Origin of the sequence: Enterobacter sp. EC_50, from assembly GCF_019584525.1 — a bacterium.
Taxonomy (GTDB): domain Bacteria; phylum Pseudomonadota; class Gammaproteobacteria; order Enterobacterales; family Enterobacteriaceae; genus Enterobacter; species Enterobacter roggenkampii.
On record NZ_VDAF01000002.1, the window covers coordinates 222,187 to 279,857 of the forward strand.

A 57,671-nucleotide genomic window follows, 5' to 3' on the forward strand; every position below is an offset into this window, starting at 1 on the left:
CCGTCTGGCTTACCGGATAGCACGTCGCGACGCGCATAACAGTGATGCTGAACTGGCCTCCGTTGTCTCTAACATGTCAACGGAGCCGCGCGCCACGGCTGAGATTCGTGAGACAGCGTTCCGCCTGCTCTGCCTGAACCATACCTTCACCAGCTATATTTCGACGCTGGGGGCCCACCGCGAGAAGCTCACTAACCCAGCGGTTCTCAACCTCCTCGATGACGCCGTCTGCTATGTCGATGATGCGCTTCATCACCGCCCGGCCGATGAACCGCGCGTTCGACAGGCTCTGGATGAACTGGCTCAACGCATTGCGCATCTTGACCCGGGAAACGACAGCAAAGCGCCGCTGGTTCTTCAGCAGATAGGCCTGCTGATCGCTCTGCTGCCTGAAATTTGCCGGCTGCAACAGCACATCGCTACCTGGAGGAACGACTCTCCTGCGGCTCAGGCAGCGCATTAAACCACTCCGTCAGCTCCCGGCGGATACCTGCCGGGAGTGCCGCCTCATGCAGCCCTTCGATTGCCCCTTCCAGCGCAAAGAGCACTTTTATACTGAGTGCTTTATTCTTTGCCCGCATCTTCAGCCAGCTCGCTCTGGCGCCCAGCGCCCGCAGCGTTTCTTCATTGGTGATACCGGCTTCATAGAGCAAGACTTCAAGCTGAAAGGTCAGGTTCGGCAGATCCTTAAGACGGTTTCGTTGATGACGCTGGTAGCGCTCTTTCCTTGCCGCACTGAGTGCAAACGAGGAGAGCTGAAGCAACCGCTCCCTGTCCTGCCATAATCCGTCATCCACACGATAATAGTTGAGCAGCACCGGGCGGCCTCGCTTCATCAACGTCAAGAAGGAGGAAGCATTTTTTACACAGTATTTTGCACTCTCTTCACACGCGCGAAGGTAAAGTTCGCCATCGGACACCATGGCAAAGACCGCATCATCGACCGCCAGGGTGTAACCGCCAAACAGCGCGCGATGATGAATCTCGCCCAACGGAGAGAGGTATTCCTGGGATTTATAAATCCGTTCATAAGATATCTTTTTCATGATATTTCCCTTCAAAATCATAGGCTAACAACGAAATTTCTTACTAGCGGATCCGTTAGCAGGAAAATAGGCAACTTATCGTCGTTGAGCAAGATGATTTTTCGAGGGGCATCAAGATTGAATGAATTTTGCGAGTCGCTTTCCGAAAATGAGGTTGATCTTTGGGTATACAGGGGTTACTGTATATCCATACAGTAACTACAGGGCTGGAATGAATATGCACACTTCAGGCTATGCAAATCGCGCAATCTCTCTCTCTTCTGCCGCAGGCAATGTCGCGCAGAATTCCGTCGAGCGTGTTTCCACAGGGCTTATCAGTGAAGTGGTTTATCGTGAAGACCAGCCCTTGTTAACGCAACTTCTGTTACTGCCGTTATTACAACAGCTCGGTCAGCAATCGCGCTGGCAGCTTTGGCTCACGCCACAGCAAAAGCTGAGTCGCGAGTGGGTTCAGTCCGCTGGCCTGCCGCTGACCAAGGTCATGCAGATTAATCAGCTCTCGCCTTGCGATACCGTTGAGTCGATGATCCGCGCGTTACGCACAGGAAATTACAGCGTGGTGATTGGTTGGTTACCAGAAGAATTGACGGAAGAGGAACATTTCCGCCTGACTGAAGCCGCTGAAGAAGGGAATGCGATCGGGTTCATTATGCGTCCGGTTCGATCGGATTCTTACCGCAGAGGACAACTTTCTGGGCTAAAAATTCACTCAAATTTGTATCATTGAGTGAAATTAAGATTTTTCCTGGAATTTTTTTTGACCGCTAGATGGGATTTTAGTTCCCGGCCTTAAAATTGCGGCAAGGCTTGTCTGGTGCGGTTCTCCTTAATTTTATTGCACAAAATTCGTTCAAAAAATGTTAAATAATCGGTATACGGAACTTTTTTTTTCATATGCCTGACGGACTTCACACTTGTAAGTTTTCAGCTACGTTGTAGACTTTACATCGCCAGGGGTGCTCGGCCTAAGCCGAAGATATCGGTAGATTTATATTTGACCACGCCCCCCGGTGAAGGATTTAACCGTGATTCTCTCTTGAGACTTTCATGGCGAATTTTGGATGATAACGAGGCGCAAAAAATGAAAAAGACAGCTATCGCGATTGCAGTGGCACTGGCTGGCTTCGCTACCGTAGCGCAGGCCGCTCCGAAAGATAATACCTGGTATGCAGGTGGTAAACTGGGCTGGTCTCAGTTCCACGACACCGGCTGGTACAACAGCAGCCTGAACAATGATGGCCCAACTCACGAGAGCCAGCTTGGTGCAGGTGCGTTCGGTGGCTATCAGGTTAACCCGTATGTTGGTTTTGAAATGGGTTACGACTGGTTAGGTCGTATGCCATACAAAGGCGACACCGTAAACGGCGCTTTCAAAGCACAGGGCGTTCAGCTGACCGCTAAACTGGGTTACCCAGTAACTGACGATCTGGACGTGTACACCCGTCTGGGCGGCATGGTATGGCGCGCTGACTCCAGCAACAGCATCGCTGGCGACGACCATGACACCGGTGTTTCCCCAGTATTCGCTGGTGGCGTTGAGTGGGCTATGACCCGTGACATCGCTACCCGTCTGGAATACCAGTGGGTTAACAACATCGGCGACGGCAACACCGTTGGTGTTCGTCCAGACAACGGAATGCTGAGCGTAGGTGTTTCCTACCGTTTCGGCCAGCAGGAAGAAGCAGCACCAGTTGTTGCTCCAGCGCCGGCTCCAGCTCCAGAAGTACAGACCAAGCACTTCACTCTGAAGTCTGACGTTCTGTTCAACTTCAACAAAGCGACTCTGAAACCAGAAGGCCAGCAGGCACTGGATCAGCTGTACACCCAGTTGAGCAACCTGGATCCTAAAGACGGTTCTGTAGTGGTTCTGGGCTTCACCGACCGTATCGGTTCTGACGCTTACAACCAGAAACTGTCTGAGAAACGTGCTCAGTCTGTTGTTGATTACCTGATCTCTAAAGGTATCCCAGCTAACAAGATCTCCCCACGTGGTATGGGCGAATCTAACCCAGTTACTGGCAACACCTGTGACAACGTGAAAGCTCGCGCTGCACTGATCGACTGCCTGGCTCCAGATCGTCGCGTAGAGATCGAAGTTAAAGGCATCAAAGACGTTGTAACTCAGCCAGCGGCATAAGTTATCGTCTTATAAAAAAACCCCGCAATGCGGGGTTTTTTATTGTCTGAAGAAAAGTAAAAAAATCTACTTTTTACCCAACAGCGCCTGAAGGTCGTTCTTCAGTGTCGACATCTGGTTGGCGTACTTCTCTTTATGTTCTGCATCCTCAATCAACTGCACGATGGTTTCCGACAGCGTTTTACCCCGTCGTTGTGCCAGCCCGGCCAGGCGCTGCCAGACAACAAATTCCAGGTCGATTGATTTTTTGCGAGTGTGCTGGTGCTCAGCATTAAAATGCCGTTTGCGTCGCGCGCGGATAGTTTGCTTCATCCGGTTTAACAACGCAGGATTAATGTGTTTCTCAATCCAGCCGTTGACCTGTACCGGTTCGTTTTCGAGGGTCAGCAAAATATCCACGGCTTCTTGCGCAGCGCTGGCTTCGATGTAGCAGGTGATCAGCTCCCCTTCACGGTGCTTTTTGACCAGGTACTTCCATTTCCAGCCGCTTTCGAGATTTTCCAGTTGTTGATATTTCATTGCGATCTCAGTGTTACCACGTAACTCTGTTCAGAATATCAGTTTTTTAGCAATCTGCTGAAAAGAAATCATATCCTGTGAGTGAATGCAGCCAATCACCCTGTCGAAATCCCCAATCCTGCTTGGGTAGAGCCCCCCGCTTACGGTATACTCCACGCTTTTACATCTGACTAAAAAACATCAACTTTGACCATTACGAAACTTGCATGGCGTGACCTTGTTCCGGATACCGAAAGTTATCAGGAACTGTTTGCACAGCCAGATCTCGCAAAAGAACACGAATTCATCCTTAGCGATACGCAGCCCCGTTTGCATTATGCGCTGGAGCAGGTATTAAGCCCCTGGGCAACTGCGCCTTTCATGCTGCTCAAAGCCCCGGAAGAAGCGGAATACCTGACGTTGTTCGGGGATGCCGTGCGTCAGCTAAAGCCGGAAGCGAACGCCGTTTTTGGCGGCCAGTATCGTATCGCTGGACATGATGTAACTTTCGAACCGGCGGCGCAGGCTGACGGCCTTTTTGCCGCTAAGGGCGAGGTGATTACCGCGAACTGGGTCGAGGCTGAACAACTCTTTGGTTGTCTGCGCCAGTTTAACGGCGAGCTTTCGCTGCAGCCGGGGCTGGTACATCGCGCAAATGGCGGTGTCCTGATCATCTCGCTGCGTACCCTGCTCTCGCAGCCGCTGCTGTGGATGCGTCTGAAAACCATCGTGCATCAGCAGCGTTTCGACTGGGTTGGCTACGATGAGTCTCGTCCTCTGCCTGTCTCGGTTCCGTCTATGCCGCTGTCATTAACCGTCGTGCTGACGGGCGACCGTGAATCGCTGGCAGACTTCCAGGAAATGGATCCTGAACTGGCTGAACAGGCGGTGTATAGCGAATACGAAGACAATATCCAGATTGCCGATGCCGACGATATGGCGCAGTGGTGCCAGTGGGTGATGGCCGTTGCTGAACGTTTTGCACTGCCAACGCCTGCGGCTGACGCATGGCCAGGCCTGATCCGCGAAGCGGTGCGTTATACCGGTGACCAGGAAACGCTGCCACTCTGCCCGCTCTGGATCGGCAAACAGCTGCGTGAAGTGGGCGTGGTGAGCGGTAGCGGTGCGTTCACCGGGGAGCAGCTCACCCAGATGCTGGCTCAGCGTGAGTGGCGGGAAGGCTATCTTGCTGACCGTATGCAGGATGAAATTCTGCTGGAACAAATTCTGGTGGAAACCGAAGGCGAACGCGTCGGACAGATCAACGCCCTGTCGGTGATTGAATTCCCTGGCCATCCGCGCGCGTTCGGGGAGCCGTCCCGTATTAGCTGCGTTGTGCATATTGGCGATGGCGAGTTTACCGACATCGAACGCAAAGCCGAGCTGGGCGGAAACATTCACGCCAAAGGCATGATGATCATGCAGGCGTTTTTGATGTCTGAACTGCAGCTTGAGCAGCAGATCCCCTTCTCCGCCTCGCTGACGTTTGAGCAGTCCTACAGCGAAGTGGATGGCGATAGCGCCTCTATGGCTGAACTGTGTGCCTTAATCAGCGCCCTGGCGGAAGTGCCCATCAATCAGAACATCGCGATCACCGGTTCGGTGGATCAATTCGGTCGTGCGCAGCCTGTGGGTGGCCTCAACGAAAAAATTGAAGGCTTCTTCTCTATCTGTCAGCAGCGCGGTTTAAACGGCAAGCAGGGTGTGATTATTCCGGCTCCCAACGCACGCCATTTAAGCCTCAGCCAGGAGATTCTGGATGCGGTTGAACAAGAGCAGTTCGCTATCTGGGCCATCGAAGGGATTGAGGATGCACTACCCTTACTGACAAACCTGGTATGGGATGGCGAAGGGCAAACCACCCTGATGCAGACTATCCAGGAGCGCATTGCTCAGGCAACACAGCAGGATGCTCGTCACCGTTATCCATGGCCGTTACGCTGGCTGGGCTGGTTTAGTTCGAACTGATCGGACTTGTTCAGCGTACACGTGTTAGCTATCCTGCGTCCTTCACTAAAATAAGGCTTACTGAGAACATGGTAGATAAACGCGAATCCTATACAAAAGAAGATCTTCTTGCCTCTGGTCGCGGTGAACTGTTTGGCGCGAAAGGCCCACAGTTACCGGCCCCGAACATGCTGATGATGGACCGTGTCGTGAAAATGACCGAAACCGGCGGCAACTTCGATAAGGGTTACGTAGAAGCAGAACTCGATATCAACCCGGACCTGTGGTTCTTCGGCTGCCACTTTATTGGCGATCCGGTAATGCCTGGCTGTCTGGGTCTGGATGCCATGTGGCAGCTGGTTGGCTTCTATCTGGGCTGGCTGGGTGGTGAAGGTAAAGGCCGCGCGCTGGGCGTAGGCGAAGTAAAATTCACCGGCCAGGTTCTGCCTACGGCGAAGAAAGTGACCTATCGTATTCACTTCAAGCGCATCGTTAACCGCCGCCTGATTATGGGCCTGGCAGATGGCGAAGTGCTGGTAGACGGTCGTCTGATCTATAGCGCAAGCGACCTGAAGGTTGGCCTGTTCCAGGACACGTCCGCGTTCTGATCGTGCTTTCGCACCTCCAGAAAGGCGAAACCTCCGCATTGCGGAGGTTTCTTTTTTGAAAGAGACGTTATCAGGCTATGAGTGCCCTGTCGCCGATGGCTTCTCGCCAGCCTCCAAGCCATTGTGACCTTTGATTTATCGTCTGATAAGGACACATTTCTTTAGAACGTCCAGCGATGCCGGCCTGATAACCACGTTGATGAGCCCGTTCCAGGCGATCTCGTTTCTGTCTCTTCATGCCTCGTTTCCCTCATTCTTTTGTCTGGTGGAAAGAAAACAGTGTCTGCACTATCTGCACAGGCACAGATAACGAATACCCCGAATTAGTCGCATCGTCAATGTTCAAAATTCATACGGGTGTCATATTTGTGAGCTAGCTGGAAGTTCATTTGTACAAAAATTGTGACGTGGCACAAGTAACAACCTGAGTTGAAAACGAAAAAAAACCGCAATCAGCGACAGACCGATTGCGGTTTCTGATGATGAATTTTACTTATGGCAGCCGGGAAATCTCTCTTGCGATACTGGCCGACTCCTGCGCCCATCCCTGAGCCAGGACTTTCACCATTTCGTCATAGCCATCTTTCTGCTGCTTCAGCTCCAGATGGAAAGGACGCTTAATCAGCTGCCCCTGATGGTTCAGCAACCACTCCCCGCTGATGACCACCGCTCCGTCATAACGGCCGTGGAAGCCCGTTACGTTGACGTTCAGCGTATCCTGATCGTTACCCAGCGGCTGCGACGCGACTACCCACCCCGGAAGCTGGCTGCCCAGATTGGCCACCAGCGTGTTGCGCAGCTGCTGATCCAGCGGGCTGGCCCACAGGTTGTTGGCCGCAATCACGTATTTCACGTCGCTGGTCTGATAGACCACGCCGTTTCCTGCCAGATAATCCGGCACGGCGACCTGCTCAACCCACAGCTGGCGGTTTCCCTGACTGGCCGTGCTTTGCCCACCGCTGTGGGTTGCCACAGGCAGCTGATAATAGCTTTTATTATCTCCCCCTGAACTGCACGCCGTTAACAGCAGAGCGCCAATCATCAATAGCCATTTTTTCATTCTTTTGCCCTCTTCGGCTCAGGATCCTTTTTATCTTTCGCTTCGAACACCAGCGCATTACTCTTCTCGTTGAGCGTTTTCAGCACCGGCTGCAGTTCACGCAGGACCTGATCAAGACGCTGCATATCTGCCACCATCTTGTTATAGGCCGCTGATCCCGGCTGGAAGCCCTGCATACTGCGGTTCAGCTCACGCAGCGTTTTCTGCATGTCCTGCGGCAGCTGCTGCATGCTCTGGCTCGCCGTAATCTTGTTGATGTTATCCAGCGTGGTTTGCAGACGGCGCATCGTTGCCTGGCTTTCGCTCAGCGAGTTTGTTGCCGCTTCAATCATCGGATTCAGTGGCAGATTGTTGATCTTATCCAGCGTCTCCATCAGACGCTGCTGGATCTGCGCCAGACCGCTGCTTACCGTTGGGATGATCTTGTAGCCACCGAATTCACGGATACCGGTAATCGGCGGTGCTTTCGGGTAGAAGTCCATATCCACATACAGCGCACCGGTGACCAGGTTGCCGGTTTTCAGCGACCCGCGCAGACCGCGTTCCATCAGCTGGGTGATATGAGTCGCGATATCCTGATTTTCACCAATCTGATTAAGCAGACGCTCCGGTTCAATGCGGATCAGTACCGGAATGCGGTAATCATCATCCAGCACCTGCTGAAGGCCCGGGACGAAGAACGGCACTTGCCCAACCGTACCGAGACGAATGCCCCGGAATTCAACAGGCGCCCCCGGCTGCAGGCCGCGAACGGAGTCTTTAAAGAACATCAGGAAGTCAACGTGATCGGTATAGAGCGCATCCTGAATGCTTTTTTGATCGTCAAAGAGACGGAAAGCGGTGTTCTCTGCGACCGGCTGCCCTAAATCCAGGCCCTCCGGCACGTCAAAACTCACGCCGCCACCAAACAGCGTGGTCAGCGAACCCATTTCAACGCGCATGCCTGCCGAAGTCAGATCCACCGCGATCCCGCTGTCTTTCCAGAAGCGGACGTTGCTGGTAACTAGGCGATCGTTTGGCGCATTAATGAAGAGCTGATAGCTGATCGCGCGTTTCTGCGGATCGAACGTGCTTTTCTCAACCGACCCGACGCGGTAGCCGCGAAACAGAACCGGGTCGCCCGCCGTGAGCTGACCGGCTTTTTTGCTGTCGAGGATCACGCGGATGCCCTTGGCATCAGGCGGTGCAAGCGGCGGTGAATCCAGAAGCTGGTATTGGGCCGGCTGGTTACCCTTAGCGCCCGGCTGCAGCTCAATGTAGGCACCCGAGAGCAGCGTCCCCAGGCCGCTGATCCCTTCACGCCCCACCTGCGGCTTAACGACCCAGAAAACGGAATCGCCGTGCAGCAGTTTTTCCATGCCGGCATTCAGGCGCGCCTTAATTTCCACATGGGTTAAATCGTCGGTCAGGGTTGCGCTTTCCACCACGCCCACATCCACGCTACGGCTTTTGATGGTCGTTTTACCGCCCTCAATCCCCTCGGCATTGGTGGTTATCAGCGTCACTTCCGGCCCCTGATGGCTGTAATGATAAAACAGGATCCAGGCACCGATCAGCGCAGTCACGATGGGAAAAATCCACACCGGAGACCAGTTTTTGACCTTCTGCACTTTCGCCTCTCCACTCTTATTTTCCATGCTCTTACTCTTCCTCATGGCTTGATTCAGGCTCACGATCCCACGATAAACGAGGGTCGAAGGTCATGGCCGCAAACATGGTCATGATCACGACCAGTGCAAACATTAAAGCCCCCATCGCAGGATAAATACTCATCAAACCGCCCATCCGCACCAGCGCAGAGAGAACGGCGATGACAAACACGTCAATCATTGACCAGCGTCCGACAAACTCGACCACTTCATAAATCAGGTGCATGCGTTCGCTGTCGCGTTTCCCATGACCTTTCGCATCCCAACAGAGCCAGGCGATGGCGATCATTTTTAAGGTAGGCACCATAATACTGGCGATAAAAATGACGCCAGCGACCGGATAGGAACCTTCGCCCCAGAGCAGTATCACCCCGGCCAGGATCGTCGAGGGCATTTTGTCGCCGAGCAAATCGGTGATCATGATTGGCAGAATATTGGCTGGCAGATACAGCATGACGGACGTGACCAGCAGCGCCATCGTCCACTGCAGGCTATTTTTACGGCGCACGTGCCCTTTCGTTTCGCAGCGCGGACAAACGTCGAGATCGGCGGGCAGCACGGCGGTACAGCACGGGCACGAGCGAAGCCCCTGACGAATGCCGGGCACGCCGACCTTCACCGTCTGCGCAAGCGTTGGTGCCGGGGCGATATCATCCCACGCCCAGCGTCTGTCCACGCACTGGAAAGCGCGCAGCTGCAGAACGCAGTACAGACACCAGGGAATAAAGCTGCTGCCAATCCCCACGTCGCCGTAGGCCATCAGCTTCACGAAACTGACCAGGATCCCCGCCAGAAAGATCTCGGCCATCCCCCAGCTTTTGAGCTGAAACAGAATACGCGCAAGTCGGATTTTCAGCGGTGCCGGCATCCTGACGCGGTTCACCAGCAAAAGGATGACGACCAGGCAAAAAGCCGGGACTATCTGGACAAACAGGAGAAAGAAGGTCCCCAGGCTGGCGTAATCTTCCGAGAACATCACGCCCGGGATTTCAAGCAGATCCACCTGACTGGTGATCCCCCCCACCTTCATATAGATGAAGGGGAAGAGATTAGAGAGCAGCAGCATGAACAGTGCTGCCAGCGCGTAAGCAGTAGGACGCTGCCGCGGCGCGTCCCACTCGGTTGTCAACGTCGCGCCACAGCGTGGACACAGGGCTTTATGTCCGTGACCAAGCTCTGGCAACGCCACGAGCATATCGCATTGCGAGCATAAAATATGCCTGTCGGCATGGTGCTGGTCACACATATGTTATCCCTGTTTATGCGCCGTTTTTCAGAGACTCAAGGTACTCCCAGCGCTCAAAGGCGTCTTCCAGGGCTTTTTCAGCCGCGGACATTTCAGCCAATACTTTCTGAGTATAGTCATGCGATTGGGTAAAGAATGACGCATCAGCAACCTGTTTTTGCAGATCCTCAAGCGCAGCCTCCAGCTCTTCAAGACGCTGCGGTAGCCCCTCCAGTTCGCGCTGCAGGTTATAGCTTAGTTTAGCCGAGGTTTTCTTGACAGTTTCTGCTTTTGTTACAGCAGGTTCAGAACTTATTTTGGACTTTGACTGTTTCGTCGCCAGCGACTGTGCCTGCTGCCCTTTTGCATCGTGATAACCGCCGACATATTGACCAATTCGCCCTTCACCTTCGAAGATCCAGCACTCGGTCACGGTGTTGTCAACGAACTGACGATCGTGGCTGACCAGCATCACGGTGCCCTGATAACCGTCAATCAGTTCTTCCAGCAGTTCCAGCGTTTCGACATCCAGATCGTTGGTCGGTTCATCGAGGATCAGCAGGTTGCTTGGCTTCAGGAACAGGCGCGCCAGCAGAAGACGGTTGCGCTCACCGCCTGACAGCGCGCGCACCGGCGTCATGGCACGCTTCGGATGGAACAGAAAGTCCTGCAGGTAGCCCAGCACGTGGCGCGGCTTGCCGTTCACCATCACTTCCTGCTTGCCTTCGGCGAGGTTGTCCATCACCGTACGGTCCGGATCCAGCTCCGCGCGGTGCTGGTCGAAGTAGGCGACCTCCAGCTTGGTCCCGCAGTGAATGCGGCCGCTGTCGGCCTGCAGCTGGCCGAGCATCAGTTTCAGCAGCGTGGTTTTACCGCAGCCGTTCGGGCCAATCAGGGCGATTTTGTCGCCGCGCTGAACCTGTGCCGAGAAGTCTTTCACCAGCACTTTACCGTCAACCTGATAGTTAACGTTTTCCATTTCAAAGACAATCTTGCCGGAACGGGACGCCTCTTCCACCTGCATTTTAGCGCTGCCCATCACTTCACGGCGTTCGCTGCGCTCGCGACGCATCGCCTTCAGGGCGCGCACGCGGCCTTCGTTACGGGTACGGCGGGCTTTGATGCCCTGGCGGATCCAGACCTCTTCCTGCGCCAGCTTGCGGTCAAACTCCGCATTCTGCAGCTCTTCCACGCGCAGGTTTTCTTCTTTTTCCAGCAGATACGTATCGTAATCGCCGGGATAGGTCACCAGCTTGCCGCGGTCGAGATCGACAATGCGCGTCGCCATATTGCGAATAAACGAACGGTCGTGCGAGATAAAGATGATGGTGCCGCTGAAGGTTTTCAGGAAGCCTTCCAGCCAGTCGATCGCTTCGATATCCAGGTGGTTCGTCGGTTCGTCCAGCAGCAGCACCTTCGGCCCGCTGACCAGCGCACGACCCAGGGCGGCTTTACGCAGCCAGCCGCCGGAGAGCGCCGACAGCTCCATGTCGGGTTCCAGCCCGAGCTGCGCCAGCACTTCATTAATGCGGTTTTCAAGCTGCCACAGACCGTGGTGATCGAGCATCTCCTGCACTTTTGCCAGTTCGTTGAGGTTTTTGTCGCTCGGATCGGTCATCACCAGATGCGAAATCTCGTGATAGCGCTTCAGGTATTCAGCCTGCTCGGAGATCCCTTCCGCCACGAAATCGTACACGCTGCCGGTCACGTGACGCGGTGGATCCTGCTGCAGGCGGGAGACAATCAGATCCTGTTCGTAAACAATGCGCCCGTCATCCAGGCCCTGTTCGCGGTTAAGGATTTTCATCAGCGTGGATTTACCCGCGCCGTTACGGCCCACCAGACAGACGCGCTCGTTATCTTCGATGTGCAGCTCTGCATTGTCGAGAAGCGGTGAGTCGCTGAAAGAGAGCCACGCGCCGTGCATACTAATTAAAGACATTTATTTTTCCTTTCAGACCGCGGTAATCAACCAGCAGTTATGGATTTGACGGTTACGGGCAAAGTCCTGAGACAGCGTTTTTTGGCTGATTTCTTGTGCTTTCAGTCCCAGGGCTGCTAAGCCGTCATGATCCATACGGAAGCCGCGTTTGTTGTTCGAGAACATAATGGTGCCGCCTTTACGCAGCAGGCGCTTCAGGTCGGTCATCAGGCGCAGGTGATCGCGTTGAACGTCAAAGCTATCTTCCATACGCTTGGAGTTGGAGAAGGTCGGCGGATCGATAAAGATCAGGTCGAACTGCTCGTCGGTGTCGCGCAGCCAGCCCAGCACGTCAGCCTGCATCAGGCGATGCTGACGCCCGGTTAAGCCGTTAAGACGCAGGTTGCGCTCCGCCCACTCCAGATAGGTGCGGGACATATCCACCGTGGTGGTGCTGCGCGCGCCGCCCAGACCCGCATGCACGCTGGCGCTGCCGGTATAGGAGAAGAGATTCAGGAAGTCCTTGCCCTTGCTCATCTGGCCCAGCATGCGGCGGGCGATACGGTGGTCGAGGAACAGGCCGGTATCCAGATAGTCGGTCAGGTTGACCCACAGGCGGGCGTTATATTCGCCCACTTCGATAAAGTCGCCCTTCTCGCCCATCTTCTGGTACTGATTTTTCCCTTTCTGACGCTCGCGGGTTTTCAGCACCAGCTTGTTTGGCGCAATACCCAGCACGGCGATGGTGGCGGCAATAACGTCCAGCATGCGCTGACGCGCTTTTTGCGCATCAATGGTTTTCGGCGGCGCATATTCCTGAATCACCACCCAATCCGCGTAGCGGTCAACCGCCACGTTGTACTCCGGCAGGTCGGCATCATACAGGCGGTAGCATTCAATGCCCTCCTGCTTCGCCCACTTCTCAAATTTCTTCAGGTTCTTGCGCAGACGGTTAGCGTAATCTTCCGCCACGCCGGACGGCTTGCTGTCGGCCGCCTTCTCCGCCAGATGGTAGTTTTTCTGCACGCAGTCCAGCGGGCCGTTTTTCGCCTTAAACTGGCGGTCGGCGCGCAGCTGCAGGCAGCTCAACAGTTCCGGCGAGGCGCTGAACAGAGACAGGTTCCAGCCGCCGAAGTGGTCCTTCATGTTGCGGCCCAGCAGGCTGTGCAGGGCAATCAGCGCCGGTTCGCTGTCGAGACGTTCGCCGTATGGCGGGTTGCTGATCACGGTACCGTACGGGCCTTTTGGCAGCGGGTTGGTCAGGTTTGCCACGTCTTTTACTTCGAAGGTGACCAGCTCGCCGATACCGGCACGGCGGGCGTTGCTGCGCGCGCGCTCAATGACGCGAGGATCGCTATCGGAGCCGTAGAAATGAGAGGTATATTCCGCCAGCCCCTTACGTGCGCGGGTCTGCGCGTCATCTTTGACTTCTTTCCAGAGCGCTTCATCGTGCTGCGCCCAGCCTTTGAAGCCCCACTGGCCGCGATGCAACCCCGGGGCGCGGTCGGTGGCCAGCATGGCCGCTTCAATCAGCAGGGTACCGGAACCGCACATCGGGTCGAGCAGCGGCGTGCCCGGCTGCCAGCCGGAGCGCATCACAATGGCGGCCGCCAGGGTCTCTTTGATGGGTGCCATGCCGGTACGATCGCGGTAGCCGCGCAGGTGCAGGCCCGCACCGCTCAGATCGAGAGAGATACTCGCCGTGTCGCCGTTCAGCCAGACGTTAATACGCAGATCCGGGTTTTCACGATCGACGTTCGGACGTTCCTTATTTTTACGCGTAAAGCAGTCCACAATGGCGTCTTTTACGCGCAGGGCACCGTACTGGCTGTTGCGGATCTCGTCGTTCACGCCGTTGAAATGGACCGCAAAGGTGGCATTCGGGGTGAAGATCTCTGTCCAGTCGATCATCTGTACGCCGGTGTAGAGGTCAAGGTCGCTATAAACCTTGCACTCCTTCATCGGCAGCATGATGCGCGACGCCAGGCGGCTCCACATCAGGCTCTGGTAAATAAGCCGCGTGTCGCCCTCAAAATGGACACCACCCTGAACCACCTGACACTCTTGTGCGCCCAGGCTTTCCAGTTCAGTTTTTAACAGCTCTTCCAGCCCACGGGCCGTACTGGCAAACAGAGAATTCATATCGTCACTTTTACTCTTAGAAAATTGTCGCGCATTATAGCTAATATGGCGTGTATGTCATAAAGTTGAAGGCTTATTTTCATTCGAGGGAGTGTGCAGTGGCGACGTTATCCAGGCTTTTTATTCATCCGGTGAAATCCATGCGCGGCATCGGCGTCTCTCACGCGCTGGCCGACATGAGCGGATTCGCCTTCGATCGAATTTTTATGGTCACCGAGCCTGACGGTACGTTTATTACCGCACGCCAGTTCCCTCAGATGGTTCGCTTTACCCCTTCCCCGCTTCACGACGGTTTGCATCTTACCGCGCCGGACGGTTCCAGCGCGGTGATTCGCTTTGCTGATTTTGCGCCCGTCGATGCGCCAACGGAAGTGTGGGGGAACCACTTTACCGCGCGAATCGCCCCGGATGAAATTAACCGCTGGTTAAGCGGCTTCTTCTCCCGCGACGTGCAGCTGCGCTGGGTTGGACCTGAACTGACGCGTCGCGTGAAGCGCCACGACGCCGTTCCCCTCTCCTTCGCCGATGGCTTCCCGTTCCTGCTGACCAACGAAGCCTCGCTGCGTGATCTACAAGGCCGCTGCAAAGCCAGCGTTCAGATGGAACAGTTCCGTCCGAACCTGGTGGTGACGGGTGCCGAGGCCTGGGACGAAGATACCTGGAAAGTGATCCGCATTGGCAGCGTCATTTTTGACGTGGTGAAGCCCTGCAGCCGCTGCATTTTCACCACGGTGAGCCCGGAGAAAGGCCAGAAGCATCCTTCCGGCGAACCGTTGAAAACCCTGCAATCATTCCGCACCGCGCAGGATAATGGCGATGTCGATTTCGGCCAGAACCTGATTCCTCGCTCCAGCGGTGCGATCCGCGTCGGCGATGAGGTCGAAATTCTTGCTCGTGGGCCAGCGAGAGTGTACGGCTCGGGTCAGGAGGAGGAGTTTGTCGACGTTGAGACGAACGTCGCCTCTGCGGTAGATATTCACTGGCAGGGCAACGTCATCCGGGGTAACAACCAGCAGGTACTGCTTGAGCAGCTGGAACAAGCGGGGATCCGCATACCCTATTCCTGCCGCGCGGGCATTTGCGGATGCTGTCGTATCAGACTGGTGGATGGCGAAGTGAGTGCGTTGAAAAAGTCGGCAATTGGAAATGACGGCACAATTCTGTGCTGTAGCTGCGTACCGAAAACGTCCGTACAGCTGGAAGCTTAAACCGCCTGCTCGAGGCTGAAGGCATCCACGCGAAGCTGGGGCTTCAGCCTGTCGTTCATGACCTTAATGGCATCCCCGAGCTGCATCGTCCGCCCGGCAATCGTCACGCCAGGCTGGGCCAGCAGGCAGAGCGCGGCATTTTCGCCTGGCTCCACCACCAGCAGGCTCACCTCTTCTGCGGTATCGCTCAGGTTGACGCTGGCCGCATCGCCCGTTGCCGGGGTCCAGTTCATGCCGTGCGGCAGGAAATGCCAGCTCTTTGGCATTTGCGGCTTCAGGAAACGGATAGCCACCAGCGCATTTAATACCAGCTCGGCGCGCTGCTCTTTCGAGAGCATCAGATCGCGACATTTTTCCTCAAAGGAGAAATAAAGCGCAGCGTCGTCAACGCAAAAGCCTGACGGGGAAAAAGCGTCCGGGGTTAACATTCGGCGGGCAAAACGAGAGCGAAACAACATGCCATTGGCTAAGTCGAGCATCATTCGGTCATGCTCGTCGCAAAAATACCAGCGCCAGTTATCGTCAGGTTTAATTCGCATGCTTCTCTCCCGTCCCCGAAACGTCCTGTACTAAAAATGTCCTGTTTGCCGCTTCGTTTATAACACCATTAATAAAAGACTATAATGTCTAAATAAGCAACAGTGACGGAATATAAAACAACCAGGGCTGGAAATAAAGCCCCGGTTGTCTGATTACGAGAAAAGATTAGATATGCGTAACGATTTCTTTAATCAGCGGCGGCCCTTTAAAAATAAAGCCGGAATAGATTTGCACCAGTGACGCACCCGCCGCCATCTTCTCACGCGCAGCAATCACGGAGTCAATGCCGCCGACGCCAATAATCGGCAGGCGGCCATTTAATTCCGCAGACAGGGCACGAATAATTTCGGTGCTTTTTAATTGCACCGGACGGCCACTTAACCCACCCGCTTCGTCACAGTTTTTCATTCCCTGCACGAGGGAACGATCGAGAGTGGTATTGGTCGCAATTACACCATCAATATTATGGCGAACCAAACTGTCGGCAACCTGGATCAATTCTTCGGCAGAAAGATCCGGGGCGATCTTAACCGCGACCGGAACATATTTGTGGTGGATCGCCTGGAGTTCATTTTGCTTATTTTTAATGGCACTCAGAAGATCGTCCAGCGCTTCACCATATTGTAAGGATCGCAGGCCCGGGGTATTGGGTGACGAAATATTCACCGCAATATAACCGGCATAGGCGTAGACTTTTTCCATACAAATCAGATAGTCATCTTTACCCTGCTCGACCGGCGTGTCTTTATTTTTGCCGATATTGATGCCCAGTATTCCGTCAAAGTGGGCTTTTTTTACGTTCTCGACCAGGTGATCAACACCGTGGTTGTTGAAGCCCATGCGGTTGATCAGCCCTTCGGCTTCCACCAGTCGGAACAGGCGCGGTTTGTCATTTCCCGGCTGCGGGCGCGGGGTGACGGTACCGATTTCAATGGAGCCAAAGCCCATCGCGCCCAGGGCATCAATGCACTCGCCATTTTTGTCCAGACCGGCCGCCAGACCCAGCGGATTTTTAAAAGTCAGCCCCATGCACTGCACAGGTTTTACCGGCACATGCTGGCGCGCCAGCGCGGCCAGAGGCGTGCCGGTAATACGACGTAATTGCTGGAATGTAAATTCATGAGCGCGCTCAGGGTCGAGCTGGAAAAGGGCTTTACGAACGAAGGGGTAGTACATGAACTCTCCTGGATTCCCGGTGTGCAAACCGGGAGGGGATTATGGGCGATCCCGTCGCGAAAGGGAATTGACCTGCGGCAAAAAACCCGCGTAAAACGCAATCGTTTACTTCCCCGTCCATTTCTTATGCACTTTTTTGCATTTTAATTGCAGATAAATCATTTAGTGGAATAAACGCGCGGTGTCACACTCCTTAAAATTGTTATGAATGTTAGATAAAAGCAAACAATTAGTTATAAGGAGGAAGTATGCGCGTCATTACCCTGGCCGGAAGTCCACGATTCCCTTCGCGCTCCAGCGCCCTGCTGGAATATGCCCGTGAAAAACTGAATGCTCTGGATGTGGAAGTGTGCCACTGGAACCTGCATAACTTCGAACCTGAAGATTTGCTCTACGCCCGTTTCGACAGCCCCGCGCTGAAAACCCTCATTGAGCAACTTAACGGCGCGGACGGCCTGATCGTCGCAACGCCCATCTATAAGGCCTCCTTTTCCGGGGCACTGAAAACCCTGCTCGATCTGCTTCCGGAACGTGCGCTGGACGGCAAGGTGGTGCTGCCGCTGGCAACGGGCGGTACGGTTGCCCATTTACTGGCCGTGGATTATGCCCTGAAGCCGGTGCTGAACGCGTTGAAAGCGCAGGAGATCCTCCACGGCGTTTTCGCCGATGACTCGCAGGTCATCGACTATCAACACAAACCCCACTTTACGCCTAACCTGCAAACCCGCCTCGATAACGCTCTGGAAACATTCTGGCATGCCCTGCATCGCCGGGATATCCAGGCCCCGGCGTTTAGTCAGCCTCAAGGAGTCGCACATGTTTAAAACGTTAACCCGCATCGGACTGGCCGGTTTGATGGCGCTTACCTCGCTGGCCCATGCCGCAGAAACGGCTCCGGAAAGTTTACGCATCGGGTATCAGAAAGGCAGCGTCAGCATGGTGCTGGCAAAAAGCCACCAGCTCCTGGAAAAACGCTTCCCGGACACCAAATTCTCCTGGGTGGAGTTCCCGGCCGGCCCGCAGATGCTGGAGGCCCTGAACGTGGGCAGTATCGATCTCGGCAGCACGGGCGATATCCCACCTATATTCGCCCAGGCCGCGGGAGCGGACCTCCTCTACGTTGGCGTTGAGCCGCCAAAGCCTAAGGCCGAAGTCATTCTGGTGCCTGAAAACAGCGACATTAAAAGCGTCGCCGATCTTAAAGGCCATAAGGTCGCTTTCCAGAAAGGTTCCAGCTCACACAACCTTTTGCTACGCGCTCTGCAAGAGGCCGGGCTTAAGTTCACCGACATTCAGCCCGTCTACCTGACTCCCGCTGACGCGCGCGCCGCGTTCCAGCAGAAGAACGTTGATGCCTGGGCCATCTGGGACCCGTACTACTCCGCCGCATTGCTGCAGGGTGGCGTTCGCGTGCTGAAAGACGGTACCACGCTGAAGCAGACCGGTTCATTTTATCTTGCCGCGCGCCCTTACGCTGAAAAGAACGGCGCATTTATTCAGGGCGTGCTGGATACCTTTACCCAGGCCGATGCTTTGACCCAGAGCCAGCGTCAGGAGAGCATTGCCCTGCTGGCGAAAACCATGGGCTTACCTGAGCCGGTGATCGCGAGCTATCTCAACCACCGTCCGCCGACCATCATTACGCCGGTGGACGCACACGTCGCCGCACTTCAGCAACAAACGGCTGACCTCTTCTATCAAAACCACCTGGTTCCAAAACAGGTCACTATTCGCGAACGCATCTGGCAACCCGCAGGCAAAGAAGGAGCTAAATCATGAGTCTGAATCTTTTCTGGTTTTTACCCACCCACGGTGATGGACACTATCTTGGCACAGAAGAGGGTTCACGCCCGGTTGACCATGGCTACCTGCAGCAGATTGCACAGGCGGCGGACCGAATCGGTTTCACCGGGGTGCTGATCCCAACCGGAAGATCATGTGAAGATGCCTGGCTGGTCGCCGCGTCGATGATCCCGGTCACCCAGCGTCTGAAGTTCCTTGTCGCGTTACGCCCGAGCGTCGTCTCCCCTACCGTGGCGGCACGTCAGGCGGCCACGCTGGACAGGCTATCCAACGGCCGCGCCCTGTTTAACCTGGTAACGGGCAGCGATCCACAGGAGCTGGCGGGCGACGGCGTGTTCCTCGACCATACCGAACGCTATGAGGCCTCCGCCGAGTTCACCCGCGTCTGGCGACGCCTGCTGGAAGGGGAAACCGTCACCTTTGAAGGCAAGCATATTCACGTTCGCGACGCGAAGCTCTACTTCCCGCCGGTGCAGCAGCCGCGCCCGCCGCTCTATTTTGGCGGGTCGTCGGATGTAGCCCAGGATCTGGCGGCGGAGCAGGTCGACCTCTATCTGACCTGGGGCGAACCGCCTGAGCTGGTGAAAGAAAAAATCGCTCAAGTCCGCGCGAAAGCGGCCGCCCATGGCCGCAAGGTGCGCTTCGGTATTCGCCTGCACGTGATTGTGCGTGAAACCAATGATGAGGCCTGGCGGGCGGCGGACCGTCTGATTTCTCATCTGGACGATGAGACCATCGCCAAAGCGCAGGCCGCGTTTGCCAAAACCGACTCCGTCGGGCAGCACCGGATGGCGTCCCTGCACAACGGCAAGCGCGAGAATCTGGAGATCAGCCCGAACCTGTGGGCGGGCGTCGGCCTGGTGCGCGGCGGTGCGGGCACGGCGCTGGTCGGCGACGGCCCGACCGTGGCCGCGCGCATCAATGAATACGCCGAACTGGGTATAGACAGCTTTATTCTCTCCGGTTATCCGCACCTGGAAGAGGCGTACAAAGTCGGCGAGCTGCTGTTCCCGCATCTTGATGTCGCCATTCCGGAGGTTCCGCAGCTGCAGCCGCTCCAGCTGCAGGGCGAAGCCGTGGCAAACGAATTTATTCCACGCAAAGCCGCACAGAGCTAAGGAGTGACCATGTCTGCCACCTCACAAAAATGGCTGCTGCGCGCCGCGCCGTGGTTTTTACCCGTCGGCATTGTGGCGCTCTGGCAGCTCGCATCGTCCACCGGCTGGCTGTCGAGCCGCATTCTGCCCTCTCCGGAGGGCGTTGTAGAAGCGTTCTGGTCGCTGAGCGTCAGCGGAGAGCTGTGGCAGCATCTGGCGATCAGCTCCTGGCGCGCCGCGATCGGGTTTTCCATCGGCGGCAGTATAGGGCTGGTTCTGGGGCTGGTGAGCGGCCTTTCACGCTGGGGCGAGCGGCTGCTGGATACCTCCATCCAGATGCTGCGAAACGTGCCGCATCTGGCGCTGATCCCGCTGGTCATTCTGTGGTTTGGGATTGATGAGAGCGCCAAGATCTTCCTCGTGGCGCTGGGCACGCTGTTCCCGATTTACATCAACACCTGGCACGGCATCCGCAATATCGATCGTGGTCTGGTGGAGATGGCGCGCAGCTACGGCTTATCGGGTTTTTCCCTCTTTGTTCACGTGATTCTGCCGGGCGCCCTGCCCTCCATTATGGTCGGGGTGCGTTTCGCGCTCGGCCTGATGTGGCTGACGCTGATTGTGGCGGAAACCATCTCAGCCAACTCCGGGATTGGTTATCTGGCGATGAACGCCCGCGAATTCCTGCAAACGGACGTGGTGGTAGTAGCCATTATCCTTTATGCCCTGCTCGGCAAACTCGCTGACGTCAGCGCCCAGTGGCTGGAGCGCAGCTGGCTGCGCTGGAATCCGGCCTATACCCTTCAGGAGGCGAAAGCATGAATACTGCACGACTGAATCAGGGGACCCCGTTACTGCTGAACGGTGTCACCAAACGTTACGGCGATAACACCATTCTTAACGGGCTGGATCTGCATATTCCCGCCGGACAGTTTGTGGCCGTAGTCGGGCGCAGCGGCGGCGGCAAGAGTACGCTGCTACGGCTGCTGGCCGGACTGGAAGCCCCCAACGGCGGCGACATTCTGGCAGGAACGACGCCGCTTTCGAATATTCAGGGCGATACCCGCATGATGTTCCAGGATGCACGCCTGCTGCCGTGGAAATCGGTTATCGACAATGTCGGGCTCGGTCTTAAGGGTAACTGGCGGGATGAAGCCCGCCAGGCGCTGGCCGCCGTTGGGCTGGAAAATCGCGCCGATGAATGGCCTGCTGCCCTTTCGGGTGGGCAGAAGCAGCGCGTTGCGCTGGCGCGGGCGTTGATTCACCGTCCGGGCCTGCTCTTGCTCGATGAACCACTGGGCGCGCTAGACGCCCTGACGCGAATCGAAATGCAGGATTTGATTGGTTCCCTCTGGCAGACGCACGGCTTTACGGTACTGCTGGTGACGCATGACGTGAGCGAAGCCGTCGCAATGGCCGACCGGGTGCTGTTAATAGAGGAAGGAAAAATCGGTCTGGATCTGACGGTGGATCTTCCCCGGCCTCGTCGCGTGGGCTCGGCAAGACTGGCGGAGCTGGAGGCAGAAGTGCTGGATCGGGTGATGAAGCGCGGAGGTACGGAGTTACAGCGAGCTAAGGCTAATGCCTGATGCCCTCACCCCCGGCCCTCTCCCACAGGGAGAGGGAGGGTAAACTTTTATTACGCTAACGCTTTAGCAATCTTCTCGTACAGATCGCCAGACAGGTTTTCCAGCCCTTTCAGCTGCTCAAGCGCGGCACGCATCTTCGCCTGACGCTTCTCATCGTAGCGTTTCAGACGGATCAGCGGCTCAATCAGGCGCGACGCCACCTGCGGGTTACGGCTGTTCAGCTCGGTCAGCATTTCCACCATGAACTGATAACCGCTGCCGTCTTCGGCGTGGAACGCGGCGGGGTTGCTGCTGGCAAACGCGCCAATCAGCGAGCGCACGCGGTTTGGATTGCTCAGGGTAAAGGAACGATGCTTCAGCAGGCTGCGCACCTTGCTGAGCGCATCGGCCGCCGGGCTGGTCGCCTGCAGGATGAACCATTTATCCATTACCAGACCATCCTGATGCCACTTGTCGTCATACTCCTGCATCAGCGCATCGCGGCACGGCAGTTCGGCGGCAACGCTTGCGCCCAGCGCGGCCAGCGCATCGGTCATGTTATCCGCCTCGTGATACTGCTTGCTCACCAGGGTGTTCGCCAGCTCGGTTTCACCAAACGCCAGATAGCGCAGGCAGGTGTTACGCAGAGAACGTTTACCAATGTCCGCGTGCTCAACGCGATAAGCGTCAAGCTTGTTGGCGTTATAAATGGCGAGGAACTCGTCCGCCAGTTCAGCAGCCAGCGTACGGGTCAGCGCTTCACGCACCGCCACGATCGCGATCGGATCGATAATCTCGAACAACTCCGCGATTTCCGTTGCTGACGGCAGGGTCAGAATTTCAGCGGCCAGCGCCGGGTCAATCTTCTCATCCAGCAGGATCGCGCGGAACGCGTCAGCCACGTGAACAGGCAGCGACAGCGGCTGACCCTGCTGGTGACGGTTTACGTTGATCTTGATGTAGGTCGCCAGCAGGCTTTGCGCCGCATCCCAGCGGGAGAAGTCGTTGCGGGCGTGACGCATCAGGAACGTCAGTTGCTGATCGCTCCACTTGTACTCCAGCTTCACCGGCGCGGAGAACTCACACAGCAGCGCAGGCACCGGCTGGAAGTAGACGTTATCGAAGATAAAGGTCTGCTCGGCCTGGGTCACGTTCAGCACGTGGTGTACCGGGTGGCCGCCCTTCTGCAATGGAATGACTTTGCCCTCGTTATCGTACAGCTCAATGCTGAACGGAATATGCAGCGGATATTTCTCTTCCTGCTCTGCCGTCGGCGGCGTGCGCTGGCTGATGGTCAGCGTGTACTGCTCGGTTTCCGGATTGTAGTCGTCTTTGACGGTAACAACTGGCGTACCGGCCTGGCTGTACCAGCGGCGGAAGTGGGAAAGATCGACATTAGAAGCATCTTCCATCGCCTGCACAAAATCGTCGCAGGTGGCCGCGCTGCCGTCATGACGCTCGAAGTAGAGCTGCATCCCTTTCTGGAAGTTCTCTTCACCCAGCAGGGTGTGGATCATGCGGATAATTTCAGCGCCTTTCTCATACACCGTCAGGGTGTAGAAGTTGTTCATTTCGATGACTTTATCCGGACGGATCGGGTGCGCCATTGGGCTGGCATCTTCCGCAAACTGCAGGCCGCGCATGGTACGCACGTTATTGATGCGGTTCACCGCGCGTGACCCCAGATCGGAGCTGAACTCCTGGTCACGGAAGACGGTCAGGCCCTCTTTCAGGCTCAGCTGGAACCAGTCGCGGCATGTGACGCGGTTACCGGTCCAGTTGTGGAAATATTCGTGGCCGATGACGCGTTCGATATCGAGATAATCTTTATCGGTGGCGGTATCGGTGCGCGCAAGCACGTATTTAGAGTTAAAGACGTTCAGGCCTTTGTTCTCCATTGCGCCCATGTTGAAGAAATCAACGGCAACGATCATATAGATGTCGAGGTCATATTCGAGGCCAAAGCGCTCTTCGTCCCACTTCATGGAGTTGATGAGCGAGGTCATCGCCCACGGCGCGCGGTCCAGGTTACCACGGTCAACAAACAGCTCCAGCGCCACTTCGCGGCCTGAGCGCGTTTTGAAGGTGTCGCGCAGCACGTCGAAGTCCCCCGCCACCAGCGCAAACAGGTAGCACGGTTTCGGGAACGGATCCTGCCACTGAACCCAGTGACGGCCATTCTCCAGCTCGCCTTCGCCTACGCGGTTGCCGTTGGAGAGCAGGAAGGGATACAGGGTTTTATCGGCGATGATTTTGGTGGTGAAGCGCGCGAGGACGTCCGGGCGGTCGAGATACCAGGTAATGTGGCGGAACCCTTCCGCTTCACACTGGGTACACAGCGCCACGCCTGACTGGTAAAGCCCTTCCAGCGCGGTGTTGGCGGCCGGGCTGATTTCATTCACGATGCGCAGCGTAAACTGTTCCGGCAGGTTGTCGATGACCAGCTGGTTGTTTTCTTCTTTATAGTCTGACCAGGCTTCATCATTAATATGCAGGGAGACCAGCGTCAGGTCTTCGCCATCCAGACGCAGCGGCACAGCAGTTGCGCTGTGGCGCGTCACCTGACTCACCGCCGTGACAACGGTTTTAGTGGCATCCAGGTCAAAAGTCAGATCGATTTCGCTAATCAGATAATCCGGCGCACGGTAGTCGTGGCGGTATTTGGCTTGTGGCTGTTGTGTCATAGAAAACCTTATGCATCGTTTGTCGAGTAACGTTTCAATATATTCCTGTTGCGCAAAACGCGCTATGCAGAATGTTCATCTTTTCAGGGTCAATACCTTTTTTTGCTACATTTGTATAACACGGGGCACAAAATGCCCTCGACCATAAAACGCGCTTATGTTGTGATCGGGGTTCAATAAATCACTAAACAAGGTATACTCCGGAGTTGTTTATTGTACTAAACGCTCCTGTGAGAGGATGCTACTGCGCACCTATGACTCAATTCGCTTCTCCAGTTCTGCATACGTTGCTGGATACCGACGCGTATAAACTGCACATGCAGCAAGCCGTTTTCCACCATTACTATGACGTTCATGTCGCGGCGGAATTCCGCTGCCGTGGCGACGACTTGCTCGGTATCTACGCAGACGCCATTCGTGAACAGGTCAATGCTATGCAGCATCTGACGCTGCAGGACGAGGAATATCAGTGGCTTTCTGGCCTGCCTTTCTTCAAAGCCGACTACCTGAACTGGCTGCGCGACTTCCGCTATAAGCCGGAGCAGGTCACCGTGGTTAACGATAACGGCAAGCTGGATATTCGCCTTGCAGGTCCGTGGCGGGAAGTGATCATGTGGGAAGTGCCGCTTCTGGCGGTAATCAGTGAACTGGCTCACCGCTACCGTTCCCCGGAAACGGGCGTAGCGCAGGCGGTGGCCTCGCTGGAAAAGAAACTCGCTGACTTCTCCACGCTGACCGCAGGGCTGGACATGTCCCGCTTCCGCCTGATGGACTTTGGCACCCGCCGCCGTTTTTCGCGTGACGTACAGGAGGCCATCGTTAAACGTCTGCAGCAGGAGCCGTGGTTCGTGGGCACCAGTAACTACGATCTGGCCCGTCGCCTCAGCCTGACGCCAATGGGCACCCAGGCGCACGAGTGGTTCCAGGCGCATCAGCAGATCAGCCCTGACCTCGCCAACAGCCAGCGCGCAGCGCTGGCCGCATGGCTTGCGGAGTACCCGAATCAACTCGGAATTGCCCTCACGGACTGTATTACGATGGATGCCTTCCTGCGCGACTTTGGACCTGAATTTGCGGAGCGTTATCAGGGGTTGCGCCACGATTCCGGAGATCCGGTTGAGTGGGGTGAGAAGGCGATTGCCCATTACGAGAAACTGGGCATTGACCCGATGAGCAAGGTGCTGGTCTTCTCCGATAATCTCGATCTGGCGAAAGCCGTCGAACTCTATCGCCATTTCAACGCCAGAGTGAACCTGAGCTTCGGGATCGGTACCCGGTTAACCTGCGACATTCCTCAGGTAAAACCTCTGAATATCGTGATAAAGCTGGTGGAATGTAACGGCAAACCGGTGGCGAAACTCTCCGACAGCCCGGGCAAAACCATCTGCCATGACAAGGCGTTTGTCCGCGCGTTGCGCAAAGCCTTCGATCTTCCCCAGATCAAAAAAGCCAGTTAAGCGCTTAAGGGAGCCTTCATGGCTCCCCTCTTCTTATTTATTTCTCAATTCTTCCCTTTTGACCGCGAAATTTACTTGTCTGATAGCGGATGGCAGGTAACATAGATATCCCCCCATAAGGGTGGACAAGTGTTTATTTTTTCCGACTATTAACAGAGAGAATATTATGAGCGTTGTGCCTGTAGCCGACGTACTCCAGGGCCGTGTCGCCGTTGACTCAGAAGTCACCGTGCGCGGATGGGTGCGTACCCGCCGAGATTCTAAAGCTGGCATCTCCTTCCTTGCCGTCTATGACGGTTCCTGCTTTGATCCTGTACAGGCCGTCATTAATAATTCTCTGCCCAATTACAATGATGACGTTCTGCACCTGACGACGGGCTGTTCCGTTATCGTCACCGGCGTGGTCGTGGCATCCCCGGGCCAGGGTCAGAGTTTCGAAATTCAGGCTTCTGCCATTGAAGTCACCGGCTGGGTTGAAGATCCGGATACCTATCCGATGGCGGCTAAACGTCACAGCATTGAATATCTGCGTGAAGTGGCGCACCTTCGTCCACGTACCAACCTGATTGGTGCGGTTGCTCGCGTACGTCATACGCTGGCGCAGGCGCTGCATCGTTTCTTCGATGAGCAGGGTTATTTCTGGGTGTCTACCCCGCTGATCACCGCGTCCGATACGGAAGGCGCCGGTGAGATGTTCCGCGTCTCAACGCTGGATCTCGAAAACCTGCCGCGCACCCCGGAAGGCAAAGTGGACTATGACAAAGACTTCTTTGGTAAAGAGGCCTTCCTGACCGTATCCGGTCAGCTCAACGGCGAAACGTACGCCTGCGCGCTGTCTAAAATCTACACCTTTGGCCCTACCTTCCGCGCCGAAAACTCCAACACCAGCCGTCACCTGGCGGAATTCTGGATGCTGGAGCCTGAAGTGGCGTTCGCCAACCTGGACGATGTCGCGGGTCTGGCGGAAGCGATGCTGAAATATGTCTTCAAAGCGGTGCTGGAAGAGCGTCCGGACGACATGAAATTCTTCGCCGAGCGCGTAGACAGCGACGCGGTAGCCCGTCTGGAGCGCTTCGTCTCTGCCGATTTTGCGCAGGTGGACTACACCGACGCGGTGGCGATCCTCGAGAAATGCGGTGAGAAGTTCGAGAACCCGGTTTACTGGGGCGTAGACCTGGCGTCTGAGCACGAGCGCTATCTGGCCGAGAAGCATTTCAAAGCGCCGGTTGTCGTTAAAAACTACCCGAAAGACATTAAGGCCTTCTATATGCGCCTTAACGAAGACGGTAAAACCGTGGCAGCGATGGACGTCCTGGCGCCGGGCATCGGTGAAATCATCGGTGGCTCTCAGCGTGAAGAGCGTCTGGACGTGCTGGACGCGCGTATGGAAGAGATGGGTCTTAACCCTGCGGACTACAGCTGGTACCGCGATCTGCGTCGTTACGGTACCGTACCGCACGCCGGTTTTGGTCTGGGCTTTGAGCGTCTGATTGCCTACGTGACCGGTGTGCAGAACGTTCGTGACGTGATTCCGTTCCCACGTACGCCACGTAACGCCAGCTTCTAATCGGTATAAGACTAAAATGGCCAGCCTGTGCTGGCCATTATTTTATCCTGTATTGTCAGTTTTCGTCAGCGCAAAGTCAGCATCTTCAAACCTTCACCCCGTCACAACCACTACCTGTTACGTTTTGTTTCCGCGAAATATCCAGCCACAAAAAATAAACCCCACTCTTATTGCGATTATTACATCCTCAAGCAATAGCACAAATTTCAACCAATTTTACAGCCATCCAGAAGGCTTTTCGGCGTCATAAGAAAAAACGAGTCGTTTATCGTCTGTTTATATGAATTGCCTTTATCCAAATTAATCATAAGGAATTCATATATATAGGATAGATGCTGTCGCTTAATTCACCAGGGCGTTCTGAAGTTTGAGGTGGTTCACAAAGTTCCCAAAAATACACATTTAGTTACATATATTTTCTTTTGGTTACTCAATCTTGAGAATTGTAGCACTTTCAGGCTAGCGAAACGCTTCGGCGAATGGAAAGATGCCTGTCAGATACATAAAGACACCAAACTCTCATCAATAGTTCCGGAAATATTTATTGACAGAATTTATTGACGGCAGTGGCGAGTGTCATAAAAAAACCAATGAGGGTAATAAATAATGATGAAGCGCAATATTCTGGCAGTGGTAATCCCTGCCCTGCTGGTAGCCGGTGCAGCCAACGCTGCAGAAATCTATAACAAGAACGGCAACAAGCTGGACTTCTACGGTAAAGTTAACGCCGAGCACGACTTCGTGACTTCCGGTGATAGCACAAACAATAGCGACGCTACTTACGCGCAGATCGGTTTCAAAGGCGAAACTCAGATCAACGACCAACTGACAGGTTATGGCCAGTGGGAATACCGTTTCGTGGCTAGCGATGCAGAAAACTCTGCACAGAAAAACAAAAACCGTCTGGCTTTCGCTGGTCTGAAAGCGGGTGACGCTGGCAGCATCGACTACGGTCGTAACTACGGTATCGTTTACGACGTAGAATCTTACACCGATATGGCGCCGTCCTTCTCTGGTATGACCTGGGGCGGTAACTATGTTGATAACTTTATGACCAGCCGCAGCACCGGTCTGCTGACCTACCGTAACAGCAACTTCTTCGGTCTGGTTGACGGCCTGAGCCTGGGCGTTCAGTACCAGGGCAAAAACGACCGTGCTGACGTTAAAACCTCTAACGGTGACGGCGTAGGCTACTCTCTGGGTTACGATTTCGGCGAAGGCTTCGGTGCAATCGCATCTTATAGCAACGCTAACCGTACTCTGAATCAGAAAGCTGACGGCGAAGGCGACAAAGCTGAAGCATGGGGTCTGGGTCTGAAATACGATGCCAACAACATCTACCTGGCAACCACCTATGCTGAAACCCGTAACACCACCCGTACCGGGTCTGATGGCGATGCTGGTTTTGCTAACAAAACGCAGAACTTCGAAGTTGTTGCTCAGTACCAGTTCGATTTTGGCCTGCGTCCAGCAATCTCCTACGTGCAGACCAAAGGTAAAGACCTGGCTGGCGTGACCAACTCTAAAGGCACCTTCAAAGGTGGCGATGCAGATCTGGCTAAATTCATCCAGGTTGGCGCAACTTACTACTTCAACAAAAACTTCAACGTGTGGGCTGACTACTACATCAACCTGCTGGACAAAGACACAGACTACGCGCAAACCGTTGGCGGCCTGAACGGCAACGACGATATGGCAGCTGTGGGTGTGACTTACCAGTTCTAATCAGAACACCACTTTGTTATATGCTTAATGAACAGGGCTTCGGCCCTGTTTTTTTATGCCTGACAGAAAATAATGGCGACTTTTGAAAAGCCGCACGCTTTTCGTCGCAAACGGTTGGCATTTTGTAAATCTACCGTTAACCTGATAGCGGATTTCACTTCTGTAATCACAATGGAACTTCGTCATGTTTGAGAACATTACCGCCGCTCCTGCCGACCCGATTCTGGGCCTGGCCGATCTGTTTCGTGCCGACGACCGCCCTGGCAAAATCAACCTGGGTATTGGTGTATATAAAGATGAAACCGGCAAAACTCCGGTACTGACCAGCGTTAAGAAAGCTGAGCAGTATCTGCTGGAAAACGAAACCACCAAAAACTACCTCGGTATTGATGGTATCCCTGAATTTGGTCGCTGCACCCAGGAGCTGCTGTTCGGTAAAGGCAGTGCAATTGTGAGTGACAAACGTGCCCGTACGGCACAGACCCCGGGCGGTACCGGCGCGCTGCGCGTGGCGGCGGATTTCCTTGCGAAAAACACCTCTGTAAAGCGTGTCTGGGTAAGCAATCCAAGCTGGCCGAACCACAAGAGCGTATTTAATTCTGCGGGTCTGGAAGTGCGTGAATACGCCTACTACGACGCGGCAAACCACTCTCTGAACTTTGACGGCCTGCTGGCAAGCCTGAGCGAAGCGCAGGCGGGTGACGTGGTGCTGTTCCACGGCTGCTGTCACAACCCAACCGGTATCGATCCAACGCTTGAGCAGTGGGAACATCTGGCGAAGCTGTCCGTAGAAAAAGGCTGGCTGCCGCTGTTTGACTTTGCCTACCAGGGCTTCGCCCGTGGCCTGGAAGAAGATGCCGAAGGCCTGCGCGCGTTCGCCGCCGTGCATCAGGAGCTGATCGTTGCAAGCTCCTACTCCAAGAACTTTGGTCTGTACAATGAGCGTGTAGGTGCCTGTACGCTGGTTGCGGCTAACGATGAAACCGTCGATCGCGCGTTCAGCCAGATGAAATCCGTTATCCGCGCTAACTACTCTAACCCGCCGGCACACGGTGCCTCTGTTGTTGCGACTATCCTGAGCAACGATGCGCTGCGCGCCATCTGGGAACAAGAGCTGAACGATATGCGTCAGCGTATTCAGCGCATGCGCCTGCTGTTTGTGAACACCCTGGCGGAGAAAGGCGCGGACCGCGACTTCAGCTTTATCATCAAACAGAACGGCATGTTCTCTTTCAGCGGCCTGACCAAAGAGCAGGTTCTGCGTCTGCGTGAAGAGTTCGGCGTGTACGCCGTGGCGTCTGGCCGCGTGAACGTTGCAGGCATGACGCCTGACAACATGGCGCCGCTGTGCGAAGCGATTGTCGCCGTACTGTAATTTGCGCCCACAAAAAAGCCTGCGTTATGCAGGCTTTTTTTATGCGGGTTACCAGACAGGCATTTCATCCTGAAGGAACGGATTATGGAGCCGTTCATAGCCCAGCGTCGACATCGGACCGTGCCCAGGGATAAACGTCACATCATCACCCAGCGGCAATAACTTCTGTTTAATCGACTGAATCAGCTGCCCGTGATCGCCGCGCGGAAAATCGCTGCGTCCTACGCCACCTTTGAAAATCACATCGCCGGAAATCAGCAGACGAGACTGGTCATCAAAGAAGACGATATGGCCTGGCGTATGCCCAGGACAATGCAACACCTGTAAAGTCACATTCCCTATGCTAACGCGCTCTCCTTCGTTCAGCCAGCGATCGGGCGTCAGGGGCTGACACTCATCCAGGCCAAACATGCGGCTTTGGGCGGGTAACCCCTGTAGCCAGAACTCATCTTCTTTTTCCGGACCGACAATCGGCACGCCGTAGTGTTCAGCCAGTTCAGCCGCTGCGCCCACATGGTCGAGGTGACCATGCGTCAGTAAAATCTGCATAAGCGTCACGCCGCTGTCGGCGACTTCCTGCTTGATCTTCTCAGCGTCACCGCCGGGATCGACAAGCGCGGCCAGTTTAGTCTGTTCGCACCAGATGAGTGAGCAATTCTGGGAGAACGCGGTAACCGGAATAATACGATAGTTCATACTGCTCCTGTGTTTCGTTATTACCAGTGCCGAACCGGACCGGTATCAATATGCACAAAGTTGCTGCTGGGGTAATATCCTACACCACCTGCGCGCATAGATAACGCAGCTTTGCGAATATTGGCTAACGAAACGCCCTCAATATGGAAATCCATTGCCTGTCCCTTCGTGTGATAGCTTTTTTTCGCTACCCCGCGACTGTGGGCGCGCAGTTCATTATTGGTATCAACAGAGCGATAACCAGAAATAAGCTGCACCGGCTTGCTGGTGCCCAGCAGGCCCTGAAGGCGGTAAAGCTGATCAAACAGTCCTGGATCGATGGCTTTTATTTTATTCGCGCGGAAATCACGGAAAAAATGGTTAAGTCTTGCTAATTCATCCTGAATATAGCCTCTGCCATCGAAGAACTCCGCTTTTAGCGACTCACCGGTATGAAGATTGTTGAGCGTTAAAACTCGCGGACGAGGTGTCGAGAGGGTGGCAAATGCTGGCGTCGGCAAGATGGCCGCTGCGCCAAGCGCAACACCACCTAACGCCAGCAGTTTGCGGCGATTAGCGTCAAATTTGTCCATGATAATCAGGTCTACAGGTAAAAGAAATCGTAATATGCATAGCGCACGAAGGGCACCTTAACTGGCAAAACCGGGTACGTCAAGGCGCCCAACCCCAGTGAATACGCGGCTTGCAGCGATATAGCCCCTTATTCACCCTAACTTACGACAATCATTTTTCCCGAACTGCTTCATTTACCTGATTAATTGTTCCGCTTTTGGCAAAATTTGTGCGCCGGATCGCGCGGTGAGATCATAATTGTAAATATCTGTACGGTACTGAGTCCGCCCGTCTTCGCCAACAAACGCCGTCAGATAGTAAAGATTGACCGGAATATTGTGTCGAATATTAACGTAACGCGTATCCCCTTGTTTCAGGGCATCCGAAATGCGCGTATCGTTCCAGCCCGCATCCTGCAGCAGCATATTGGCCAGCTCCGAGGCTTTGTTCACACGCACGCAGCCAGAACTCAGCGCGCGCGTATCTTTCTGGAACAGGTTGTGGTTCGGCGTATCGTGCAGATAGATAGCGTCAGAACTCGGCATATTGAATTTGTAACGCCCTAAAGAGTTATGCGCCCCCGGTGCCTGCTGGAAACGGAACGGCAGGTTTGACGCCGTGATTGTCGACCAGTCGACCATATAAGGATCGATAGCCTCTTTACTGTTCCATCCACGCATCACCGTATAGCCATGACGTTCCAGATAACCCGGATCGTTCCAGACCTTCGGCAGAATGTCTTTCCGCGCCAGCGTCGGTGGCACGTTCCACGGCGGGTTAACGACTACGTTATTGAGCGCGCTGCTCATCATCGGTGTTTTGCGATCCGGACGCCCGACAATCACGCGCGACGCCAGTTTTTCGCTACCGTCCTGGTAATAGACCAGGGAATACGCCGGAATGTTAACCATAATACCGGTAGAAAGGGTTCCCGGCAGCAGGCGCAAACGCTGGATATTGAGCGCCAGCACCCCTGCCCGCTGCGCAGGCGATACGTTCAGCCAGTCTCGCGTCGTCTGGCCAATGACGCCATCGGCTCCCAGTCCCTGAGCGGCCTGGAATTGCTTCACTGCCGCAACCAGCTCGCGATCGTATGCTGCGGGTTTATTGCTGACGGCAATCGCTTTTTTCTCTTTCACGGGCGCTGACGGGCTGACCGCCGCGTTTTGCGGATCGTCGCCTGGCAGGGCGATATGTGGCCCGCCTTCAAGAAGACCCGAGCGCGTCAGGATCTCGCGCAGAGCAGGCACATCGCTGCTCCACTGCCCCGGACGCAACGTCGCGGTGCCGCGCATCTGCGGCCATGAGCGCGAGTCGCCCACCAGCGCGAGGAGAGACTGGTGAAGCGTGGCGTATTGTGGATGCGCCGGTGCGAGGCTGGCAATAAAGCGCGGCAGTTCGCCATTATCGAGGGCTAACTGCCACTGGTTAATCACCGACAGCGCTGGCGTCACGAGCTTGTACGGCTTATCGCTGTACAGCCAGCGGTTGCCATTGACCGGAATACCCGCCACGAACTGCAGGTAACCCATCATGGCATCGGAAAGCACCACATCTCTCGCCTGCCCTGTTACGGCAGGATCGGTTAACAGCTCAACCCACTTTGTAAACTGCGGCTGAAACCCTGCAATTGCGACCTCCGCCAGCTGTTGCTGAAAGGCACGCACGGCATCGCGGTTTTCCCACATCGGTTTCATATCGCGGGCGGCATAAAGCAGCGTGAGCTGATTGAGATAGACAGGCGTGTAGCCTGACGGCAGCCCCGACTGCAGCTGCTGGCTGAGCGATTCGGCGTCGATGCCTTCCGGCAGCGGCTTAATACCGGCCATTATCGCCGTCGCCGGAGATTGCTCCAGCGGCTGGGACAACGACGTAGGCTGCGCGCCCGTCGTTGCCGAGCTGTCAGTCGGCACAATTTCAGGCTCATCGGCCTGGGCGGTTAACAGTGGAGCAAACATCACTGCCAGACATAAACTTAGCGCCGACAGCTGACGACCACATTTTTTCTTAAGCAACATCCCTTGCCCCCTGTTTTCACGACATGCCCATCACGTTGGGGCTTTCTTTCATTATAGGTAGACGGCTAAGCTGTTGCCTTACCTTATGTAAAGAAGTTTAAAGATAACGCAGCCCTAAGCACAAGTTAAGTTTAAAAAAAAGCGGCGCCAGAGCGCCGCTTCGGGTCAGAAGACACTTCAGGAAGCGTCCGCCGTGGTTTCCGGCAGTGACTCCGGCGGCTGCGGCGCAAAGCCACGCAGCCCCACAACGTGGACGTGTTCGCTGTTCTGGAACACTTTACGCACCAGCTTGTAGGTTGTCCCTTTTTCAGGGCTGATGTTCTCCGGTGCGGCAATGATGAGCTGCATATCGAGACGTTCGCAAAGCTCAAACAGCGTGGCAATGGAGCGCGCATCAAGACGCGCCGCCTCATCCAGGAACAGCAGTCGGCATGGGGAGATGTCTTTGCCGCGCAGGCGGCGCGCTTCGTCTTCCCAGCTCTGTACCACCATCACCAGAATCGACATCCCGGTACCGATCGCTTCACCGGTAGAGAGCGCCCCGGATTCCGCGCGCAGCCAGCCGTCGGAGCCACGGTTTACCTCTACCTCCATTTCCAGGTAGTTACGGTAATCCAGCAGCTCTTCCCCGATGGTTTGCGGCGTACGCTGTCCCATATCAATCTGCGGATTCAGGCGCTGATACAGCTTCGCCAGCGCTTCGGAGAAGGTCAGACGGTTGCTGTTGAACAGATCCTGGTGCTGCTCGTGCTGCTCAGACAGCACTTCCAGCAGCGTCGCGTGGGCTTCACGCACGTTGACGTTGAGGCGCACGCTGTTCACCTGGCCAAACGACACGCTCTGCAGACCCTGGTTCAGCTGGCGAATGCGGTTCTGCTCGCGCTGAATAGTTTTGCGGATGATATTCGCCACGCTGCGGGAGCTGATCGCCAGCTTCTGCTCGCGAGAGGTCAGCTCTTCCGTCAGACGCCCCAGCTCGATTTCCATCTGCTCAATGGCTTCGACCGGATCGTCGGTACGGATAATGTCCTGACGAATACGCTCGCGCAGGTGCTGGTAAACCGCCACGAAGAACTGGATTTTACGTTCAGGACGTTTCGGATCTTCTGACATACGCAGGACATCGCGCAGGTGTTCGTTATCCGCCACCGCCAGACGCAGCGCACCCAGCGCCTTATCCGACATGGAGCGCAGCTCATCGGCAGAGAGGTACGCCAGCTCGCGACGGTGCAGACGACGCTCAACGTTATTGTCTTTCACCATGCGCATTACCGCGCACCAGCCCGCCTTAGCGGTCACGACCTGCTCGCGCATCTCAAAGTAGTCGCGCTCCAGCTTGCGCAGGCGACGGGTCAGGTTATCCATCTCCGCTTCACAGAAGGTCAGCGCTTTTTCCAGCTGATTGCGACGCGCGCGGTTGTTGCTGAGCTGAGCATGCAGCTCGTCACGACGAATGCGCGCGCGCTCTTCCGCCCCGCTGTCGGCACGGACGCCGATATCCTGAAGCTCTTTCTGCAGGTCGTTTAACAGCTCTTTCTTGGTGTCGAAGGAGCTTTTCAGCGAGGCCAGCACCTGGTTGTACTGGTTCAGCTGAGCGGAGTGGCTGCGCATCGCTTCGCGGGCGCGGGTACGCTCCGCTTCCGCCTGCTCAAGGCGCTGACGCAGCTTTTCATTCAGATCGCTGTTACCGCTCAGCATTTCCGCCGAATCGGAGTAGCCGAAATGGGCGCGACGCTGCACCACTTCCGTCAGGGCAAACGCCTGCTGACGCGCTTCGCGCTGCACCTGCTGTGACCAGGCATAATCTTCTTTTAACTGCTCGAACTGTTCCGGGTCGCTCTGCAGGACAGAGACAACCGGCTCCAGCTTCGCCAGTTGATTGCCGTGCTGCTGCACGAAGCGCGCGGCTTCCTGCGCTTCATCCAGACGCTCCTGGATCTCATCCACGCGGTCGGCCAGCGTGTCGTCTGCCAGCAGATTCAGGCGCGGCAGAATACGGTTAAGGGCCGCAACGCCCTCTTTCGCCTGCTCGAACTGGACGCGACTCTGCTGGTTGTCGCTTTCATGACTGGCAATCGCCCGTTCCAGTTCGCCACGGCGGGTATTGAGTTTGCGAATTTCCGCTTCCGGGTCGGCTTCGAAGGCCACGGCCAGATGGCTGCCGATAAAGCGGCTAAACGCCTGATGCAGACGCTGGGTTTTCTGCACGTCAAACGACAGCGTCGCAAAGCGTTCAGACAGCGTTTCACGCTCGGCGTGCAGGCTTTCGATGCGGCTTTCGCGCGCGGCGCGGCCAAACAGCGGCAGTTCCGGGAAGCGGGAATAGCGCCACTGACGGTCGGCAATTTTCACCACCACCGCTTTTTCCAGCTCGTCGACGCTGAATACGCTGTCATCGAACGACTGCGGATCCCCTTCGATCAGGTAGAGATCTTCCGGACAATCTTCCAGACCGGCAAGCTGCTCAGAAATCAGCGACAGATCCGGCACCACGATCGCGTTACGCGACGGGCCATACAGTGCCGAGAAGTATGGCGCATCGTCCAGGCCGACATCGTCGTAAATCTCAGACAGCAGTACGCCGCCAAAACGCTCTGCCAGGGCATTGAGGCGCGGGTCTTCCGCACCGCCCGGCTGGCTTAAGCGCTCAATTTCTTCGTCGACGTCACGCTTGCGCGCGCCCACTTCATCACGCTCAACAATCGCCTCGCGCTCGCGCTCCAGCAGCTGCTGCAGGTATTCAGTGACTTCCTGGCTGGATTCGAACTGCTCGCCGCACTGCTCACTGAGCTGGTTAAGGCTGCTCTGGGCCGCCAGCCAGACCGGGGCACGCTGCAGAAGCGCTTGCGAACGGGACTGAAGCTGTTCCAGCTCCTGACGCAGGGTCATACGCTGTTCGCTGGCGCTGGAGACCGTGTCTGAAAGCGCAGCGATACGCTCCTCGAGTTCCTGATGCAGGGCCTCAAGCTCGTCAAAATCGTAATGTTTGCCCTGACGCTTGCAGAATTCGGCCAGCAGACGCTCGGCTTCCTGCTGCTCGCGCAGGCGCTGTTCCAGCTCGTTCAGACGCATACGCAGCGGCTGAACCTGCTCGGCCAGATGGCGCTGGTTCACGCCGTCGCGCAGCAGCTCGCGGGCAACGTCCCAGGCTTCGTTACGCGCCAGCGGGCCGTTAATCGCCACAACCAGCTGATAGGCCTGCTCAAACTGGCTGTGCGCCGTTTGCGCAACACTCATTTTTTGTTCGAGGGAGAGCAGTTTCTCAGTGGCTTCCTGCTCTTTGGCCTGGAAGGTATCCAGCCACTCGTCGGCGCTTTCCGGCGTCAGGTCTGGCAGATGGCACAGCTCTTTCGCGCGCTGTAAGGCCTGTAGTGCCTGGGTGTACTGGATCGCACGCGTCTGCTGCACGTCCAGCGCCTGCTGGTAATCGGCAAGCTGGCTTTTCAGCTCATCCACTTCCAGCTCGGCCGCTTCGGCGCGGGCTTCGTTCTCTTCCTGCATCTCGGCGGCTTCGGCCACCACTTCATTTTGCTCTTCAAGACGAATTTGCAGCTCGTCGAGGTCCGCTTCATAGCGCTCGATTTTTTCCTGCTGACGGAGCGCGGTCTGCACCAGGTTCAGGTGATCGCTGGCGGCCTGGTAATCGGCTTCCAGGTCACCTTCAGCACCGTTGTGCTCGCCGAGCTCGCGCGCCATTTCGACGTGCTTGTACTGCTCGGCCACCAGCTGTTTGCGGGAGGTAAACAGCTCGCGGCGGTATTCTAATGCCTGATCGAGGTGGACGCGGCGCTCGTTGGCGTGGCGCATGTAGTCCGCCGCCACGTAGTTAGTGGCTTCGCTGATCAGGTGTTTAAACAGATCGCGGTCAGACTGGGTCACGCGAATCGCTTCCAGCGTCATGCGGTTTTCACGCAGCGCCGCCTCCATGTCCTGGAAGGCCTTACGCACCCCGCTGTTTTCCGGCAGGAGGTAGTCGCGCAGGGAGCGGGTAATGGCGCTGGAGATACCGCCGTACAGGGACGCTTCGATCAGGCGGTAGTATTTGCTACGGTCTGATGCGGTACGCAGACGACGCGCCACCACGCCGAGATCGAACATCAGCGAGTGGTAGTCTGTAATCGAGTTGAACTGTTTGAACTGCACGCCTTCGATCGCTTCGAGCTTATCTTTCAGCTCCTGCAGCGTCAGTACGCGCGCCTGGCGCTCGTTCAGGGTTTCCGTCAGCAGCGCCGTCGGCTGTACAGACGTTGGCAGCCCCTGGATGGCGAACGGTTTAATGTCGACTTTACGGTCGCGACCGGCAACCTGCTGCAGGCGCACGCCCACCACCACGCGCTGATGGCGGGAGTTAATGACGTCCAGAACCGAATAACAGACGCCCGCTTTCAACTTACCGTGCAGACCTTTATCACGGGAACCGCTTGTGGCCCCCGCTTCGGTGGTGTTACGGAAGTGAAGCAGCGTCAGGTCAGGGATCAGCGCCGTGACAAAGGCCGCCATGGTGGTGGATTTACCCGCCCCGTTACCGCCGGAGAGCGTCGTGACCAGCTCATCCAGATCGAACGTTCGGGCAAAGAAGCCGTTCCAGTTAATCAGCGTCAGTGAGCGAAATTTACCGCGTTCAATCATTACTCTTCCTCCCCGCTATCCGGCAGATTCTCTTCATGCTCATCATTGAGCTGCAAATGGTTTTCCACCGGCATCGCTTCACCGTCGCGGATCATGCGAAGCTGCGCTTCACGCGCGTCATCGCCCGCACGCACGTCGGCGCCGAAGCGGAAGACAGATTCCGTAATGCGGAATTTGCTGCTGTCGTGACCCATAAACCAGACCATCCCCAGACGACGCAGACGGTTCAGGGAAGAGCGGACTTTTTCCTGTAATTTCTGACGGTCGAGATCCGACCCCGTGGAGCGGTTGTTCACCAGCTTAAGCAGCTTGCCCTCATCTGCCAGCGTCAACAGCTCGTCGTAAAGTTCCTGCTGGGTGAAGATCCCTTCATTCGCCAGACGTTCCGGGCTGAGGTAGAGGTAGCAGAGAATTTTGCCGACCATCATGTCCAGCTCGGAGAGCACGGAACGCGGAATCAGCGTCGTGGAGCGCGGGCGCAGGTAGAAAAACCCTTCCGGCGCACGGATAAGCTCCACGTTGTAGCGGGCGTAAAACTCTTCCAGGTACTCCTGGAAGTCCATCAAAAAGGCGTGATTATCCAGCTCGTCTAAGCCAATGTGACGACCGGCACGCAGCTGGCTGTCCAGCGCCGGAAATAACGGATTCGCCAGCGCCTGTGCCAGCTTAACCGGCATCACTTGTTCAATATTTGTCAATGACATGCGCCTGTACCTTGGCTCCGTAATCGTTAATTGGCTGCCACTTCGGCGGCAGTCCGGTGAAATCGGCTTGCGCGATACCCAGGCGAACAGCCTGGTCTACCACAATGCGGGCAACGTCGAAGTGGCGCGCGCGAGGATATTGCGCCAGATAGTCGCGCACCACGAGCCCCAGATCCAGTGGAGCTTGTCTGGTTTTGTAGACCGCGAGCTGTTCTTCGATCATCGCCGCAAGCTGCTCGCGAATTTCGTTAAATTCTTCGTATTCCAGATCCGGCGGCAGTTCACCGGTTACCTCTTCATCACGCAATGCCATCTCTTCGTCGCGCATATCCAGCAGACGATCGGCATTGGCGTAGGTCAGCGCCCACGGCGCATCGAAATAGGTCTGCACCGACTGGCGCAGACGCTGGGCAAAGACGCGGTTTTTATCCATATCGATCGCGGTACGAATAAATTTATGCACGTGTCGGTCGTAGCCGATCCACAGGTCGATCGACTGCTGGCCCCAGCTGATGATGCGGTCCAGTTTACTCTGCAGGTCGAACACCAGACGGTCGATAAAGTGCAGATCGTCGTGTGCCAGCGTCGCGTCCTGGATGCGCAGCAGGTTCGCCTGCAGCTTATCCCCTGCGGCTTCCAGCGTATCCTGCAGCTCACGCAGCGTACCGGAGGTTTCTGACAGCAGAAGTTCACAGCTGGAGATGGCTGCACGCCAGTCTTTATTCAGCAGCTGTGCGATATCGTCTTTCACCTGCTGCTGCTGTTCGTCCATCAGACGCTGGGTCAGATCGATACTGTCGAAGATTTCCGCCACCGAGTATTTCAGCGGTGCATAGACGTTTCGGTGCCAGTGGAATTCGTCACCGTCTTCATCTGCCGCATCGGCGGCGCGCTTAAGCTCACCGGCCACGATCGACAGCTGCATGGACAGACGCAGCGTGGAAAATTCGCGTTGGCGAATGTAGTAATCGGTGATGCCGATGCCCAGTGGCGTCAGGCGATAGATGGCGTTTCCTTCCGCCTGCTCGCTGGTAAAGCGGTTCAGCAGACGTTGACGCACCATATCGTTAATTGCGTTGTTGGCACGCACGCTAATGGTTTCGCTGGTTTGCTCAAACGCATCACTGACATGGCGGAACGCATCCACCAGTTCACCCTCGCTCATTTCCCCATCCAGCCGCTCGCCGTTCAGCGTGGCGACCGCCAGCAGGAAAGAGAGTCTGTCTACCGGCAGCGAGATGGAGAAATCGTTTTTCCTGGCCCAGGCAACCAGTTCGGGGACTGTCTGGGAAAATTCACTCATAGGTTATCCTTGCATCTGCGGCTTGTGCGCGGTGACGTGAATATAGCGGCCAAGGCTGACAAAAGGCTCCTGGCGGCAATACCGCGTTTCCAATTCTGTTAAGGTGTCAAAACAGTCACGCTGTTTGTGTTTTTCACGCAGATAATCATGAAACACCCTGACGCCCGTCTTCCCGACAATCTGCCAGCCAATCGCTTCCAGCCAGCCATAGACCTGCTGTGGATCGCGCGGATAGTCCGGGGAAAGCGTGCGTTTTTTCTTTTTGGGCATCCCGACCTGAACATAGTCGAAGTTTCCCGCAACCATGTTGTGCATCAGGAAGCCGTTAGCATTGTAGAACATCAACGACAGCGTGCCGCCCGGGCGCAACATCGACCACAGGGTTTGTAACACGCTTAGCGGATCGGCAACCCACTCCAGCACCGCATGAAACAATATCAGATCAACCTGGGTTTCCAAATGCTGTGCGATGTCCTGAGCGGCGCATTGTATAAAATGCATGTTGTCGCTCACACCTTTCTCTTCAGCCGCACGCGTCGCGCGGGCGACCATTTCAGCAGAAAGATCGCAAAGCGTGACGTGATGACCGCGTTCCGCCATTTTTATGGCCGTCTGCCCTTCACCGCCTCCGGCATCCAGCACGCGCAACGTTTGACCACCAAAGGTAGCCAGAATGGTGTCCAAATCCTGCCAGAGGATCGTCTGACGGAGCTGCCCTTTCGTGGTGCCATAAATGTTGCGCGAAAACTTTTCCGCGATGTCATCAAAATTGCGATCCCGCATTGGGAGAGTTCCACTCGCTAACTGCAAAACCGCTATTTTGTCACACCCGCGCGGAGAATGAACCTCTCTGGTGTAATATCACCGTCAATCACCTGCTATATGGTCAAAAAAGGAACCAAAAAGGATGCTTTTTACCCTTAAGAAATACATTGGAGGGATGATGCTTCCCCTTCCGCTGCTGCTCATCATCATCGCGCTGGGGCTGGCGCTGGTGTGGTTCAGTCGCTTTCAGAAGAGTGGCAAAACGCTGATCACGTTCGGCTGGTTGGTCCTGCTGCTGCTGAGCCTGCAGCCGGTGGCTGATGGTCTGTTACGCCCCATCGAAAACAGGTACCCGACATGGCAGGGAAATCAGAAAGCGGCGTACATCGTGGTGCTGGGCGGCGGATATACCTGGGATCCTGACTGGGCCCCCAGCTCAAACCTGATCAACAACAGCCTGCCGCGGCTAAACGAAGGCATTCGCCTCTGGCTGGCGAATCCGGGATCAAAAATGATCTTCACCGGCGCGGCGGCCAAAACGAACCCGGTGAGTACGGCGGAAGCGGGCGCCCGGGTCGCGGAATCACTCGGCGTACCGCGCTCCTCAATCATCACGCTGGACAGCCCGAAAGATACTGAAGAAGAAGCTGCCGCAGTGAAGCAGGCGATTGGCGATGCCCCGTTCTTACTGGTGACCTCCGCCTCGCACCTGCCGCGCGCGATGATTTTCTTTGAAAAACAGGGCCTGCACCCGCTTCCCGCACCGGCGAACCAGATGGCCATCGACGCGCCGCTTAATCCGTGGGAGCGGGTAATCCCCTCCCCGGTGTGGCTGATGCATAGCGATCGCGTCGGTTATGAGACGCTCGGACGCCTCTGGCAGTGGCTGAAAGGTTCCTCAGGCGAGCCAGGGCAAGAGTGATTTAGTCGCCAGATCGAAGTTTGCGCGATTAAAGCGTCCGGTGTTAACCAGCTGCGCAACTTCGTCCCAGAGCAGGTAGAGCCAGCGCCGCCAGAGAAACGCTTCCGCAACGGGGGCGCGTTGAAGGTAATGCCACAGTAAACCTTCCGCCGCCCCGCTGTCGCTGAGCCTGAACAGCTCATATTCGCGCGGAGCCCAGAGCATGATCCCCGGCCCCACCATCGCCAGAAGCTGATCGCTGCGGGGGTCTTTTAGCATACTCCGCAGGGTGAAGTTACCGTGGATCAGCACACAGTTATCGTTAAAACCTTCGAACAGCGCCGGTAAACACTCCCGGGTGCGAAAGAGAATACGTTTGTCCTGCATGGTTAAACCGGTATTGTTGAACTGGTTAAGCGTTCCCCACAGCACTTCAACCCGCTGGCGATACCACAGCGGCCAGAGATTTTCCTGAGTGCTGTCGACCGGCCCAACAAGTCCGCGGCTATCCTGACGGTGCCACGCCAGCAGCGCCTCGACAATCTGGTCTTTTAGCTGTTCCCAGCGTTCCGGCGTTCGCGCGGGCGCTTCAACGGGTACACCACGTAAACGTTCAATCAGCAGTACGTCCGGGCCGGGGTGTTCCTCATGGGTCATCACGCCGTACACCGTCGGCATACGCACGGTTCCCTCCCGCGCCAGCATCGACATTTTCCATGCAAGCTGCCTGGCAACGCCGGGTGACGTGAAACTTCGTGCCATCAGCGGCATTGGGTTACCCTCACTGTCGTACAACGACCAGAGCGCGGTATCGGCTTTTTCACTCACGCATTCGACCCGGCTTAACTTTTCACCCAGCAGATGGCTAAGTTCGGCACGCAGCTGTTCCATATGAGATTACCCCCATTAAGACTACTGCTTTTATAATGAGCGTCCTTAATGAAGATGTCACCCGGAAGAGATCAATCAGGAAAAAGAAAGTGAAAAATAAACCGGAGAGTGCATCTCTCCCAACGGAGAGATGCCGGTAAGATTAACGCAATTCAGCGCGAACGCGCTCAAGATCTTCAGGGGTGTCTACGCCCGTGCCGGGGACTTCCTCAGCAACGGCAACGTGAATTTTCTCGCCGTACCAGAGCACGCGGAGTTGCTCCAGCATTTCGATATGCTCCAGCGGACTCGGGGCCCAGGCCACATAACGGCGAATAAAGCCGGCGCGATAGCCGTAGATCCCAATATGACGCAGGAAGGTATCACCGATGGTCTCTTTAGAAAGCGCAAAGCGATCGCGATCCCACGGGATCGTGGCACGGGAGAAATAGAGCGCATAGCCTTCCGCATCCATGACGACCTTCACCGCATTCGGGTTGAAAGCTTCTTCTGCATGATGAATGGGTACCGCCAGCGTGGCCATTCCAACCTGACGCTGCGCCAGGTTTTCGGCCACCTGACGGATAATGACAGCGGGGATCATCGGCTCGTCACCCTGCACGTTTACGATAACCGTATCATCACTGAAACCGCATTTCTCAACCACTTCCGCCAGACGCTCGGTGCCGGACTGGTGATCTGCGCGGGTCATGCATACCTCGCCGCCTGCCGCCTCAACCGCACGAGCGACATCCGGATGATCGGTGGCAACAATCACACGGTCAGCACCGGATTCACGCGCCCGCTCAAGGACATGCACGATCATCGGCTTGCCATTGATATCCACCAGCGGTTTACCCGGCAGACGGGTTGAAGCGTAACGCGCAGGAATAATGACAACAAAACTCATGGTTTGCTCTCTTCTGCCACCAGGGAACGGGCTTCGTTTTCCAGCAATACCGGAATACCGTCGCGCAGCGGGAAAGCCAGGCTGTCCAGCTTGCAAATGAGCTCTTGTTTGTCCTGGCTGTAGTAGAGTTTGCCGTTGCATACCGGGCAGGCAATAATTTCAAGTAAACGGTGATCCATAGTTCCTCCGTATGGGTAATCGCTAAAGCTTAACACATTCCTTTTCAGGGCGTGCCTGTTTCCCAGCCACTTCGACAGGATGTAAACAATCCATCAGGTACCCGGCCCAGCGTCACGTCGTCGGCCCCCTGCCAGCGCGCGAATTCGCTAATGGCGGACGTTAACCCTTTTTCCAGGCTCGCCATCACCCTGACGCCCTCTTGCAAATAAAGCGCAATGATTTCAAGCGTGCCGGTCTTGCGGTGCATTTTGGCATCCATGCGCCCGACCAGCTGCCCCTTATGCAGGAGCGGTAAAACAAAGTAGCCATACTGGCGCTTTGGGGCCGGGGTATAACATTCCAGCCGGTAGCTGAAATCAAAGAGCTGCTCGGCGCGTTTTCTGTCCCAGACGACCGGGTCGAAAGGCGACAATACCGCGCTGTGGGTCGCCTGCAGTTTCCCCTCCAGGGCCTGAGGCAATAGCGGGAGGAGATCCGCATGTAGCCACATTTCGCCCAGCGTTTCCACGGTAACGGGAATGACGCGCTGTTCGCGTTGCCACATGTCCAGCAGCGGTTTCAGCGCGGGCTGGCGCAGGCGATAGTAATCTGCCAGCCATTGCGTGCGAAAAATTCCCAGACTACGGGCGCTGTTCTCCAGCATAATGGCCTCGGCCGCCTCCTGGGTAAGCAGGTCGCGCTCGTCGTCCCAGTGGAGCATCACGCGATGCGTCAGGTCGTAGACGCGTTGAAAATTACGCCGCTCAATCACCATGACTTTGCCAGAGGTAAACAACCCTTCGAGATGACGCTTGTGCGGCTTCCACTCCCACCAGCCGCTTGTACCTTTGCGCGGGTGTTCAAAATCGGCAGAGCGTACAGGACCGTTTTCCTGAATATGCGCGATGAGCTGCTCTATTTCAGCCGCATGTTCCAGCATCCAGGCCTGTCGGTATTTCCAGCCCATCTTTTCCGGCGCAAGCATACGGTGACGCACAAGAGCAAAATCGCTGCGGGGAAGAAAGCAGGCTTCGTGCGCCCAGTACTCCATCAGCTCCCCCTTGCTGAGCGCCTCATCCAGCCACTGAGAAGGATAGCTCCCCAGGCGGCTGAACAGCACCAGGTAAGGGCTACGTGCCACAATATTAATGGTGTCGATCTGGAGTAGCGACATGCGCTGTACGGTAGAGAGAATATCGGCAGGCTGCGCGCGGCGGCGGGGCTTTTTGAGCAGCCCCTGCGCGGCAAGGTGGAGATTACGTGCGGCTGAGAGCGAGAGTTGCGGTAAAGACATGCGTTTTCCTGTCAGTCAAAGCGCCACCAGAACCGCGTAAGCCTTTAGTGCACCAACGCAATCAGTTCCTTGAGCAAATGTTCCGGCTGCTCACCGCTGAGTTCGGCGTCAACCGGCAGATACCACCAGTTATCTTTCGCAAAGGCGCGGCATTTCACCGCATCTTTTTCGGTCATGATCAGCGACTGCCCGGGTACGGTCAGGGCAGCGACCTGCACTTCCAACAGCGCCTGGTGGTCGGCCAGCGGAACGCGTTTTTCCAGCCGGGCACCACACTGTTCCAGCGTCGCGAAGAAGCGCGGCGGATGACCAATGCCCGCCATCGCTACCAGTGAAGGCAACTCTGAAACCGACCGGCGTTCACCCGTCACCAGGTTGATTGCCAGACCCGGCTGCAGGTGCATCGGGATTTCACCCGTTTTCGCCTCACCACCGTTCACGATCACCGCATCCACGGACGTCAGACGCGAAGCGCGTTCGCGCATGGGTCCGGCAGGTAACCACCAGCCGTTCCCAAAACGGCGAACCCCGTCGATGACCACAATCTCTTTATCTCGCGCCAGGGCATAATGCTGCAGACCATCGTCAGTGATAATGATCTGTACCGCATGTTCGGCAAGCAGGGCCCGGACGGCATCGCTGCGCACCGGGGAGACCGCAACAGGGGCGCCAGTACGCTGGAAAATCAATACCGGTTCATCACCCGCTTCAGCCGTCGTGGTTTCCGCCGTCAGCAGCAGCGGGTAATGCGCCGCTTTACCACCATATCCCCGCGATACCACGCCCGGGCGTATACCGCGCTTTTGCAACTGCTCCACCAGCCAGATCACCACCGGCGTTTTGCCGTTGCCGCCCGCCGTAAGATTACCGACAACCACAACGGGCACCGGCGCGCGCCAGGCCCGCTTCACCCCAAGACGATAAAGCAGACGGATAATGCCGCTCACCAGGCCGTAGAGCCAGGAGAGCGGCAAAAGCAGCAGCCACAGCGGGGATTCACCGGACCAGATGCGTGCAATCATTCGCCGAACTGCATCTTATGAAGCTGAGCGTAAACGCCGCGGTGTTCCAGCAGATCAGCATGGCTTCCGCGTTCAACAATGACCCCATCCTCAACCACGACGATTTCATCAGCCTGCTCGATAGTCGACAGACGGTGCGCAATCACCAGCGAGGTGCGGTTCTTTTGCAGCTCATCCAGCGCCGACTGAATCGCGCGTTCAGATTCCGTATCCAGCGCAGAGGTCGCTTCGTCCAGGATCAGTATCGGGCTGTCGCGCAGCAGCGCTCGGGCAATGGCGATACGCTGACGCTGCCCACCGGAGAGCAGTACACCGTTCTCGCCGATGATGGTATCCAGACCGTTATCCATCTTGTTGATAAAGTCCATGGCGTAGGCCATACGTGCGGCGTTCTCAATCTGCTCGCGGCTGTACTCTTCAGTGCGTGCATAAGCAATATTGTTTGCCACGGTATCGTTGAACAGGTGCACGTTCTGGGAGACCAGCGCCACCTGGTTACGGAGCGACTGCAGGGTATACTCCCGCAGATCGTGACCGTCTAACAGAATTTCACCTTCGTCAATGTCGTAGAAACGGGTGATCAGGCTGGCAATGGTCGATTTACCCGAGCCGGAACGGCCTACCAGCGCAACGGTTTTCCCCGCCGGAATGGTCAGGTTGATATTGCGCAGAGCCGGTGTTTCGCGGCCAGGATAAGTAAAGGTCACATTGCGGAACTCAACGTCGCCGTTCGCGCGCTCAATGACGCGTTTGCCTTCATCTTTTTCCTGCTCGGAATCCAGAATGCTGAACAGGGTCTGACAGGCCGCCATCCCACGCTGGAACTGGGCGTTGACGTTTGTCAGTGATTTCAGCGGACGCATCAGGGCGATCATTGAGGAGAAGACCACGGTGATGGTACCCGCCGTCAGCGTCTCCATGACGCTCGGGAAGCTTGCCGCATACAGAACGAACGCCAGCGCCAGTGAGGCAATCAGCTGAATAATCGGGTCGGAGATAGAAGAGGCCGAGACCATTTTCATCCCCTGCAGACGCATTTTGTTGCTCACTTTATCAAAACGTTTGGTTTCAACGTCCTGACCACCAAAAATCAGCACTTCTTTATGCCCTTTCAGCATCTGCTCTGCGCTGGTAGTCACCTGCCCCATCGTATTCTGCATATTCTTGCTGATATTACGGAAGCGTTTTGAGACGACGCGGATAGCAATAGAAACCACAGGTGCCAGAACGATAAGGATGAGCGACAGCTGCCAGCTGTAGTAGAACATCATCACGAACAGGCCGATAATCGACGCGCCCTCGCGCACAACGGTAATCAGCGCGCTGGAAGAGGAAGAGGCAACCTGCTCGGAGTCGTAGGTGATCCGCGACAGCAGCGTCCCGGTTGACTGCTTGTCAAAGAACGCAACCGGCATGCCCATCATGTGACTGAACAGTCGACGACGCATAGTCATCACTACTTTCCCGGATACCCAGGAAATGCAGTAGCTGGAGATATAGCTGGTGATACCGCGTAAGATCATCAGTCCGATAACCACCAGAGGCATCCATAGCAGCACTGAGCGATCCGTTTTACCAAAACCGTCGTCCAGTAACGGTTTGAGAAGCGATAGCATAAAGGTATCGCTGGCTGCGTTGAGGATTAACGCTACACCCGCCACGATCAAGCCTGCTTTAAAAGGGGCAATCATCGGCCAGAGTCGGCGGAACGTTTGCCACGTGGAGAGATCTTTGTCGTTATGCATTCAAAAAACCAGCATTGTTGAAATAGCCGCATATTCTACCCGTTATCGACGGGCGCGCCAAACCACTGATGATACCAACGTGGTAAAATTTGCTCTCGCAAGCGCCGGATTTGCCAGTGATGTTGCGAGAATGTCACCGATATTTGTCCTGAATGAGGGGTATCGTGCCAGATATACCCCTCTTTTCGATAACGTCGAACGACTTTTGCCGACGGGAAGTGCCATGCGTTATAGCGGGCCGCAGAATCCAGGGCGATCTGTCCTTCCACCCGCTGTACCAGCGGCAATGAAGACGAGGTATTGCTGCCATGATGGGGGACCTGTATGAGCGTGGCCCTCAGATGACGCCAGTAATGGCTAAGCATAGCCTGTTCCGCCTGCACTTCAATGTCCCCTGTTAGCAGAACGCTTTGCTCCCCGTCGTCCACCTTTACCACACAGGAATGGTTATTCCCCTGGGCCGGGTAATTTTCAGGAGGCCAGTGGACGGTGAAGGTTAACCCCTGCCATTCCCATTTCTGCCCACGAAAACAAGGGCGGTGCCCCGTCCTGCGTAACGGGCTTCTTACCCATATATCCGGCCATGCTTTTTGCAACGACGCGAGGCCTCCTGCATGGTCGAGGTGTTCATGACTGAGAATCACTCCTTCTGGCCGTAGGTGATGCCAGCGAAGCCAGGGAATAATTAACCGCTGCGCGCTGTCTCCGTCCGGCCAGGCGAGCCCGGTATCATAAAGAATGGCTTTTCCCTGCCTTTCAATGACCATGGCCAGCCCCTGCCCCACATCCAGCATATGCAGCGTCCAGCTCTCGCTTTTTGCCGCTCGCCAGAGGGGAAATGTCAGCAGGACACTGCCTGCAAGACAAATGGCAGGAACGGTTTTCCAGGCACGAAAACGCCAGGCAATAATACTCAACCACGGCAGTAATGCCATGATTTGCCAGCGCTGGTCGACATTCTGCCAGCCATTAGGCAGGCGCATCAGTAGCCAGAAGAGTCCCGCAAGCGACTTATCGGCGGCAAACCAGATGGCACTTTCTACCGCAGCCAGCGGTAGCAAATGGAGCAGCATACCGAGCAGGATCAGCGGGACGGAGACAAACGTTACCAGGGGCACGGCAAAGAGATTCGCGACCAGGGATGAGAGGCTGAAGCCATGGAAAATCAGAACCTGTAACGGCATGAGCAGCAGCAACATCCCGACCTGCAGATAAATCAGGTTCAGTAGCGGCCGCATCCGTCGTGTCCAATTCCAGTCGGGAAGAGGCAGCCACTGAAACCAGAAAATCAGCGCGGCGACGGCAAAGGCTGACAGAGCCAGACTCTGCGAAAGTACGGCCAGGGGATCGTTAATCAGTATCGCCGCGATGCAGCAGCTCCAAACCTGCCAGGGAGACCATTGACGGCCAGTAATCCGCAACAGAGCAAGCACCGCAAGGGCGATGATCATCCTCAGCGCAGGCGGTTGCAGACCGGTAAGCCAGGCGTAGAAAGCAGCAAAGAACAACCCGGCAAGGAGAGGCATTTGCCAGTGGACGCGGTGGCTGGGTAATAAAAACTGGAATCCACGTGCAAGTAACCAGACGAGAGAGGCTGCCAGCGCGATATGCAGACCCGAAATCGCCATCAGATGCAGCGTGCCGGTTTCCCGCATCAGGTCTTTTATTTCACGGGGTACTTCCAAGCGTTCTCCCATCCCAAGCCCCAGGATAACCGCTCCCCATCGGTAAGCTGAAAGTCGGTTTTGCAGCGACATCAGATATTGCGCTCGCAGGCTGCAGCGCCCGTCGACGATCTCCGCACGGGTGAAGCGCCCGCTCAGCGTTTGATGTCGGGCAAAAGCGCTGCGCTGAGAATCATAACCGCCGTCGTTGAGTTCGCCGTGTGCAGGCCTGAGCCTGAGCGTCACGCTCCAGCGCTGCCCTGCACACGCCTTTTGCGGCAGATAATTGCCATACAGCGTTACGCCGGTAGAGGCCCACCAGCGCTTGCCATTGACGCTTAGAATGCTTCCCTGATGTTGAGTGGCGCCGTCGGTCGCGGTGAGCTCTATCTCAGCCTGCACGGCCCCCGTTGTTAAATGCTGCATCGGCCAGATGCTCTCCTGCGCGGCAAAAATGCCCCAGGCACAAAATAACAGCGTCATACCCGCATACTTCAGTCGACTGTTTTGCCATGCAGCAAGCGCTAGCCCGCCAGCCATCATTACCCAAACGGTGTTGGGGGAAGGCAGTTCAGGTAACCAGAGTAACGGAACTATCGCCAGAATGGCGCAGATGCTAAGCGCGGGAATTCCCATTGCTACCTCCCTGTTTCAGGGTGGCAGTATGCAAGCAGGCTGAGCGGTCGTCAGGTGTGAAGAATACGATTTACGGCAAGCGCAGCAAGGTATTTAACGGGTTGCAGAAAACGAAACGGAAAATGCGGGGCACCTTGAGAAAGAAAGCGACAGCGACAAAAAAAGCACCCGCAGGTGCTTTCTTTCGAACCCAGTTTAACCGGCTGGCTAAACTCAGTTGCCGTAAATATTGGCGCGATCGCGCAGTTCTTTACCCGGCTTAAAGTGTGGAACGTACTTACCTTCCAGCTCGACTTTATCGCCAGTTTTCGGGTTACGCCCGGTACGTGGAGCACGATAGTGCAGAGAAAAACTACCGAAACCGCGGATTTCAATGCGCTCGCCCTGGGCAAGAGTGGAGGCCATATGCTCCAGCATCTCTTTTACGGCATCTTCCACTGCCTTGGCAGGGATATGCGGTTGCTGACTGGCAAGTCTTTCAATCAATTCTGACTTGGTCATGATTCCTCCGGTTCCTTTCAAACCAATTAGCTGAACAGCTCATTAAACAAGGGCGGCCGTAGCCGCCCTTTGTTATTGATTACAGGACGAATCCTGTAATCTGTCAAGTTTGCTCCTCATCCTTCGCGCTGTAAATGCGTTACAGCGCAAATGATGCTGAGAACCTGATATTACTCGCCTTTAGCTGCTTTGAAAGCTTCAGCCATTGCGTTGTTAGAGAAGTTTGCATCTTCCTGTTTGTTAACAGTTGCGATTGCATCTTTCTCATCAGCTTCGTCTTTAGCACGAACAGACAGGCTGATTGCACGGTTCTTACGGTCAACACCGGTGAACTTAGCTTCAACGTCGTCGCCTACGTTCAGAACCAGAGTGGCATCTTCAACGCGGTCACGGGAAGCTTCAGAAGCGCGCAGGTAACCTTCAACGCCGTCAGCCAGTTCTACGGTTGCGCCTTTAGCGTCAACTGCAGTCACTTTACCGTTTACGATTGCGCCTTTCTTGTTCAGTGCAACCCAGTTGTTGAACGGATCTTCTGCGAGCTGTTTAACGCCCAGGGAGATACGCTCACGCTCTGCGTCAACCTGCAGAACAACTGCAGCGATTTCGTCGCCTTTTTTGTATTCACGAACTGCTTCTTCGCCTGCAACGTTCCAGGAGATGTCAGACAGGTGAACCAGGCCATCGATGCCGCCGTCCAGGCCAATGAAGATACCGAAGTCAGTGATAGACTTGATTTTACCTTCAACACGGTCGCCCTTGTTGTGGGTTTCCGCGAACTGCTGCCATGGGTTGTTTTTGCACTGCTTCAGGCCCAGGGAGATACGACGACGTTCTTCGTCGATATCCAGAACCATCACTTCCACTACATCACCAACGTTAACAACTTTGGATGGGTGGATGTTTTTGTTGGTCCAGTCCATTTCGGAAACGTGCACCAGACCTTCAACGCCTTCTTCGATTTCAACGAAGCAGCCGTAGTCAGTCAGGTTGGTTACGCGACCAGTCAGTTTAGTCCCTTCTGGGTAACGCTTAGCGATAGCTACCCATGGATCTTCGCCCAGCTGTTTCAGGCCGAGGGATACACGAGTACGCTCGCGGTCGAACTTCAGCACTTTAACAGTGATTTCGTCGCCCACGTTCACGATTTCGCTTGGGTGCTTAACGCGTTTCCACGCCATGTCGGTGATGTGCAGCAGGCCATCAACGCCGCCCAGGTCAACGAATGCGCCGTAGTCAGTGAGGTTCTTAACGATACCTTTGACTTCCATGCCTTCCTGCAGGTTTTCCAGCAGCTGATCGCGTTCTGCGCTGTTTTCGGATTCGATAACGGCACGACGGGAAACAACAACGTTGTTACGCTTCTGGTCCAGCTTGATTACTTTGAACTCAAGCTCTTTGCCTTCCAGGTGCAGGGTGTCACGAACTGGACGAACGTCTACCAGAGAACCTGGCAGGAACGCACGAATACCATTCAGCTCAACAGTGAAGCCACCTTTAACTTTGCCGTTGATAACACCGACCACAGTTTCAGCTTCTTCGTAAGCTTTTTCCAGCGTGATCCATGCTTCGTGACGTTTCGCTTTCTCACGAGAAAGCAGGGTTTCACCGAAGCCGTCTTCTACTGCGTCCAGAGCAACGTCAACTTCGTCGCCAACCTGGATTTCCAGCTCGCCCTGGGCGTTTTTGAACTGCTCTGCCGGAATGGCGGACTCAGATTTCAGACCGGCGTCAACCAGTACTACGTCTTTGTCGATAGCAACAACAACACCGCGAACGATGGAACCCGGGCGGGTTTCGATTTCTTTTAAGGATTCTTCAAACAGTTGAGCAAAAGATTCAGTCATGTTTAATCTTCAGGTTAATATTAACGTCCACCTGGCTCCATGCCGGATGGGGTTGTTTCACATACCCGCCGTCAATCCATTGCAGCGGGGGTACTGCTAAATCGGTCGCGATTACGCGAGTGCCAGTTTTTGGCGCGCATATTGTAGCGCTTTTTCAATCACTTGCTCAATAGTTAAACTGGTTGAATCCAGAACTAATGCATCTTCTGCTGGAACAAGTGGGGCGACGGCGCGGTTACGATCGCGGCCATCGCGCTCTTTTATCTCGGATAAAAGGCGATCAAAGTTAACACTAAACCCCTTTTCCTGCAACTGAAGCATGCGGCGTTGAGCGCGTTCTTCCGAAGAGGCGTCAAGGAAAATTTTCACAGGTGCATCAGGGAATACCACGGTTCCCATATCGCGTCCGTCCGCGATCAAACCCGGTGCTTCACGGAACGCGCGCTGACGACGTAACAGCGCCTCACGAACGCGCGGGAAGGCCGCTACCTGAGAGGCCGCATTCGCCACTTCCTGAGTACGGATTTCCCCGCTCACGTCTTCCCCTTCAAGGATGACTTCCAGGTTGCCATTGGTCGACACGAAACGCACATCAAGATGCGCAGCCAGCGGAACCAGCGCTTCTTCTGACGCCACGTCCACATGATGATGCAGCGCAGCCAGGGCCAGCACGCGATAGATTGCTCCCGAATCTAAAAGATGCCATTGCAATGCTTCCGCCATCGCTTTGCACAGAGTCCCTTTCCCTGCGCCACTCGGCCCGTCAATGGTGATTACCGGGGCAATTGCCGTCATCTTTTTCTCCTTAAATAAGGCATACCGTTTACATGAACGCCGCGCATTATACGCGTCAACGTGCGCAACTGTTACCTTTGCGTGCAAATTACGGATTGATTGAAGCAGAGTGTAGAAGAAATGAACGGAAGTGTTCGTCAGGAAGCGTAAGGAAATGCCGCATCAGGTGATGCGGCAAAAGTCATCAGGCCAGCGTGCTAATGCGTGCCAGCTGTTCAAAGTAGTCCGGGAACGTTTTCGCCGTACATTTCGGATCGAGAATGGTCACAGGCGTGTCGGACAGTGCCACCAGCGAGAAGCACATCGCCATACGGTGATCGTTGTAGGTGCCGATCTCGGCAACCTGCAGTTTTGCAGGAGGCGTGACGCGAATGTAGTCTTCGCCCTCTTCCACCTCTGCTCCGACCTTACGCAGCTCAGTCGCCATCGCAAACAGACGGTCAGTCTCTTTTACGCGCCAGTTGTAGATGTTACGCAGCGTGGTGGTGCCTTTTGCAAACAGCGCCGCCGTGGCAATGGTCATCGCCGCATCCGGAATATGGTTCATGTCCATGTCGATGGCCTTCAGCTCGCCGTGGGTACAGGAAATGAAGTCATCACCCCAGGTCACAACCGCGCCCATTTTTTCCAGCACGTCCGCAAAACGAATGTCACCCTGCACGCTGTTGCGGCCAATACCGGTCACCTTCACGGTACCGCCTTTGATCGCGCCTGCAGCCAGGAAGTAAGATGCCGACGAGGCGTCGCCTTCAACAAGATAGCTGCCCGGAGACTGGTACTGCTGCGCCCCACGCACGACAAAACGCTGATAAGACTGGTTTTCCACCTCAACGCCGAAGGTTTTCATCAGGTGCAGCGTGATATCAATATACGGTTTGGAGACCAGCTCGCCTTTAATCGTGATAACCGTATCCTGCGGCGCCAGCGGCGCGGTCATCAGCAGTGCGGTCAAGAACTGGCTGGAGACGCTGCCGTCAACCTCAACGTGACCACCGGTAAAGCCCCCGCGCAGACGCAGTGGCGGATAATTTTCCTGCTCCAGATACTCGATCTGCGCGCCGCCCTGACGCAGGGCATCCACCAGATGGCCAATCGGACGCTCTTTCATGCGCGGCTCGCCGGTCAGCACAATGTTGTTGCGCCCCAGACACAGGGCCGCCGCCAGCGGACGCATCGCGGTACCCGCGTTGCCCAGAAACAGCTCAAGCTCTTCACCCGTCTGTAGCGCGCCGCCGTTGCCGGTCACTTCGCAGCGGGTACGATCGTCGGAGAAAGTGTAATGAACGCCCAACGCTTTCAGCGCATTGAGCATATGGCGCACGTCATCGCTGTCCAGCAGGTTTGTAAGGACGGTGGTGCCGTTTGCCAGTGCTGCCAGCAGCAGAGCGCGGTTCGAGACACTTTTTGAACCAGGCAGATTAATGGTGCCATCTACCCGCGCGATAGGTTGTAACGTCAGGGATTCCATGAAAACTTAACTCTCAACTCAACATAATAAAAACCCCGCAGCAGGGCTACGGGGGTGAAAACAGCGCGATTAACCGTGGCGACGTTCGAAGTCGATCATGAAATCGGTCAGCGCTTTAACGCCTTCCAGCGGCATCGCGTTATAGATGGAGGCACGCATGCCGCCCACGACACGGTGACCTTTCAGCGCGTGCAGGCCGGCCGCGAAGGACTCTTCCAGGAACACTTTATCCAGGTTGCTGTCCGCCAGCTGGAACGGCACGTTCATGCGGGAACGGTTAGCTTTCGCCACGTCGTTGCGGTAGAAATCGCTCTTGTCGATCACGCCATACAGCAGTTCGGCTTTCTGCTGATTCACTTTGTCCATCTGCGCCACGCCGCCGTTTTGCTTCAGCCATTTGAAGACCAGGCCGGAGAGGTACCAGGCAAACGTCGGTGGGGTGTTGAACATAGAATCGTTGTCGTTCAGCACGGTGTAATCAAGAATGGACGGGCACGATGTATGCGCTTTACCCAGCAGGTCTTCACGCACGATAACAATCGTCAGGCCTGCAGGGCCGATATTTTTCTGCGCGCCCGCGTAGATTACGCCATAACGGCTGACGTCAATTGGCGCAGACAGAATGGTGGAGGAGAAGTCAGCGGCAACCACGACGTCTTTACCGAAGTTCGGCGTCTCGTCGATGGCAATCCCATCAATGGTTTCGTTCGGGCAATAGTGCAGATACGCTGCGTTATCAGAAAGCTGCCATTCGCTCATTGGCTTCACGGCGCGCAGGCCGTCAACGGTCACTTTGGCGTCAATCACATTCGGCGTGCAGTATTTGTGCGCTTCTTTCACCGCACTGGCCGCCCAGTAGCCTGCGTCAACGTAGTCTGCCGTCGTTTTATCGCCCAGGATGTTTAGCGGTACGCCTGCAAACTGGCCGCGTCCGCCGCCGTGACAGAACAATACTTTGTAGTTCGAGGGAATATTCAGCAGATCGCGAAAATCCTTTTCTGCCTCTTCCGCCACCTGAATAAACTCTTTACCCCGGTGGCTGATTTCCATCACCGACGTTCCCAGACCGTTCCAGTCACAAAGTTCCTGTTGAGCCTGTTTAAGCACGTCTGCCGGTAACATTGCCGGACCTGAACTGAAATTAAAGACTTGAGCCATTTCCCCTCACCACGCTAAAAGCCATAAGTTATAACTGTGGATATCGGTTTTATCATTCAGTGACACGCGCCGCAATGTCTAAAACTTATGACCCGTGAAATGTGCCCCACGTCACACAAAACAATCTGCCGCCTCGCCAGGACAAAACCGACAAAATGGCTGTCAGGTGATGCGTTTAGCCCGGCTAACCTTCGTCCATTCCGGATTTGCACAGCGGGGGCATAATTGACGATCCCCTGGCTGCATCGCGACGACATGGCTACATCTCACGCAGGCATACTCGCCTGACTCAGGTACGGTTCTGAAACGCTCGACCAGCATATCCGGCAGGATGCACAGTCCCGGCCTCACCTCATCGTCAGAATAGTAATAGACGCTGATCTGCCCGTTGGTCTCCATGATCGCCAGACGCACCTGCCCGAGCTGTTCCACGCTGTTGAGGCGTAGCTCCATAAAAAACTCAAACTCGGTCATATTGGCGCTTTGCACATTTTCCCAGGCCAGCTGACCGTCCTCGACGATAACGACCGGCTTCCCTTCAAGCAGATCTTCCAGCTTTTCACTTTTCGACATCAGCCACATGACAAGGCGGTAAAGCAGCGCCAGTGTGACAAAAACGATAAATACCGGCACCATCGGCACATCATCATAGAAGGCGACATCCCCCGCCGCGGAACCCAGCGTCAGGATGATCAATACTTCAAAAAGCGACATCTGCCGCACGCCGCGACGACCGGTGATTTTAAGAAACAGGAAGACCAGAACGAAGGTATACAGACTACGCAGCGCCACTTCGCCTAAAAATTCAGGGGGGACTTTATCAAACGCCATCCGCTGGAGATCGAATGCTTTCATTTTTCTATGCCTTAACAGTGAGTTACTGACAATAAGCATAGCCCAGTCTTTTATTTTCGCCGGAGATAGCACCCGTCACACAAAACCCGTATCATTGCGCGCTTTACGTACGATAAAAGTGAACGCCATGACTCAAACGTTTATCCCCGGCAAAGACGCCGCTCTGGAAGATTCCATCGCTCGCTTCCAGCAGAAACTGACCGACCTGGGTTTTAACATCGAAGAAGCCTCCTGGCTCAATCCGGTGCCGCATGTCTGGTCTGTGCATATTCGCGATAAAGACTGTGCCCTGTGCTTTACCAACGGTAAAGGCGCGACAAAAAAAGCGGCACTGGCCTCCGCGCTGGGTGAGTATTTTGAGCGTCTGTCCACCAACTATTTCTTCGCTGACTTCTGGCTGGGCGAAACCATCGCCAACGGCCCGTTCGTTCACTATCCGAACGAAAAATGGTTCCCGCTGACCGAAGACGATGAACTGCCGGAAGGAATTCTCGACGCGCGCCTGCGTGCCTTCTACGATCCGGAAAACGAACTGACCGCCAGCATGCTGATCGATCTGCAGTCTGGCAACGACGATCGCGGTATTTGTGCCCTGCCGTTTACCCGTCAGTCTGACGAGCAGACCGTCTATATCCCGATGAACATCGTCGGCAACCTGTATGTGTCTAACGGCATGTCCGCCGGTAACACCCGCAATGAAGCGCGCGTGCAGGGGCTGTCTGAAGTCTTCGAGCGTCATATCAAAAACC

At 55.6% G+C, this 57,671-nt stretch carries 48 protein-coding genes (2 of these 48 only partly in view); 17 read left to right on the forward strand and 31 right to left on the reverse strand.

What is annotated here, in order from left to right:
- A protein-coding gene (yccS, locus tag FHC48_RS02860) for a YccS family putative transporter (protein ID WP_032651202.1) crosses the window boundary here: on the forward strand, positions 1–463 show its end. Its footprint begins 1,700 nt before the window's first position; 463 of the gene's 2,163 nt are visible here — the last part of the coding sequence; its start codon lies off the left edge, out of view; it ends in the stop codon at positions 461–463.
- Here the strand turns inward: yccS and FHC48_RS02865 are convergent.
- The gene (locus FHC48_RS02865) at positions 420–1,046 is read right to left on the reverse strand and encodes a TfoX/Sxy family DNA transformation protein (RefSeq protein ID WP_021240856.1); all 627 of its coding nucleotides are present in this window, start codon (positions 1,044–1,046) and stop codon (positions 420–422) included. The genes yccS and FHC48_RS02865 overlap by 44 nt on opposite strands.
- 217 nt (positions 1,047–1,263) lie before the next feature.
- Between FHC48_RS02865 and sulA the strand changes: the two genes are divergently transcribed.
- A complete protein-coding gene (gene sulA / locus FHC48_RS02870) occupies positions 1,264–1,773 on the forward strand; it encodes an SOS-induced cell division inhibitor SulA (RefSeq protein ID WP_032637628.1) in 510 nt (169 codons plus the stop codon).
- 354 nt (positions 1,774–2,127) lie between these two features.
- Complete coding sequence (ompA, locus tag FHC48_RS02875; RefSeq protein WP_008499928.1) at positions 2,128–3,183, forward strand: porin OmpA; 1,056 nt, start codon at positions 2,128–2,130, stop codon at positions 3,181–3,183.
- Between the two features lie 66 nt (positions 3,184–3,249).
- Here ompA and matP read toward each other — a convergent pair whose 3' ends face one another.
- Entirely contained in the window at positions 3,250–3,702 is a 453-nt protein-coding gene (matP, locus tag FHC48_RS02880; RefSeq protein ID WP_008499929.1) for a macrodomain Ter protein MatP, read from the reverse strand.
- A 186-nt stretch (positions 3,703–3,888) separates the two neighbouring features.
- On the opposite strand from matP, the gene FHC48_RS02885 reads away from it, so the two are divergent.
- Both FHC48_RS02885 and fabA read left to right on the forward strand, forming a co-directional pair.
- Complete coding sequence (locus FHC48_RS02885) at positions 3,889–5,649, forward strand: Lon protease family protein (protein WP_220420503.1); 1,761 nt, start codon at positions 3,889–3,891, stop codon at positions 5,647–5,649.
- Positions 5,650–5,717: 68 nt separating this feature from the next.
- Complete coding sequence (gene fabA / locus FHC48_RS02890) at positions 5,718–6,236, forward strand: 3-hydroxyacyl-[acyl-carrier-protein] dehydratase FabA (protein WP_008499931.1); 519 nt, start codon at positions 5,718–5,720, stop codon at positions 6,234–6,236.
- Positions 6,237–6,306: 70 nt separating this feature from the next.
- On the opposite strand, the gene rmf is transcribed toward fabA, so the two are convergent.
- The 6 genes from rmf to rlmKL all read right to left on the reverse strand — a co-directional run bounded on the left by rmf (position 6,307) and on the right by rlmKL (position 14,233).
- On the reverse strand, positions 6,307–6,474 hold the full coding sequence (gene rmf / locus FHC48_RS02895; protein WP_013097261.1) for a ribosome modulation factor: 168 nt from the start codon (positions 6,472–6,474) through the stop codon (positions 6,307–6,309).
- A 255-nt stretch (positions 6,475–6,729) separates the two neighbouring features.
- Positions 6,730–7,296 carry a membrane integrity-associated transporter subunit PqiC gene (pqiC, locus tag FHC48_RS02900; protein WP_059364099.1) on the reverse strand — a complete coding sequence of 189 codons (567 nt, stop codon included), beginning with the start codon at positions 7,294–7,296 and terminating at the stop codon, positions 6,730–6,732.
- Entirely contained in the window at positions 7,293–8,933 is a 1,641-nt protein-coding gene (gene pqiB / locus FHC48_RS02905) for an intermembrane transport protein PqiB (RefSeq protein ID WP_008499933.1), read from the reverse strand. Before pqiB ends, pqiC begins: the two co-directional genes overlap by 4 nt.
- 4 nt (positions 8,934–8,937) lie before the next feature.
- A complete protein-coding gene (gene pqiA / locus FHC48_RS02910; protein ID WP_008499934.1) occupies positions 8,938–10,191 on the reverse strand; it encodes a membrane integrity-associated transporter subunit PqiA in 1,254 nt (417 codons plus the stop codon).
- 13 nt (positions 10,192–10,204) lie between these two features.
- Complete coding sequence (locus FHC48_RS02915) at positions 10,205–12,112, reverse strand: ABC transporter ATP-binding protein (RefSeq protein WP_008499935.1); 1,908 nt, start codon at positions 12,110–12,112, stop codon at positions 10,205–10,207.
- Positions 12,113–12,124: 12 nt separating this feature from the next.
- Entirely contained in the window at positions 12,125–14,233 is a 2,109-nt protein-coding gene (rlmKL, locus tag FHC48_RS02920; RefSeq protein ID WP_021240859.1) for a bifunctional 23S rRNA (guanine(2069)-N(7))-methyltransferase RlmK/23S rRNA (guanine(2445)-N(2))-methyltransferase RlmL, read from the reverse strand.
- Positions 14,234–14,331: 98 nt separating this feature from the next.
- On the opposite strand from rlmKL, the gene FHC48_RS02925 reads away from it, so the two are divergent.
- The gene (locus tag FHC48_RS02925) at positions 14,332–15,441 is read left to right on the forward strand and encodes a YcbX family protein (protein ID WP_021240860.1); all 1,110 of its coding nucleotides are present in this window, start codon (positions 14,332–14,334) and stop codon (positions 15,439–15,441) included.
- Here the strand turns inward: FHC48_RS02925 and zapC are convergent.
- Positions 15,438–15,980: a cell division protein ZapC gene (zapC, locus tag FHC48_RS02930; RefSeq protein WP_021240861.1), complete on the reverse strand. Its 543-nt coding sequence runs from the start codon at positions 15,978–15,980 to the stop codon at positions 15,438–15,440. The two genes, FHC48_RS02925 and zapC, sit on opposite strands and share 4 nt — an antisense overlap.
- Positions 15,981–16,146: 166 nt before the next feature.
- Entirely contained in the window at positions 16,147–17,157 is a 1,011-nt protein-coding gene (gene pyrD, locus FHC48_RS02935; RefSeq protein ID WP_059364104.1) for a quinone-dependent dihydroorotate dehydrogenase, read from the reverse strand.
- A gap of 248 nt (positions 17,158–17,405) precedes the next feature.
- Between pyrD and ssuE the strand changes: the two genes are divergently transcribed.
- Genes ssuE through ssuB form a run of 5 tightly spaced genes read left to right on the forward strand, consistent with a single transcriptional unit; the run spans position 17,406 to position 21,646 of the window.
- The gene (gene ssuE, locus FHC48_RS02940; RefSeq protein ID WP_045352017.1) at positions 17,406–17,981 is read left to right on the forward strand and encodes an NADPH-dependent FMN reductase; all 576 of its coding nucleotides are present in this window, start codon (positions 17,406–17,408) and stop codon (positions 17,979–17,981) included.
- Entirely contained in the window at positions 17,974–18,936 is a 963-nt protein-coding gene (locus FHC48_RS02945) for a sulfonate ABC transporter substrate-binding protein (protein WP_059364105.1), read from the forward strand. The genes ssuE and FHC48_RS02945 overlap by 8 nt, the downstream gene beginning before the upstream one ends.
- Positions 18,933–20,078 (forward strand): FMNH2-dependent alkanesulfonate monooxygenase, encoded by a 1,146-nt coding sequence (gene ssuD, locus FHC48_RS02950; RefSeq protein WP_059364106.1) that lies wholly within the window; start codon positions 18,933–18,935, stop codon positions 20,076–20,078. Before FHC48_RS02945 ends, ssuD begins: the two co-directional genes overlap by 4 nt.
- 9 nt (positions 20,079–20,087) lie before the next feature.
- Positions 20,088–20,879, forward strand: coding sequence for an aliphatic sulfonate ABC transporter permease SsuC (gene ssuC / locus FHC48_RS02955; protein WP_008499943.1), 792 nt, complete (start codon positions 20,088–20,090; stop codon positions 20,877–20,879).
- Positions 20,876–21,646 (forward strand): aliphatic sulfonates ABC transporter ATP-binding protein, encoded by a 771-nt coding sequence (ssuB, locus tag FHC48_RS02960; protein ID WP_021240865.1) that lies wholly within the window; start codon positions 20,876–20,878, stop codon positions 21,644–21,646. The genes ssuC and ssuB overlap by 4 nt, the downstream gene beginning before the upstream one ends.
- 50 nt (positions 21,647–21,696) lie before the next feature.
- On the opposite strand, the gene pepN is transcribed toward ssuB, so the two are convergent.
- Positions 21,697–24,309 (reverse strand): aminopeptidase N, encoded by a 2,613-nt coding sequence (gene pepN, locus FHC48_RS02965; RefSeq protein WP_032651183.1) that lies wholly within the window; start codon positions 24,307–24,309, stop codon positions 21,697–21,699.
- Between the two features lie 254 nt (positions 24,310–24,563).
- On the opposite strand from pepN, the gene pncB reads away from it, so the two are divergent.
- From pncB to FHC48_RS02985, 4 genes are all read left to right on the forward strand, one after another.
- Complete coding sequence (gene pncB / locus FHC48_RS02970) at positions 24,564–25,766, forward strand: nicotinate phosphoribosyltransferase (RefSeq protein ID WP_059362042.1); 1,203 nt, start codon at positions 24,564–24,566, stop codon at positions 25,764–25,766.
- A gap of 166 nt (positions 25,767–25,932) precedes the next feature.
- The gene (asnS, locus tag FHC48_RS02975) at positions 25,933–27,333 is read left to right on the forward strand and encodes an asparagine--tRNA ligase (protein ID WP_021240867.1); all 1,401 of its coding nucleotides are present in this window, start codon (positions 25,933–25,935) and stop codon (positions 27,331–27,333) included.
- Positions 27,334–27,939: 606 nt separating this feature from the next.
- Positions 27,940–29,058: a porin gene (locus FHC48_RS02980; protein ID WP_049122622.1), complete on the forward strand. Its 1,119-nt coding sequence runs from the start codon at positions 27,940–27,942 to the stop codon at positions 29,056–29,058.
- Between the two features lie 184 nt (positions 29,059–29,242).
- On the forward strand, positions 29,243–30,433 hold the full coding sequence (locus FHC48_RS02985; protein WP_059362040.1) for an amino acid aminotransferase: 1,191 nt from the start codon (positions 29,243–29,245) through the stop codon (positions 30,431–30,433).
- Positions 30,434–30,481: 48 nt separating this feature from the next.
- Here the strand turns inward: FHC48_RS02985 and FHC48_RS02990 are convergent, their stop codons facing one another.
- The 7 genes from FHC48_RS02990 to cmoM form a co-directional block, all read right to left on the reverse strand.
- A complete protein-coding gene (locus tag FHC48_RS02990; RefSeq protein WP_008499950.1) occupies positions 30,482–31,129 on the reverse strand; it encodes an MBL fold metallo-hydrolase in 648 nt (215 codons plus the stop codon).
- Between the two features lie 20 nt (positions 31,130–31,149).
- Positions 31,150–31,701, reverse strand: coding sequence for a YcbK family protein (locus FHC48_RS02995; RefSeq protein ID WP_008499951.1), 552 nt, complete (start codon positions 31,699–31,701; stop codon positions 31,150–31,152).
- A 174-nt stretch (positions 31,702–31,875) separates the two neighbouring features.
- A complete protein-coding gene (ldtD, locus tag FHC48_RS03000) occupies positions 31,876–33,699 on the reverse strand; it encodes a L,D-transpeptidase (RefSeq protein ID WP_059362038.1) in 1,824 nt (607 codons plus the stop codon).
- A gap of 177 nt (positions 33,700–33,876) precedes the next feature.
- Positions 33,877–38,328 (reverse strand): chromosome partition protein MukB, encoded by a 4,452-nt coding sequence (gene mukB, locus FHC48_RS03005; RefSeq protein WP_059362036.1) that lies wholly within the window; start codon positions 38,326–38,328, stop codon positions 33,877–33,879.
- On the reverse strand, positions 38,328–39,032 hold the full coding sequence (gene mukE / locus FHC48_RS03010) for a chromosome partition protein MukE (RefSeq protein ID WP_021240871.1): 705 nt from the start codon (positions 39,030–39,032) through the stop codon (positions 38,328–38,330). The genes mukB and mukE overlap by 1 nt, the downstream gene beginning before the upstream one ends.
- Complete coding sequence (gene mukF / locus FHC48_RS03015; protein WP_008499955.1) at positions 39,013–40,335, reverse strand: chromosome partition protein MukF; 1,323 nt, start codon at positions 40,333–40,335, stop codon at positions 39,013–39,015. Before mukF ends, mukE begins: the two co-directional genes overlap by 20 nt.
- Positions 40,336–40,338: 3 nt before the next feature.
- Positions 40,339–41,118, reverse strand: a complete 780-nt coding sequence (cmoM, locus tag FHC48_RS03020) for a tRNA uridine 5-oxyacetic acid(34) methyltransferase CmoM (RefSeq protein ID WP_008499956.1) — start codon at positions 41,116–41,118, stop codon at positions 40,339–40,341.
- Positions 41,119–41,242: 124 nt separating this feature from the next.
- Here cmoM and elyC point away from each other — a divergent pair, with 124 nt between their 5' ends.
- Positions 41,243–42,022, forward strand: a complete 780-nt coding sequence (elyC, locus tag FHC48_RS03025; protein ID WP_059362035.1) for an envelope biogenesis factor ElyC — start codon at positions 41,243–41,245, stop codon at positions 42,020–42,022.
- On the opposite strand, the gene FHC48_RS03030 is transcribed toward elyC, so the two are convergent.
- From FHC48_RS03030 to FHC48_RS03090, 13 genes are all read right to left on the reverse strand, one after another.
- The gene (locus FHC48_RS03030; protein WP_008499958.1) at positions 41,999–42,892 is read right to left on the reverse strand and encodes a YcbJ family phosphotransferase; all 894 of its coding nucleotides are present in this window, start codon (positions 42,890–42,892) and stop codon (positions 41,999–42,001) included. The genes elyC and FHC48_RS03030 overlap by 24 nt on opposite strands.
- 142 nt (positions 42,893–43,034) lie before the next feature.
- Complete coding sequence (gene kdsB, locus FHC48_RS03035; RefSeq protein WP_008499959.1) at positions 43,035–43,781, reverse strand: 3-deoxy-manno-octulosonate cytidylyltransferase; 747 nt, start codon at positions 43,779–43,781, stop codon at positions 43,035–43,037.
- Entirely contained in the window at positions 43,778–43,960 is a 183-nt protein-coding gene (gene ycaR / locus FHC48_RS03040; protein ID WP_006174474.1) for a protein YcaR, read from the reverse strand. The genes kdsB and ycaR overlap by 4 nt, the downstream gene beginning before the upstream one ends.
- A gap of 44 nt (positions 43,961–44,004) precedes the next feature.
- Positions 44,005–45,234 (reverse strand): winged helix-turn-helix domain-containing protein, encoded by a 1,230-nt coding sequence (locus tag FHC48_RS03045; protein ID WP_059362034.1) that lies wholly within the window; start codon positions 45,232–45,234, stop codon positions 44,005–44,007.
- A gap of 44 nt (positions 45,235–45,278) precedes the next feature.
- Entirely contained in the window at positions 45,279–46,256 is a 978-nt protein-coding gene (lpxK, locus tag FHC48_RS03050; protein ID WP_045352035.1) for a tetraacyldisaccharide 4'-kinase, read from the reverse strand.
- Entirely contained in the window at positions 46,253–48,001 is a 1,749-nt protein-coding gene (gene msbA / locus FHC48_RS03055; protein WP_008499963.1) for a lipid A ABC transporter ATP-binding protein/permease MsbA, read from the reverse strand. Before msbA ends, lpxK begins: the two co-directional genes overlap by 4 nt.
- Positions 48,002–48,036: 35 nt before the next feature.
- Positions 48,037–50,301 (reverse strand): ComEC family protein, encoded by a 2,265-nt coding sequence (locus FHC48_RS03060; RefSeq protein ID WP_059362032.1) that lies wholly within the window; start codon positions 50,299–50,301, stop codon positions 48,037–48,039.
- 213 nt (positions 50,302–50,514) lie between these two features.
- Complete coding sequence (gene ihfB / locus FHC48_RS03065; protein ID WP_008499965.1) at positions 50,515–50,802, reverse strand: integration host factor subunit beta; 288 nt, start codon at positions 50,800–50,802, stop codon at positions 50,515–50,517.
- A gap of 170 nt (positions 50,803–50,972) precedes the next feature.
- Positions 50,973–52,646 (reverse strand): 30S ribosomal protein S1, encoded by a 1,674-nt coding sequence (gene rpsA / locus FHC48_RS03070; protein WP_008499966.1) that lies wholly within the window; start codon positions 52,644–52,646, stop codon positions 50,973–50,975.
- Positions 52,647–52,757: 111 nt separating this feature from the next.
- On the reverse strand, positions 52,758–53,441 hold the full coding sequence (gene cmk / locus FHC48_RS03075; RefSeq protein ID WP_220420504.1) for a (d)CMP kinase: 684 nt from the start codon (positions 53,439–53,441) through the stop codon (positions 52,758–52,760).
- A 184-nt stretch (positions 53,442–53,625) separates the two neighbouring features.
- Entirely contained in the window at positions 53,626–54,909 is a 1,284-nt protein-coding gene (aroA, locus tag FHC48_RS03080) for a 3-phosphoshikimate 1-carboxyvinyltransferase (protein WP_220420505.1), read from the reverse strand.
- Positions 54,910–54,978: 69 nt separating this feature from the next.
- Entirely contained in the window at positions 54,979–56,067 is a 1,089-nt protein-coding gene (serC, locus tag FHC48_RS03085; RefSeq protein ID WP_021240877.1) for a 3-phosphoserine/phosphohydroxythreonine transaminase, read from the reverse strand.
- A gap of 162 nt (positions 56,068–56,229) precedes the next feature.
- Positions 56,230–56,922, reverse strand: a complete 693-nt coding sequence (locus FHC48_RS03090) for a DUF421 domain-containing protein (RefSeq protein WP_023343682.1) — start codon at positions 56,920–56,922, stop codon at positions 56,230–56,232.
- 127 nt (positions 56,923–57,049) lie between these two features.
- Here FHC48_RS03090 and ycaO point away from each other — a divergent pair, with 127 nt between their 5' ends.
- Positions 57,050–57,671, forward strand: partial view of a 30S ribosomal protein S12 methylthiotransferase accessory factor YcaO gene (gene ycaO, locus FHC48_RS03095; RefSeq protein WP_008499973.1) — the 5' portion only. Its footprint extends 1,139 nt past the window's final position; only the first 622 of its 1,761 coding nucleotides appear in the window; the start codon lies at positions 57,050–57,052; the stop codon falls past the right edge of the window.

Coding starts and splice junctions, on each gene's coding strand:
- cmoM (WP_008499956.1), bottom strand. CDS start 41,118: ATGCGGGATCGCAATTTTGATGACATCGCGGAAAAGTTTTCGCGCAAC.
- pepN (WP_032651183.1), bottom strand. CDS start 24,309: ATGACACAACAGCCACAAGCCAAATACCGCCACGACTACCGTGCGCCG.
- mukF (WP_008499955.1), bottom strand. CDS start 40,335: ATGAGTGAATTTTCCCAGACAGTCCCCGAACTGGTTGCCTGGGCCAGG.
- lpxK (WP_045352035.1), bottom strand. CDS start 46,256: ATGATTGCACGCATCTGGTCCGGTGAATCCCCGCTGTGGCTGCTGCTT.
- ycaR (WP_006174474.1), bottom strand. CDS start 43,960: ATGGATCACCGTTTACTTGAAATTATTGCCTGCCCGGTATGCAACGGC.
- msbA (WP_008499963.1), bottom strand. CDS start 48,001: ATGCATAACGACAAAGATCTCTCCACGTGGCAAACGTTCCGCCGACTC.
- rmf (WP_013097261.1), bottom strand. CDS start 6,474: ATGAAGAGACAGAAACGAGATCGCCTGGAACGGGCTCATCAACGTGGT.
- pqiA (WP_008499934.1), bottom strand. CDS start 10,191: ATGTGTGACCAGCACCATGCCGACAGGCATATTTTATGCTCGCAATGC.
- matP (WP_008499929.1), bottom strand. CDS start 3,702: ATGAAATATCAACAACTGGAAAATCTCGAAAGCGGCTGGAAATGGAAG.
- pqiB (WP_008499933.1), bottom strand. CDS start 8,933: ATGGAAAATAAGAGTGGAGAGGCGAAAGTGCAGAAGGTCAAAAACTGG.
- fabA (WP_008499931.1), top strand. CDS start 5,718: ATGGTAGATAAACGCGAATCCTATACAAAAGAAGATCTTCTTGCCTCT.
- FHC48_RS03060 (WP_059362032.1), bottom strand. CDS start 50,301: ATGGGAATTCCCGCGCTTAGCATCTGCGCCATTCTGGCGATAGTTCCG.
- FHC48_RS03090 (WP_023343682.1), bottom strand. CDS start 56,922: ATGAAAGCATTCGATCTCCAGCGGATGGCGTTTGATAAAGTCCCCCCT.
- asnS (WP_021240867.1), top strand. CDS start 25,933: ATGAGCGTTGTGCCTGTAGCCGACGTACTCCAGGGCCGTGTCGCCGTT.
- cmk (WP_220420504.1), bottom strand. CDS start 53,441: ATGACGGCAATTGCCCCGGTAATCACCATTGACGGGCCGAGTGGCGCA.
- ldtD (WP_059362038.1), bottom strand. CDS start 33,699: ATGTTGCTTAAGAAAAAATGTGGTCGTCAGCTGTCGGCGCTAAGTTTA.
- FHC48_RS02915 (WP_008499935.1), bottom strand. CDS start 12,112: ATGTCTTTAATTAGTATGCACGGCGCGTGGCTCTCTTTCAGCGACTCA.
- ssuB (WP_021240865.1), top strand. CDS start 20,876: ATGAATACTGCACGACTGAATCAGGGGACCCCGTTACTGCTGAACGGT.
- FHC48_RS02980 (WP_049122622.1), top strand. CDS start 27,940: ATGATGAAGCGCAATATTCTGGCAGTGGTAATCCCTGCCCTGCTGGTA.
- mukB (WP_059362036.1), bottom strand. CDS start 38,328: ATGATTGAACGCGGTAAATTTCGCTCACTGACGCTGATTAACTGGAAC.
- pyrD (WP_059364104.1), bottom strand. CDS start 17,157: ATGTACTACCCCTTCGTTCGTAAAGCCCTTTTCCAGCTCGACCCTGAG.
- ihfB (WP_008499965.1), bottom strand. CDS start 50,802: ATGACCAAGTCAGAATTGATTGAAAGACTTGCCAGTCAGCAACCGCAT.
- ssuC (WP_008499943.1), top strand. CDS start 20,088: ATGTCTGCCACCTCACAAAAATGGCTGCTGCGCGCCGCGCCGTGGTTT.
- FHC48_RS02945 (WP_059364105.1), top strand. CDS start 17,974: ATGTTTAAAACGTTAACCCGCATCGGACTGGCCGGTTTGATGGCGCTT.
- mukE (WP_021240871.1), bottom strand. CDS start 39,032: ATGTCATTGACAAATATTGAACAAGTGATGCCGGTTAAGCTGGCACAG.
- rpsA (WP_008499966.1), bottom strand. CDS start 52,646: ATGACTGAATCTTTTGCTCAACTGTTTGAAGAATCCTTAAAAGAAATC.
- pncB (WP_059362042.1), top strand. CDS start 24,564: ATGACTCAATTCGCTTCTCCAGTTCTGCATACGTTGCTGGATACCGAC.
- rlmKL (WP_021240859.1), bottom strand. CDS start 14,233: ATGAATTCTCTGTTTGCCAGTACGGCCCGTGGGCTGGAAGAGCTGTTA.
- ompA (WP_008499928.1), top strand. CDS start 2,128: ATGAAAAAGACAGCTATCGCGATTGCAGTGGCACTGGCTGGCTTCGCT.
- FHC48_RS03045 (WP_059362034.1), bottom strand. CDS start 45,234: ATGTCTTTACCGCAACTCTCGCTCTCAGCCGCACGTAATCTCCACCTT.
- aroA (WP_220420505.1), bottom strand. CDS start 54,909: ATGGAATCCCTGACGTTACAACCTATCGCGCGGGTAGATGGCACCATT.
- FHC48_RS02995 (WP_008499951.1), bottom strand. CDS start 31,701: ATGGACAAATTTGACGCTAATCGCCGCAAACTGCTGGCGTTAGGTGGT.
- zapC (WP_021240861.1), bottom strand. CDS start 15,980: ATGCGAATTAAACCTGACGATAACTGGCGCTGGTATTTTTGCGACGAG.
- kdsB (WP_008499959.1), bottom strand. CDS start 43,781: ATGAGTTTTGTTGTCATTATTCCTGCGCGTTACGCTTCAACCCGTCTG.
- sulA (WP_032637628.1), top strand. CDS start 1,264: ATGCACACTTCAGGCTATGCAAATCGCGCAATCTCTCTCTCTTCTGCC.
- FHC48_RS02990 (WP_008499950.1), bottom strand. CDS start 31,129: ATGAACTATCGTATTATTCCGGTTACCGCGTTCTCCCAGAATTGCTCA.
- FHC48_RS02865 (WP_021240856.1), bottom strand. CDS start 1,046: ATGAAAAAGATATCTTATGAACGGATTTATAAATCCCAGGAATACCTC.
- pqiC (WP_059364099.1), bottom strand. CDS start 7,296: ATGAAAAAATGGCTATTGATGATTGGCGCTCTGCTGTTAACGGCGTGC.
- FHC48_RS02985 (WP_059362040.1), top strand. CDS start 29,243: ATGTTTGAGAACATTACCGCCGCTCCTGCCGACCCGATTCTGGGCCTG.
- FHC48_RS03030 (WP_008499958.1), bottom strand. CDS start 42,892: ATGGAACAGCTGCGTGCCGAACTTAGCCATCTGCTGGGTGAAAAGTTA.
- ssuD (WP_059364106.1), top strand. CDS start 18,933: ATGAGTCTGAATCTTTTCTGGTTTTTACCCACCCACGGTGATGGACAC.
- elyC (WP_059362035.1), top strand. CDS start 41,243: ATGCTTTTTACCCTTAAGAAATACATTGGAGGGATGATGCTTCCCCTT.
- ssuE (WP_045352017.1), top strand. CDS start 17,406: ATGCGCGTCATTACCCTGGCCGGAAGTCCACGATTCCCTTCGCGCTCC.
- serC (WP_021240877.1), bottom strand. CDS start 56,067: ATGGCTCAAGTCTTTAATTTCAGTTCAGGTCCGGCAATGTTACCGGCA.